Consider the following 57671-nt stretch of genomic DNA (forward strand, 5'->3'; position numbering starts at 1 on the left):
CTTTTGCGACCCGCATAGCCCATGGCAGCGCGGCTCCAACGAGAACGCCAACGGCCTGGTGCGCCAATTCCTGCCCAAGGGCATGGACCTCAGCCAGATCAGTCATCAGCAGCTCACCGCCATCGAGCACAGTCTGAACCACCGGCCTCGCAAAATACTCAACTTCCATTCCCCGCATGAAGTGTTCTCAGAACTCACTGCGGATCTCATTGCCGGCGTTGCACTTCAAGTTTGAGACCGCCCTCCTCGGAGAAATTTGCAAGAAAACAGAGATAGGCAAAACCATACCTTGCAAAGGCTGCGGCCATCAACCCCAAGAACTGCAAGCAAGATCAACGACTTGCGAGTTGTTCAGGGCGGACTCAATATCTGCCATTGAAGCTATCGGCGATGGCATTCAAGTCATCCCGGCTTTACATGCACAAGTCGGTGTCCCTGGACGGGTATTGGCTCATAACCCGTTGGTGCTCTCGCAGCTGCCATGCTGCCGGTGACTGTGCCGACCCATCTTGGCGTCAACGGTACCCAACTTCGCCCACTCACTCCACCTCGGCGGCGGCATGGGAGCGCAGCAGTTGCGCCACGGCCAGTGCGGTGGCCAGCGCCGCGCCACGGTGCGCGCCGGTGAATGCCAGCGCCTTTTCCTGTGTTTCGGCCAACCGGGAAGCGCCGTGCACCAGCGCCCGGGCAGCGGCCACGCCCTCGGCCATGTCGGCCACGCGCAGGGCCGCGCCGGCCTCGCAGGCGAGCCGCGCCGCCTCGGCGAAATTGAAGGTGTGCGGACCCGTGACGACCGGGCACCCGCAGGCCGCGGCTTCGATCAGGTTCTGCCCACCCAGCGGCGCGTAGCTGCCACCCAGCAGCGCCGCATGCGACATGCCGTAATACAGCGCCATCTCACCGAGCGAATCGCCCAGCCACACGTCGGCGGCTTCCGGGCCCGCGCTCCAGGTGCTGCGCGGCGACACGGTCAGGCCGGCGGATTCGATCAGTTGCCGCACCGCATCGAACCGCTGGGGGTGGCGCGGAACCACCAGCCACTGCACCGGCAGGCCCGCTGGACCCGCCTCATCGAATGCTCCTGAATCAATAGCAGGCTGCCCTAGTGCTGATTGCGCTGGTGGCCGATTTGACTGCAAAGCCTCCAGCCACATGGCTTCTTCGCCATCGCGGCTGCTGGCCAGCAGCACCACGCGGCGGCCGCTCGCGTTGCGCCAGGCACGGCCTTGCGCCAGTTGGCCCGCATCGGGCACCACGTCGAACTTGAGGTTGCCGAACACGCCCTGCACCGGCGCTCCAGCAGCCCGCAGGCGCTCGGCGTCGGCATCGGTCTGCGCCCAGACCGCGGCGAGGCCCGCGTAGGCAGGGCGGGAGAGCCACGACAAGCGACGCGCGCCAGCGAGTGATTTTTCGTTCAGCCGCGCGTTGGCCAGCACCACCGGAATGCCCCGGTGGCGGCAGCCGGCCAGCAGGTTGGGCCAGATCTCGGTTTCCATCAGGATGCCGACCGCCGGGCGGAACTGCCGCAGAAAGCGCTGCACCGCGCCGGGCGTGTCCCACGGCTGCCAGACCTGAACGTCGCCCGGCTGCATCATCTTTTCGCCCTCGGCGCGGCCGGTGGCGGTGCCGTGGGTGAGCAGCAGCCGCATGCCGGGCAGCAATTGCCGCAGTTCGGCCAGCAGGATGGCCGCGGCGCGGGTTTCGCCCAGCGACACGGCATGCAGCCACACGAAGTGGCCACCCAGGCCGGTGGTGCTGATCGGGCTCAGGCTGTCCAGCGCGGGCGCGTAGTGCCCGAATCGTTCTTCCACCGCCACGCCGTAGCCGGGCTCGGTGGCGGCGCGGCGGCGCAGCTTGGCGCGCAGCAAAGGCTGCGCCATCCAGGTGACCGCCGAATACAGGGCGCGGGCGGGGGTCACTGCCGTGCCACGCCCGTGGCGCCGGGCAGATCGATCACGCGGCCCTGCCACGCGGCGCTGCCCGCCTCCTCACCACGGTCATGGCCGTCGCGTGAAGCGATGACCAGGCAGGTGCCCGTGCCGGGGGCCGCCACCACGCACTCGCCGCCCGGCGCCCAGAAGGCGCTGCGCCCCGCGCAGGCATAGCCGCCGGTCGGGCCGCCGTGGTTGGCCAACAGCACGGCCAATCCCAGGTCGGCCGCGTCGCTTTGCAACTGCCCGGACTCGCGGGCATAGCTGCCGTCCGAGATCACCGAGCCGCAGGCGTACAGGGCGGCGCCGCCCTGGCGTGCATCCCGCGCATGTGCGGGGTGCGTGGCGTCGGCGCAGACCGCCCACGCCGTGGGCTGGCCGGGGAATGGAACGACCTGGAAATCCTCGGCCCCCGCGCTCGCGAAGGCCTCTTCGCCGGCGTGCAGATAACGCTTGCGGTACAGCGTGGCGCGGCCGTCGGGATAAAACGCCCAGGCGCCGATGGCAGGCTTTTCGCCCGCAACCCAAGGCGACACGGGGGCGCCCACCACCAGCGCCATGCCGGTGGCACGGGCCGCATCGCGCAGCGGCGCGAGCACGGCATCGTCCGCGCCGAGCACGCGGACGGCCAGCAGATCCGGCTCATAGCCCGTGAGCGACAGCTCCGGGAACACCAGCAATTGCACGCCCTCCGAGGCAGCGGCATGCACCAGGGCGAGATGCACCTGCACATTGGCCGGCACGTCGCCGGGGACGGAAATCGACTGCGCCGCTGCGACGGTGCGCAGCAGCTGGGGCACGAAAGGGTTCAAGAGCGGGCAGTCAGTGGAGGGAATGGGCAGGCGGCAGGCAAGGTCGTCGTCAGCGGCCCATCAGTGCGCCGCGGCACCCACCTGCGCGCCGGGCTTGACCCGGTGCAGCAGCGCCAGCATGGCGGCCTCGATGCGCGACAGCGCCTCGGGCGTGTGGCCTTCGAAGCGCAGCACCAGCACAGGCGTGGTGTTGCTGGCGCGGATGAGGCCGAAGCCGTCCGGCCAGTCCACGCGCAGGCCGTCGATGGTGTTGATCTCGGCCGGGGCGGCGAAGGTTTCGGCGGCCAGGGCCTGCAGCTCGGCCGTGAGGCGGTGGGGCTCGCCCTCTTCGCACGACACGTTCAGCTCGGGCGTGGAATGGCTGGTGGGCAGCGCGTTCAGCACGGCGCCCGGGTCGCTCTCGCGGCTCAATATTTCCAGCAGGCGGCAGCCGGCGTAGGTGCCGTCGTCGAAGCCGAACCAGCGTTCCTTGAAGAAGATGTGGCCGCTCATCTCGCCGCCCAGGGGCGAGTCCAGCTCTTTCATGCGCGCCTTGATGAGCGAGTGGCCCGTCTTGTACATGACGGGTTGGCCGCCCGCCTCGGCGATGGCGGGCGCCAGCCGCTGGGTGCATTTCACGTCGAAGAGGATGTGGCCGCCGGGCACGCGCGAGAGCACGTCGCGGGCGAACAGCATCATCTGGCGGTCGGGGAAGATGTTCTGGCCGTCCTTGGTGACGATGCCCAGCCGGTCGCCGTCGCCGTCGAAGGCCAGGCCCAGTTCGGCGTCGCTCGATTGCAGCGTCTTGATCAGGTCGCGCAGGTTCTCGGGCTTGCTCGGGTCGGGGTGGTGGTTCGGGAAGTTGCCGTCCACCTCGGAGAAAAGCTCGATCACTTCGCAGCCGAGCGCGCGGAAGATGCAGGGGGCAGAGGCGCCCGCAATGCCGTTGCCGCTGTCCACCACGACCTTGATCGGGCGCGCCAGCTTCACGTCGCTGGTGATGCGCTCCACATAGGCGGGCAGCACGTCGGCCTGGCGCACGCTGCCGCCGTCTTTCAGCTGCCAGCTTTCTTCTTCCATGGTGCGGCGCAGGGCCTGGATCTCTTCGCCGTAGATGGCGCGGCCGGCCAGCACCATCTTGAAGCCGTTGTAGTCCTTGGGGTTGTGGCTGCCGGTCACCTGGATGCCGCTCTGGCACAGCGTGTGGGCCGCGAAGTACAGCATGGGGGTGGTGGCGGGGCCGATGTCGATGACCTCGATGCCCGCGTCCACCAGGCCGGCGATCAGCGCGGCGGACAGCGAGGGGCCGGACAGGCGCCCGTCGCGCCCCACGGCCACCACCGTCTGCCCTTCGGCCCGCGCGGCGGTGCCGAAGGCGCGCCCCAGGCCCCGGGCCACGTCGTCGTTCAGGGTGCTCGGCACGATGCCGCGAATGTCGTAGGCCTTGAAGATGGCGGGCGTGGGCTGCACTGGTGGAATCCTTCGCGGTTCGGGAGAAATCGCGGAGCGCCGCCGGGCGCGATCAGCGCGGACGACGCCCCTTCTCGGTGGAATGGGTCGCGGCATTGTAGGCGCGGCTTCGGGCGTCGCCGGGGGGCCGGCGCGTAGGCCGAAGCCGCATCTTCGGCAGAGCGATGGCGAGTCCCGCAGGGGTCATGCACAGGTCCGGAAACGGCCAGCACCCGCAGGGTGGCGGCCTATGATTGCGCCCCATGAGCACCCCCCGCCCTCCCCTGGCCAGCGACCCGGACGATGCCCGCTACCGGGCCATGGCGGCGCGGGATGCGCGCTTCGACGGGCGGTTCTTCACCGGCGTGACCTCCACCGGCATCTACTGCCGCCCGGTGTGCGCCGTGCGCACGCCGCGGCGCGAGAACTGCCGCTTCTTCGCGCTGGCGGCCCAGGCCGAGAGCGCGGGGTTTCGCCCCTGCCTGCGCTGCCGGCCCGAACTGGCTCCGCGTTCGCTGGCGTGGTCGCTGCAGGATGCGCCGGACATCCTGGTGCGCGAGGCGCTGCGCCTGCTGGAAGGCGAAGGCGCCTGGGCCGCCGCCGATGGCATGGCGGACGGAACCGGGGACGGGGTGGCCGGCTCCCCTTTGCAGCGCCTGGCCGCTCGCCTGGGCGTGAGCGACCGGCACCTGCGCCGCATCTTCGAAACCGCGCTGGGCGTGTCGCCCCTGCAGTATCTGCAGACGCGCCGTCTGCTGGCGGCCAAGCAGCTGCTGACCGACACCGACCTGCCCGTCACCCAGGTGGCGCTGGCCAGCGGCTTCGGCAGCGTGCGGCGCTTCAATGCCGCGTTCGCCGGGCATTACGGCCTGAACCCCACCCAGTTGCGCAAGACCGGCGCTGGCGCGGCGGCAGGCGGCGCCAGCAGCACGGTGCGCCTGGCCTACCGGCCGCCGCTGGACGTGGCGGCCCTGCTGGCGTTCTTCGCCAAGCGGCAGATCCACGCGGTGGAGTCGGTCGCCACCGAGGGCGAACAGGCGCTTCGCCGCACGGTGCGGCTGGTGGCGGGCGGGCAGATGTACGCGGGCTGGCTGAGCGCGCGCTTCGATCCCGTTCGGCCGCACGTGCTGCTGCAAACGAGCGACAACCTGCACCCGGTCCTGCCCCTGGTGATCGCACGGGTGCGCGCCCTGCTCGACCTGGATGCCGACCCGCAGGCCATCAACGCCGTGCTGCATGGCGCCTTCCCCGAAGGCGACGGCCTGCGCGTGCCCGGCGCGTTCGACGGGTTCGAGCTGGCCGTGCGCGCCGTGCTGGGCCAGCAGATCACCGTGGCGGCCGCACGCACGCTGGCCCAGCGGCTGATGGAACGCTTCGGCGAACCCATCGAAACCCCCTGGCCCGCGCTGACGCGGCTGTTTCCCTCGCCCGCCGTGCTGGCGGGGGCGGCCGGCGACGCGCTCGGCCAGCTGGGCATCGTGCGCCAGCGGCAGGCCGCCATCGTGGCCCTGGCCCAGGCCGTGGACAGCGGCCGCCTGGCGCTGCACGGCGCCGCCGACGTGGCCACCACCACCGCCGCGCTGTGCGAACTGCCCGGCATCGGCGACTGGACGGCGCAGTACATCGCCATGCGCGCGCTGCGCTGGCCCGATGCCTTTCCAGCAGGCGACGTGGCGCTGCACAAGGCGCTGGGCGTGCAGGGCGAACGCCGAGCGGCGCAGGCAGCGGCCGAGGCATCGCAGGCATGGCGGCCCTGGCGCAGCTACGCGGTGATCCGCGCCTGGACGCTGGGTGGCGCGGCGGCATCGGCAGCGCCGGCCGTTCCTTTGGCAGGCGCTAATCAATCACTATCGAATGCATAGCAAACTGCCGGCGTATTCATTGCGCTGGCGGCCTTTTTGACTGAAACCCACCATGCAATTCCACCCCCTCACGGTGCAGAGCCGCACCCCCACCCCGCTGGGCGATGTGCGCCTGGCCGCGTCGCCCCAGGGCCTGTCGGGCCTGTGGTTCGACGGCCAGCGCCACCAGCCGTCGGCCTGGCTCGACGGCCCCGCAGCCTGGCCGGTGGACGATGCGCACCCCGTGATGCGGCAGGCCGCCGCCCAGTTGCACGAATACCTGGCCGGCCAGCGCACTCGCTTCGACCTGCCGCTGGACCTGTCGGGTGGTACGCCTTTCCAGCAGGCGGTGTGGCAGGCGCTGCTGGGCATTCCCTGCGGCGCCACCACCAGCTACGGCGCCCTCAGCCGCGCGCTGGACCGGCCGCTGGCCGTGCGCGCCGTGGGCGCCGCCGTGGGCCGCAACCCGGTGAGCGTGATCGTGCCGTGCCACCGCGTGCTGGGCACCAGCGGCAGCCTCACGGGCTATGCCGGCGGGCTGCCGCGCAAGGAGTGGCTGCTGCAGCGCGAAGGCGCCGCGCCACCGCCCGGCGCCGGCCGAGGCCACCGCACGCTGGCGCTGTTTGCCGACGAGCCGCTCGCCGCCACCGGAGCCGCCGCATGAGCGCGCTGCCGTCTGCCGCAGGCACCGCCCCGAAGGCGTGGCTGGGCGAATTCCTCCTTCTCTCGGCCTTGTGGGGCGCTTCGTTTCTCTTCATGCGGCTGGGCGCGTCGGAGTTCGGGGCACTGCCGGTCGTCGGCTTGCGGGTCGGCCTGGCCACGCTCTTCCTGTGGCCGATCCTGCTGCGGCAAGGGCAATGGCCCGCGCTGCGCCGGCACTGGAAGCCGGTGCTCCTGTCGGGGGTGATCAACTCGGCCATTCCGTTTTCGTTGTTCGCCTGGGCGGTCATGCACCTGACCACCGGGCTCACGTCCATCCTGAACGCAACGGTGCCGCTGTTCGGCGCGCTGGTCGCGTGGGCCTGGCTGGGCGACCGCATCAGCAAGCTGCGCTGGCTGGGCCTGGCCCTGGGGTTCATCGGCGTGGCGCTGCTGGCCTGGCGCGCGCCGGCCGGCATGGGCCTCAAGAGCGGCCACGCCGGCTGGGCGCTGGGCGCCTGCCTGCTGGCCTCGTCGTGCTACGCGGTGGCCGCGAGCTTCGCGCGCCGCTACCTGGTCGGCATTCCGCCCTTGGCCACCGCCACGGGGAGCCAACTGGGTGCCACGCTGGCCCTGCTGATCCCCGCCGCATGGCTCTGGCCCGCGCAAATGCCCGGCCTGCACGCGTGGGCCGCAGTGGTGGCGCTGGCGGTGCTGTGTACGGGCATCGCGTACATCCTGTACTTCCGGCTGATCGCCCATGCCGGGCCCAGCCGGGCGCTGGCGGTCACCTTTCTGGCGCCGGTGTTCGCGGTGTTCTACGGCGCGGTCTTTCTGCACGAGGCCATCACGCCGTGGATGGTGGGCTGCGGCATGGTGATCGTGTGCGGCACCATGCTGTCCACCGGGCTGATCGGTCCGCGGCGGCGGACCGGCGCGGCCTGAAGCCCGCAGGGCGGACCTGTTGCGCGCCCGCGCCATGGGGATGGGGTACGAGATCTCGACGCGCATCGGCGTGGTCCTGGGCCGCACGCGCTACCGGTTCTGGCACAACACCGGCACCGTGGGTGCCTTCGGCGCCGCAGCGGCAGCCGGCTGCTCGCGAACCTCTGGGCGCTGGACCGGGCGGGCGATCTGCGGGGCCTCGCCGCCTGCCTGACACCTGGGCATGGCGCCTCGTACCGAAGCGGGCGCCGGGGCCGCGAATTTCGTGCCGGGGGTGCGGGGCCGGAGTCATGAACCCGTTCTAAACTCCGCGCATGCCTATCGCGCTCACCCCTTGCATGGACCGCCCGCCATTGGCCCTTGCCATGGGCCGCAGGGCTGCCACCCCGTTGGCGCCGCACGATGGGGCATGAGATCTTTCTTCTCGGCGGGGTCCACCTCCTCCTGATCGCGGTGCTGGCCCTGTTGCCCGGCGCCGAACTCCTGCAGCCATCCCGTCGCACGCGGGTGCGCGCCGGCCTCGCGGGCGGCGTGGCCGCCGTGCTGATCATGGTGTTTACCCAGGCGTTCGACCCCACGAACGCGGCCCTTCCCCACCCCACCATCGCGGCCGTGTGTACGCTGATGTTCGGCCCCGTGGCGGGCGCGATCTCCGCCTTGCTCACCGTGCTGGGCTTTTGGCTGCTGGCCGCCGGGCCGCTGTCCACCGGGCTGGGGGTGATCGGCACGGTGTTCGCCGTGAGCTTGGCGTGGCGTGCCGTGCGCGTGCGCACCGGTTTGAACCTTTGGGTGGTGATCGTCGCCCTGGCCGCTTGCCTTCCGCCCTGCATGCTGTTCTGGCGCGAAGGGCCTGCCGCATTCTTCCCCGCGCAGGGTATGGAGGGCTTGGCGGGCCTGCTCGCCTGGCTGCAGCAGATGCCCTGGCGGTACTTCACGGGCTTTCTTATCCTGGGCGGGGGCACGCAGCTGCTGTGCAGCCGGGCCCATTCGCTGGAAACGCTGCGCCGCCAGGAGCAGGAACTGCTCATGGCCCTCGATGCCACGGGCGGCGGCCGCTGGGAGTGGGATGTGCCCGAGCGGCGCTTTTCGTACCGCGGCAGCTTCTACCAGGCCTTCGGTCTGGAAGACCGCGACACCCGCCGCGGTGCCGGCTCGGCGTCGCGGGATGCGAGCGACTGGCAGCGCTGGAACGAGCGCCGTCACCCCGACGACGCAGCCCGCCTGGCCACCTACCTGCAGCGCGCGATGGAGGGGCACGAAGACAGCTTCAACGCCGAGTTCCGCATGCAGGACATGGAGGGCCGCTGGCGCTGGGTGATCGCCCGGGGCCAGGTGGCAGAGCGCGATGCCCACGGCCGCCCGCTGCGCCTGGTGGGCATGGACCTGGACGTCACCTCCCTGCACGAGATGCAGGAGGCGCTGCGCCTGTCGGAGATCAAATACACCACCATCTACCAGATGCTGCCCGACCCCGCCGGGGTGACGCGGCTGGCCGACGGCTGCTACCTCGACGTGAACGAGGCCTTCACCGAACTGCTGGGCCACACCCGGGAAAATACCGTGGGCCGGACCTCGCTGGAGCTGGACATCTGGGCCTACCCCGAGCAGCGCGCGCAGATGGTGGCGATGCACCGGCGCGACGGCTACGTGGACCGCATGCCCATGGTGGCCCAGCGCGGCAACCGGCAGATTCCCGGCCTGATGTCGGCGCGGCCCGTGACGATGTCGGGCGAGGAGTGCATCGTCTTCGTGTTCCACGACATGACGGCCGAAGAGCGCAGCCGCGCCCAGCTCATGGACGCCAACCGCCTGCTGCAACAGGCCGGTCGCATGGCCCGCATGGGTGCCTGGGAGCACATCGTCGGCGAGGGACTGGTGTACTGGTCCGATGTGTCGTACGGCATTCATGGCCTGCCGCCGGATGCGCCACTGCCGCGCAACGATTACCTGGAGCGGTTCGTGGCACCGCCGTTTCGCGACATGCTGCGCGAGCGGTTCCGCCAGTGCATCGTCGATCGGGCCGAGTGGAGCATGGAGCTGCAGATCGTGCGGGCCGACGACGGGAGGCGCGTCTGGGTCAGCGCGAGCGCCGAGCCCATGCTGGAAAACGGCCAGGTCACCCGCGTGCGCGGCGTGATCCAGGACATCGACGAATCCCGGCGCGCCACCGAGCGGCTGAGCCAGTCCGAGGACCGCTTCGCCCGCGTGTTCCGACTCATGCCCTACCCCATGGGCCTGTCGCGCCGCGACGACGGCGCCTACATCGACGTCAACCCCGCCTGGGAGGCGATGCTGGGCATTCCCCGGGACGAGGCCATCGGCCGCACCGCCGTCGAGCTGGGCATCGTCACGCAACAAGAGCGCGAGGCGCTCATGAAGTCCGTGCAGGATCGCACTGCCATCAACGGCGTGGAAATCACGATGCACACGCGCCACGACGGTTTGCGCACGGTGCTGCAGTCCATGCACGCCACCGAGATCGACGGCGTGCCGGCCTGGCTGTTCTCGGGGCATGACATCACCGAGCGCAAGCGCATGGAAGACCAGGTGCGCGAGCGCGAGGCGCTGCTGTCGCTCACCATCTCGGCCGCCTCCATCGGCCTGTGGGACTGGAACCTGCAGACCGGCACGCTCACTGGCGACGGCCGCTGGCGCGACCTGCAGGGCCTGCCACCCGCCGCGGGCGACCCCTCGCCCGTGCACTGGACCGCCGGCATGGCGCCCGCCGACATCGAGGCGGTCACCACCGAACTGGCACGCCACACCGGCCACCCCGCCACGCCGTTCGACGCCACCTGGCAGATCGCGCTGCCCCAGGGGCCCGGCCGCTGGGTGCGCAACCTGGGCAAGATCGTGGACCACGACGAGACGGGCCGGCCGCAGCGCATGCTGGGCGTGGGCATCGACGTGAGCAGCCAGCACGTTCAGGAAGAGCTGCTGCAAAAGCTCGCCCATTTCGATGCGCTCACCGGCCTGCCCAACCGGGTGCTGCTGGCCACGCGGTTGCAGCAGGTCATGGCGCGGGCGCGTGAGCGGGGCCTGTTGCTGGGCGTGGCCTACCTCGACCTGGACGGCTTCAAGCCCGTGAACGACCGGCTCGGCCACGACGCGGGCGACCGCCTGCTGGTGATCGTGGCCGGCCGCCTCACGCGGGCACTGCGCCCCGTGGACTGCGTGGCTCGGCTGGGCGGCGACGAATTCGTCATCCTGCTGCCCGACCTGGCGACCCGCGCCGACGGCGAGCGCCTGCTGCGCCGGGTGATGGAAAGCGTGGCCGCGCCCTATACCCTGGGCACTGAGCGGGTAGCGGTGACGGTGACGGCCAGCGTGGGCTACACCCTCTACCCCGACGACGACGCGGACGCCGATGCGCTGCTGCGCCATGCCGACCAGGCCATGTACGCGGCCAAGCAGTCCGGGCGCAACCGCTTCCACGCCTTCGACGCCGCGCAGGAGCGCGCGCTGCAAAGCCACCGCGAACAGGGCGAGAAGGTGCGCGATGCCATCGCGGCGGGCGAATTCGCCCTCTTCCTGCAACCCAAGGTGGACATGCGCCTGGGCACGGTCGTGGGCGCCGAGGCGCTGGCACGCTGGCACCACCCGCAGCGCGGCACCCTGTCGCCCGGCGCCTTCCTGCACCTCATGGACGGCACCGACCTGGAGACCGTCTTCGGCGAGTGGGTGGTGGACACGGCGCTGGACTGCATCGCCGCACTGCTGCGTGCCGGCCTGCGGCTACCGGTGAGCGTCAACATCTCGGCCCAGCACCTGCAGCGCGAAGGCTTTGCCGACTGGCTGGCCGCCCGGCTGGCGCAGCGGCCCGAAGTGCCCGCCGACCTGCTGGACATGGAGATCACCGAAAGCGCGGCGCTCTACGACATCGGCCACGTCGCGCTGCAGTTGCAGCAGTTGCGCGACCTGGGCGTCACCGTGTCGCTGGACGATTTCGGCACGGGGTACTCGTCGCTCACCTACCTGCGCCGCCTGCCCATGGACACGCTCAAGCTCGACCAGAGCTTCGTGCACGGGATGATGACCGACTCCGGCGACCTGGCCATCGTGCAGGGCGTGATCGGGCTGGCGCGCTCGTTCGGCTACTCCATCGTCGCCGAAGGCGTGGAAACCGTGGAACAAGGACAGATGCTGCTGCAGATGGGCTGCGCGCTGGCGCAGGGCTACTGCATCGCCCGGCCCATGCCGGCGAGCGAACTGCCGCAGTGGCTGGCGCAATGGCACGCGCCCGAAGGCTGGCAACCGCGCGGGCCTTGACGGCAGGCCGGTCGCTCCGGAAACCGGACACCGTGGCACCGAACGGCGGCGCGCAGCGCACTGTGCGCTGCGTTGAGGCTTGGGGCAAAAAAGGCCTCCAGCGCAATATCCACTAAGGCATATTGCTATATAAATAATAGCATCGGCGCATCGCCTGGTGACGATTCCAGCCGGGTCACCCGCCTGTCCCACCGCCGGGAGCCGACAACGCGCCCCGTTCAACGCCCCTTTTGCTCGCGCAGCACTGCAAGCGGGCCGCGCCCCACCGTTGCCATTTCATTCTGAAAAACAAGAATGATTTAAATACATATAAGGCGATATTGATTTATATCATAAACATATCGTCGATATATTAAATACTCATTCTCCGAATAAAATATTTTGGACCTCAACTGGGATAAAGTATGCCGGGCGGTTCATTTAAAACCAGCCTGAGTGCGGTTTTAAATGCCGTTGATTTGAATGCCATTAACACGGGGAGATTTTTTTGGCAGTGCATGCATGAATGCACCCCTGTCCATAAAAAGGTTATCAAGGCATCACTGATGCCGCAACTGCCAGGTTTCACCTGTGCTCTACGGCGCGATGTCAATGCGGATTCCGCCCCGGCATTTCGCACCAAAAATAACTCTGAGGTATGAAGACGGTATGAACGCAATTGGTTTGATCGATCAGCAAAAACTGGGTTTGATCACCCACCACGACATCGATGCGTTGGCAGCCGATGGCGTCGAAATCGACATTGTCCTGTCCGGCATCTGCGGAACCGACCTGGCGGTCCTGTCCGGCCGGGAGGAAGGGAAAATCGGCGTCATTCGCGGCCACGAAGCGGTCGGCGTGATCGCCAAGGTCGGCACAGGCGTCAAACACCTGCGCACGGGAATGCGGGTCGTGGTGGACCCCAACGAATATTGCGGAACCTGCGAATTCTGCGCTTGCGGCCAAACCCACCTGTGCAATGGCGGCGCGAATGCGGCGCTGAATATCGCGGGGGTCAACAAGCATGGCACGTTTGCCGAACGCTTCGTTACCCGCGAGCGGTTCGTCCATCCCCTGCCGGACGACATGAGCTGGGAAACCGGCGTATTGATCGAACCCGTCGCCTGCATTCTGAACAACATCGATCAGGCCATGATTCAGGCAGGCGATCGGGTTTTGCTGCTCGGCTCAGGGCCCATGAGCCTGGTCGCGCAACTGCTTTTGCGCGCGATGGGCGTCAATACCCTCGCCACCGACGTAAACCCGCACCGGATCGAATTCGGCCGCTCGCTCGGATTGGAGGTCGTGCATCCCGACGAACTCGATGCGCGCATGCAGCAGGGCCATGTGGATGCTGCCATCGACACCGTTGGCAATCAGCTGGGAACGGCCGCCCGGCATATTCGCCGGGGCGGAAAAATCGTCCTTTTCGGATTCAACGGCAATTATCAATACCCGCTGCCCGTCAAGCATTTTCTCGTCAACGCCATCAGCATTATTTCCGCCGGTGAATACAACCAGCATTTTCCCCGTGCACTGCGCATGGCAAAAATGCTGCCCGAGCTGGGTCGCCTGGTAACGCACCGCTACGGACTGGAGGCTTACGCCACGGCATTCGACGGACTGCTGAACGACCCGTCCGTGCCCACGATCAAGGGCGTTTTCACGCCGAACCCGCAATACCTGCAAACCTCGGCCAACGATTAAAAAAACAAAGGGAGTTATCGTGAAAGTCACTGTATTCAGCCAGATTTCCATCGACGGCAAATTGACGTTGGGGGGCAATGGGGCATCGAGCAAGGCGCTGTTCCAGCGCTTCAACGATGACGACATGCGCTTCATCCATAAATTTCGCGGCGAGGTGGACGCCATCATGGTCGGCCGCAAAACCATCGTCACCGACGACCCCCAGTTGACCAACCGTTACGAGGCCGGGCGCAACCCCATCCGCATCATTCCGACGACATCGCTGGACTTCCCCGTGTCCGCCAAGATCCTGAGTTCGCCCGAAGAAACCATCATCGCCACGACGGAGCAGGCGCGTGACCACGAAATGGTGGAGCAAATTCGCGCCCAAGGAAAAGAAGTGATTTTCGTCGGCGCATCGCAGGTGGATTTCAAGCTGCTTTTCCCCTTGCTCGAAGCTCGCGGAATCAAGCACATCATGGTCGAGGGCGGTGGCCAGTTGAACTGGCAGATTTTCGATCTCGATCTGGTGGACGAAATCATTCTCATGCAATTGCCCATCATCATCGGCGGCTCGGAAACGACCACGCTGACCGACGGCGAAGGTTATCGAAACATCGAAATGACCAAGTCATTCAAGCTGCATGCCTTCGATGCGCGCTCCAACTACAACCTCATGCATTTCAAGCGCGAGCTGGCATCGCAAAGGACGCATTGATGCCGGAAATCCGCGCTGTTATTTTCGACATGGACGGGGTACTGATCGACAGCGAACCCCTTTACATGGAGCAGGAAAGGCTTTCCTACGCCCGCTACGGCGTGACGCTCGACACAGCAGGGCTGTCACGTTTCGTGGGAACCACCCAGCGGTACATGTGGAGCACCATCAAGGCGGAGCATGGCCTGGCCGAACCGTTGGATTTTTTGATGGCACAGCACCAAAAGCAGGTGGTTCAGGCCATGGGCAATGCCCCTCTTTCAGCCATGCCCGGAGTGCCGGATTTTCTCGGCACGTTGAAAGAAGCGGAAATACCGTGCGCCGTGGCCTCGTCTTCTCCCGCTGAACTGGTGGGGGTGATTTTGCAGAAAACCGAACTGCGGCCTTTTTTCGATCATGTGGTGTGTGGAACGGACGTCAAAAACAGCAAGCCCGATCCCGAAATCTTTCTTCTGGCAGCCGAGAGGCTGGGCGTCGCTCCCCACGAATGTGCGGTGATCGAAGATTCGAGCCACGGCGTGGCCGCTGCCAAAGCCGCGGGCATGTTTTGCATCGGGTTCTTCAATCCCCATTCGGGAATACAAAATTTGAGCGCGGCGGATCTGTGTGCGCGCCACCACAACGAAATCGCGAAATGGTTTCTTGAGCAATGACAATGAAAAAATTCAACATCGCGGATTTGAAATGGATCAATCAGCCGGCGTCATCTTCCATCACCGAACGGGAAATCGTCATTCGCACCGCCCCGGATACGGATTTTTGGCAGGGCACCTATTACGGGCTGGAATATGACAACGCCCCCGCGCTGGTTCTTTCCAGCGAGGAAACATTCTGGACCTTGAAAGCCAAGGTCGCCTTCGACTCCAAAGTGCACTTCGACCAATGCGGTTTGTTCATCTATCAGGACAAAAACAATTGGATGAAGAGCGGCATCGAATACCAGAGCAACGGCTATCAGCAATTGTTCGCCGTCGTGACGAATCATGGGTTTTCAGATTGGTCGATGGCCAATTTCGACCGAACCACGCAGACCATGCATTACCGGCTCAGCCGCCGGGGCAGCGATTTTCTGCTTGAAAACTCCGTCGATGGAAACCGCTTCAACATGATGCGCATGTTCCATTTGTTCGAAGCGCAAGGCGCCGTTCGATTCGGGTTCTTCGCCAGCAGCCCGGGCGACTCGTCGTTCGACGCGCATTTCTCGGACATCGAGTGGACGGAATGCCTGTGGCAAGAGCACGGTTCCAACCGCTTCTAGGACATAAGCCATATCCCTACCCATATCCATATCCACAATGAAAACTTCAGTCGATCAGAACCGCCGCGCGCTTCACGCCTGCTACGCGGCCATGATGTGCTTGGCCATCGCCCTGAACTTTCTGCCGGTGTATCTGACCACGTTCAGCGACACCTTCGGAAACCAGGGCGGGCTGACTGCGGAGCAGCTGGGGCGCATCCCGGCCATCATGTTCCTCAGCTTCATCATTGCCATCCTGGTGACCGGGCCTCTGGCGGACCGGGGCGATGCCAAGCGGATCATTCTTTTCGGGCTCGTCACCACCACGGCCGGCCTGGTGTTGGTCGGTTTTTCCCCGTCCTATGCCTTTTTGCTGTTTGCGGTCGCCGTGATGGGGTTCGGTGCGGGCGTGCTGGACATGATCCTCAGTCCCATCGTGGTCGCACTCCAGCCCGACCGGCGCAGCGCCGCCATGAATTGGCTGCATGCGTTTTTCTGCGTCGGGGCGGTGGGTGCCGTGCTGATCGCCAGCATCGGCCTGAAATGGGACGTGTCCTGGCGCATGGTTGCCCTGGGCATCACGATCGCGCCGATCGTCACCTTTGTGCTGTTTCTCGGATTGAAGCTGCCGCCCCTGATCCAGGAAGACGCGCAACGGGAATCGATGCCCCAACTGATCAGGCAGCCCTACTTCATCGCGTGCCTGATCGCCATCTTTCTCGGGGGCGCCACGGAAACGGGGCTGTCGCAATGGCTGCCCACCTATGCCGAACAGGGCCTGGGGTATTCGAAGGAAGTGGGTGGTTTCGCCCTTGCAGGGTTTTCCGTCGGAATGGCGCTCGGCAGGATGGCCGCGGCCCTGCTGCATGAGCGCATCGCGCCGATCTCCCTGATGCTGGGCTGCTGTGCCGTGACCATCGGCCTTTTCTTCGTCATCAGCTTTCCGCCGAGCCCGGCCGTGGCCATCGCCGCCAGCATTGCCGCCGGGTTTTCGGGCAGTTGCCTGTGGCCCACGATGCTGGCCATCACGGCGGACGCCTACCCTCGTGGTGGGGCAACCATGTTCGGCGTGCTGACCGCTTTCGGCAATGCCGGATGCAGCCTGATCCCCTGGCTGGTGGGGATCATCATCGAATACTCTGAAATCCACATCGGGTTGCTGGCCGTCGCGCTTTGCCCGGCGGGCATGATCGGCTTGCTCTTGTGGATGTCCAGACGGTCACCCAGGCAAGCACCGGCCCTGGCGCATTAGCGCAAAAACGCAAAAGCCGGTTTTCCTCCCGCCACCGCCAGGTGCGGTGGCTCCCGGTGACCTCTCATTGAATGGCGAATCGGTGCATCAGCCGACCAGTTCCTTCACCTGCTGCAGTGCGGCCGGGTCTTCCATCGTGGTCAGGTCGCCCGGGTCGCGCCGCTCGGCCACGGCCTGCAGGGCGCGGCGCAGCAGCTTGCCGCTGCGCGTCTTGGGCAGCGCCGCCACGAAGTACACCCGCGCCGGGCGCGCCACGGCGCCCAGGCGCTGCGCCACCTGCTGCATGACCTCGCCTTCCAGCGCCAGGCGTGCCGCCTCGTCGGTCAGCACCGCTGCATCGCGCACCACGGCGAAGGCCATGGCGACCTGGCCCTTGAGCGCGTCGGCCACGCCCACCACCGCCACCTCGGCGATCTGCGGGTGGCCGGCGATGCTTTCTTCGATCTCGCGCGTGCCCAGGCGGTGGCCGGCCACGTTGATCACGTCGTCGGTGCGGCCCAGGATGAAGTAGTAGCCGTCCGCATCGCGGATGCCCCAGTCGAAGGTGCTGTAGCGCATCGGCCCGGGCAGGCTCTGCCAGTAGGTCTGCACGAAGCGGTCGTCATCGCGCCACACCGTCTGCAGGCAGCCGGGCGGCAGCGGCCCTTCGATGGCGAGCACGCCCTTCTGGTGGGGCTCGGTGAGCTCTTCGCCCGTCACCTCATCGACCAGCTTGACGTCGTAGCCGTACATCGCGCGGCCCGGGCTGCCCAGGCGCGCGGGCTGCGGCTCCACGCCGCGGGCCAGGGTGAGGATGGGCCACCCCGTTTCGGTCTGCCAATAGTTGTCGATCACCGGCACGCCCAGCGCATCGGCGATCCACTCGGCCGTGGGCGCATCCAGCGGCTCGCCGGCCAGCCACAGGCCCTGCAGGCTCGACACGTCGTGCCGGCGCAGAAAAGAGGCGTCCTGTTTCTTCAGCACCCGCACCGCCGTGGGCGCCGAGAACATGTGCGTGACGCGGTACTTTTCCACCAGGCCCCACCACACGCCCGCATCCGGCCGCGTGGGAAGGCCCTCGTACACCAGCGTGGCCATGCCGGCGATGAGCGGGCCATAGACGATGTAGCTGTGGCCCACCACCCAGCCGATGTCGCTGGTGGCGAAGAAAACGCCCGGGCTGGCAGGGGCGCCTTCGGCCTTTTCACCGCCCTCTTCTTCGGCGCCCACGCCGAAGATGTGCCGCATGCTGGCCGCCAGCGCCACCGCATAGCCGCCCGTGTCGCGCTGCACGCCCTTGGGTTTGCCGGTGGTGCCGCTGGTGTACAGCGTGTAGCTGGGGTGGGTGGCGTCCACCCATTCGCAAGGCACGCTGGCCTGCCGGTGCTCTTCGCGCAACGCGGCCCAGTCGTGGTCGCGGCCCGGTTGCAGCGCCATGGGCGCCAGGCCACGGTCCACCAGCAGCACGGCCGCTGGCTGGTGGCGCGACTGGGCGATGGCATCGTCCAGCAGCGGCTTGTAGGGAACGACCTTGCCGCCGCGCGAGCCCGCATCGGCGCTCACGATGGCCACGGGCTCGGCATCGTCGATGCGCGAGGCCAGCGAGGCGGCCGCAAAGCCGCCGAACACCACCGAATGCAGCGCGCCGATGCGCGTGCAAGCCAGCATGGCGAACACGGCCTCGGCAATCATCGGCATGTAGATCAGCACCCGGTCGCCCTGCCCCACGCCGATCGCGCGCAGCACGGCGGCCATGCGCTGTACCTCGGCATGCAGCTCGGCGAAGGTATAGGTGCGCTCGGTGTTCGTCTCGGTGGACACCGCGATCAGCGCCGGCTGGCTGCCCCTTTCGGCCAGGTGCCGGTCCACGGCGTTGTGGCACAGGCTGGTGGTGCCCCCCGCGAACCAACGCGTGAAGGGCGGGCGGCTGTTGTCGCAAATCTGCGGCGGCGGCGTGTGCCAGTCGATCAGGCGGGCCTGCTCGGCCCAGAAAGCATCACGGTCTTCGAGGGACCGGCGGTGAAAGTCGGCGTAGCGCGGCATGGCTTGTCTCCTTGATCGTTCTCGTGTCAGGACGGACCATTCTGCCAACAGATGAACGGACGGCATTCGTTGCCCCGCCAAACCGGCCTGTGCGGTCCGCCGATTTCCGCCAGCACAGGCCAAGGGGACAGCGGGTTCCGGATGACCGAATGGTGGCAACACGGCAAATTCCGCTCCACGAAAGTGCTCGCTTGTCACAGACGCCCCGTTCTGGAGCAGGGTCCGCGTACACTTTGAAACATCGGGAGGCTATTTCCAGGCCGCCCGCAGCCCCCGTCCCTCTGGCTCTTGTCCTGGAAGTCCCTTCATGACCCCTACCCACTTCACCATCGGGCGCCGTCTGGCGCTGGTCCTTGGCACCATCCTGGTGCTTTTCCTGATCAGTTGCCTGTATGGCATTTTTCAGTTGCGCGCCGTCACCCAAGAGATGAACGTGATGCTCAGCAGGTCGCTCGCGACCGAACGGGCGGCCAGCGACTGGTATCGCAACATCACGAACGGCGCCCAGCGCGTGGCGGCCATCGCCAAGAGCAGCGACCCGTCCCTGGCGGACTTCTTTGCAGCGACCGCTGCTGAATCGAGCAAGCAGTCGTCCGCGCTGCAGCAACAGATCGAAAAATTGCTGGACAGCGATGCCGATCGCGCGCTGTTTGCGCAGATCGGCGAGCACCGCAAAGCCTATCTCACGACCCGCGATGAAGTGACCAAGCTCAAGAAGGAAGGCGACCCCGAGGCGGTCGCGCGCGCTTTCACGCAGCGGTTTGAGCCCGCATCCATCACCTTCCAGCAGACCATCAGCAAGATGGTGGACCTGCAGCGCAGCGAACTGGACGCGGCTGGCGAACGCATTCGCGCAGCGAGCCAGGCCGCCACCGGCTTGCTCACCGCCCTGTGCGTGGGCTCGCTGCTGCTGGCCGCCTTCCTGGCCTGGCGCCTGGCCTTGAGCATCACGCGCCCGCTGGCCGAGGCTCGCCAAGTGGCCGACCAAATCGCCGCCATGGACCTGACCGGAAAGGACCACGGCCGCCACGCCGGTGACGAAACCGGAATGCTGCTGGGCGCCCTGGCCTCCATGCGCGGCGCGCTGGAAGGCTCGCTGATGGAAGTGCGCAACGTGGCCGACTCCATCGCCACGGCCACGCGCGAGATCGCCACGGGCAACGCCGACCTGAGCGCGCGCACCGAGCAGACCGCCAGCAATCTGCAGGAAACCGCCAGCTCCATGGAGGAGCTGACCGCCACCGTGCGCCAGTCGGCCGACTCCGCCGCCACGGCCAACAAACTGGCCAGCTCGGCCGCCGAGGTGGCCGCGCGCGGCGGACTGGTGGTGACCCAGGTCGTCTCCACCATGGACGAAATCAACCAGAGCTCGCGCAAGATCAGCGACATCATCGGCGTGATCGACGGCATCGCCTTTCAGACCAACATCCTGGCGCTGAACGCGGCGGTCGAAGCCGCCCGCGCCGGTGAACAGGGCCGCGGCTTCGCCGTGGTGGCGAGCGAAGTGCGCAGCCTGGCCGGCCGCTCGGCCGAAGCCGCCAAGGAGATCAAGGCGCTCATCGGCAACTCGGTCAAAAAGGTGGAGGCCGGCTCGCGCCTGGTGCAGGACGCGGGCACGACCATGGAAGAGATCGTGAGCAGCGTGCAGCGCGTGAGCGACATCATCGGCGAGATCACTGCGGCCACCTCCGAGCAGTCGGACGGAATCCGCCAGGTGAACACCGCCGTCAACCAGCTCGACCAGATGACCCAGCAGAACGCGGCGCTGGTCGAAGAATCGGCCGCAGCGGCCGAAAGCCTGAACGAGCAGGCCAGCCGTCTGGCCGCGACGGTGGCGCAGTTCCGGCTCAATGCCATGGGCAGTGGCGGTGGCGGTGCGGGCCTGGCGCGCGGAGCGCTGGGCGCGCCGTCGGGGATGGGCGTGCCACGGCTTCAATGAGGGGACTTGGAGGCTGTTCCAGATCAGCGAATGAATCGCTCGATTTGCTATTGATTCAATAGCAAAAAAGCATTTCTGCGATTGCGCTGGCGGCCTGAAAAGCTATTGGCTCCTGAAGTCAGGGGCCCACAAAGCCGGGCCATCCAACCCGCGGGATCGTTCAAGCAAGCGGCTTTGCCGCCTGGGTCACGTCGCTCGCCTGCCGGGGCGCCGGATCACAGCCCAGCGCAGTCATGGTCATGGCTGCCCTTCGAACGACTCGATTCCCTCGGGCAGTTCCACCCAATCGTGGCGGCGCCGCGTCCAAATCTGGTGCTTCGGGGTGCCGAGTTCCTGCCGCTGCTTCAGCGTGCCGATCCGCAATGAATAGGACGGTGGATTCTCGACAGCGCAGGCATACAGCGAACTCCCGCAGACCTCGCAAAACGCGAGAACGCGCTGGTTGCCGCTGGCGGCAGTCTTGATGTAGGTGCGGGGCAGCAGGTCAACCGGCACACACGGACACAGGCCGGCATGGACCGCCGCCTCCGGGGCTCAGCTCAGCGGACCTTGTACAGCACCGCCGCGCCGCGCCGGGCCTTGGCTCGAAGGCCGGCACGGTGCGTTGCTTCACGGGGGCGCCTTTGGCATCCCATACCAGCGTCTCCACCGGGTACTCGTCCTTGCGGGTCATGGCGCTGATCTGCTGGACGATGACCGCAGAGCCGGCCGCCACTTCCGGATTCCAAGCGAACACGCCGACCCTGCCGTAGAAAACGGCCGGTGCATCGGCGTCGAGGCGACGGTCCGGGCACATCACCAAGCCGCGTTCCAGCATGACCCGCAATGCGCCGACCGGCACGGCCTTCACCGTGGGCGTGGTGCGCTCGGTGCTGTGGCCAGGACAGACGTTGGCCGAACGGGTCACCATGTCTTCGGCCACCTGGCGATCGGACTGCGCCAACGCAGGCAGCGTGGCGCCAGACAGCGCGAGCAAAGCGGCAGCGGACTTCCAGTGCATCGGGTGAAAACGCCTCATGAGGTAGTGCTCCAAAGTTTGCAGTCGCTCCCAAGCGGCGGCTGCGAATGGTTGAAATACGCGCTGAGCCCAGATCAGGCCAAGCCCCTGGATGGCATCTCGGAAATCACCGAAAGGGTGCTGCGTTGGGCGGGACAACACCACGGCCCGCGGCGTTGCCCTGCCCGCTCACTTCACGAGAGCCAGCAAATCCTTGAAGGCAGGGTTCTCGGCGGTCCGCGCCCATTCGAAGATGACCATTTCCGTGGTGACCAGTTCGGCACCCGCACCGGCCAACCGGTCGAAGGCGGCGTCGCGGTTGCGCTCGGTGCGCGAACCGCAGGCGTCGGTCACCACGCACACGTCGAACTCGTCCTCCAGCAAATCCAGCGCCGTCTGCAGCAGGCACACATGGGCCTCGCAGCCGGCAATGACGATGGCGCCGGGCTCTTCCGCCGTGGGCTGGGGTTTTTGGAGGTGCTTGGGCAGGCTGCGGGCATTGCCGGCCGGGGATTTGGGTTCGGGGCGCAGCCATTCGCCCAGACCTTCTTCCGCCGCGCTGAAATGCATCTTGGCCAACGTCTTTCGGCACAGCGCGCGCAGCGCCGGATCGTTGCCACCCAGCCGGGACGGATTTTGCTCGGTGCCCCACACCGGCACCTCCAGCAACTGGGCCGCCCGCGCCAGACGCAAGGCATTGGCCAGCACGGCCGGGCCGTCGGAGATGACCGACAACAGGCGTTCCTGGTAATCGATCAGGACGAGTTGGGATTCAGAGGCGTCGAGCAGCATGGGCAGGGTGCGCAAGGCAGAAGGTAGAAGATGCCGGGATTGTCGCAGCCGGGGCAAGCGCCCATCCGGGCGCGCACGGGCGGGGGGCGGTCAACGGGTGAGGCGCAGCAAACGCCCCTGGGGACCATCGGTCAGCAGATACAGCCAGCCATCGGGACCCTGCCGCACATCGCGAATGCGCTCACCCAGGCCCGCCAACAGGTATTCGTCGCGAACCACCCTGGAATCGGTCACCTCCAGGCGGTGCAGCCGGCTGAATTTGAGCGATCCGATGAAAAGGCTGCCCGTCCAGTCGGCGCCATAGCGGTCGCTGGTCAGAAACGCCATGCCCGAAGGCGCAATGGACGGCACCCAGTAATGCAGCGGCGGCTCCATGCCTTCTTTTTCGGTGAGCCCTTCGCCGATCTTGCCGCCGCCGTAATTCTCGCCATAGGTGACCACCGGCCAGCCGTAATTGCGGCCGGCCTGGGGCACATTGATCTCGTCGCCGCCCTGCGGACCGTGTTCGTGGATCCAGAGCCTGCCATCAGGCGCTATCGCCGCCCCCTGCGGGTTGCGATGGCCCCAACTCCAGATGCCCAGCAGCGCGCCCGCAACGGTCGGATTGCCCGAAGCCGGGGCGCCATCGGGCTGCAGGCGCACCACCTTGCCCAGATAACCGTCCAGCTTTTGCGCATCTTCCTTGCGGGAGGACCGCTCTCCCAACGCGAGAAAGATCGACCCGTCGCGGGCCTGCGCGATGCGGCACCCGAAATGCAGGCCGCTTTGCACTTTCGGCCGCTGGCTGAAAATCACGCGCACGTCGCTCAGCGCGGCCTCTCCTGGTGCGAGGACTGCACTTGCCAGAGCGGTGCTGTTTCCGGTCTCGCCATCGGCAGCGGCTTCGGAGTAGCAAAAGAAGATGCGCCGGTTGCGCTCGAACTGCGCGTCGGTGACCACATCCAGAAGACCGCCCTGCCCGCCGAACACCACCGCAGGCACGCCGGACACCGGGGCATTCAACCGCCCATTGGGTTCGACCACGCGCAATCGGCCAGAACGCTCGGTGACCAAAAAACGCCCACCCGGCAGAAAGGCCACCGCCCATGGATTGGACAAATCCCGGGCCACGGTGACCACATCCGCATTGGTTTTGGCGGCTTGCGGTGTGACGGGTGCGGGCGCCTCGGCGTTGGCAAGCGCTGCCGCCCCCATGGCCAGAACCCCGGCCGTTACATATTCAAGGGGTGCAAAGATAGCGGCCAGACGCGTGGATTTATTAAATTTCATTCAGCGGAAATTTTGTAACATGTAACGAAAATTTTCCAGCGTGTCGAGGGCAGCGGCCTCTCTCCGGCACTACCTGGGTTGGTGATAGAGGATGCCATATCGCCTCCTTAATAGCTAAAACACATTAGCAAGGTGTGTTGCGACGACTATTGCTAATGGAAGCCGGGGCATGCGTGATAACCTCGCGCCCCATGTCTCGATGGATCTGCCTCTTGTTGCTGGCTTGCGCCAGCGCCCACGCCGCCCCCAACAATGCGCCCTCTGATGATTTAGACCGTCTGGTTCTTGAGAGAACCATGCTTTCGCACCTTCAGGAAGCACGCCACAACGTGCAGGACAAGACCGGTGAACTCGTCGCGACCGCGATGGGTTTCCTGGGAGTGCCCTACCGACGTGGCGGAAACGATGTCGAAACCGGCTTCGATTGCAGCGGCTTCATCCGAACCATCTACGGCAAGGCCGCCGGCCTGGTTCTCCCGCGCCGCGCCGACCAGCAGGCCGCAGCGACCGAAAAGATCGAAAAGAAAGACCTCCAGCCCGGGGATCTGGTCTTTTTCAACACGATGCGCCGCACCTTCAGCCACGTCGGCATGTACGTCGGCGACGGCAAATTCATCCATTCGCCCCGAAGCGGCGCCGAAGTCCGCGTGGAGGACATGGGTGCCTCGTATTGGCAGCGTCGTTTCAACGGCGCACGCCGCGTCAGCACGGCGCAAGCCAACGCCGACGCATCCAACTGATTCGATGGGCCTGCGCCGGCTGTCGCGCTCATTGCGTTGACTCGCTAGCGGATCTCAGGGCTTGATGACCGTCGTGGTTTCAGTGCTGCGGATGGGCTCGCCCACCACGTTCACCGGACCTGCATCGGGATTGCGCAACATCTCACGGGCCGCCGCCATGTCGGCCTTGTAGCGGGCCCTTGCGTCCGCTTCGCAGGATTTGCGGGCTCCCGCATCGCCCTCGCGGCATTCTTGCAACGCCACCTTCAAACCACCGCCAGCTTCCCGGATCGCCGTCTGGTAGCGCTGCGCGGGCGTCGTGTCTGGACGCGCTCCACGATCCAGCGAGGCTTGATCGCTCTGCGCCATCGCCGTGCCGGGCAGGAAGGCGCCGCTGCTTGCCGCAGCCAGCGCCAGTACGGTGGCGGACAGGAAGGTACGGGGGGATCGGATCGGCATGTGCATTCCTTTCTCTTATTGTTGGCAGGACACCGACCTTATCCAGCCGGTGAAAAGACGACCGCCGGATGCGTGCGCGTCGGGCTGTCGGCGGCCTCCCACACCGCCGAGGTTTGGAGGGACACGTTTTGGCTTCGTGCGAAAGCCCCTATTTTTGGTGCGAGCCATATTGCGCCTTGTCCGACAGGGCGCCATGGGGCGGGCCGGGTAGATTCTCCGCATCCCAACCCTCTCAGAAAGTGTCTTCCATGTTCTCCGTACTCGGTGTTCTTCTCGTCGGTCTCGTCGTCGGTCTGCTGGCCCGCGCCTTAAAACCAGGGGATGACAAACTGGGCTGGATCATGACGTCGCTGCTGGGTGTCGCGGGCTCGTTCCTGGCCACCTACATCGGCATGGCCATGGGCTGGTACAAGGAAGGCGAGCCTGCGGGCTGGATCGCCTCCATCCTGGGCGCCATCCTCTTGCTGGTGGTGTACGGCCTCGTCAAGAGAAAGAATTGAAGACGAACTTGCGGGCCGATCGTGGCTGAACGTCTTCCGAGCGCCATCACGCTGGCCGACGGCGACCCTGCCCTGCTGGCGGCCGTGCAGCGCAGCCGCCGCCTCCTGCATCGGCGCGCATTGATGGCTGCAGCCGCCGGCACGGTGCCCATCCCTGGGCTGGATTGGGCGGTCGATGCGGCATTGCTGTCCCGTCTGGTGCCGCAGATCAACGCCGAGTTCGGACTGACGCCCGAGCAGATCGACCGTTTGACCCCGCACAAGCGAGAACAGGTGCAGAAAGCGGTCGGGCTCGTCGGATCGGCCTTGATCGGAAAATTCGTCACGCGCGAACTGGTGATCCGTGCGACGCAGGCGGTCGGCATGCGTCTGACAGCCAAGCAGGCCGCCAAATATGTGCCCCTCGCGGGTCAGGCCGTGGCAGCGGTACTGGGCTACACCACCCTGCGCCTGCTGGGAGAGCAGCACCTGCGCGACTGCGTGCAGGTCGCCAAAGCCGCTCAGCTGACGCTGCCCGATCCGAAGGATGCCGGCCGGCCCTGACAAGGGCGCCACCGTTGCGGCGGCAAAATGACCGCCGATGTCTTCGCGCCCCCCTCCACGCACCGCCAGTACACCGACGCCGCCTTCAAGGGCCGTGCAACGCGATCACGCCATCGCGGCATGGGTCGAGGCGCTGCAACGGCAGGCGGATGCCACCACGCTGGCAGGGCTGCCCACGCTGTCCGACGCCGACGCAGCCAGGGTGATGGCGCGGTTGCGGGGCGATGCACCGGCTGAGCCGCCTGATCAGCCTGAGCCCCCCGCCCCGGCAGGCATTCCCGAAAGCCAGAACACCACGGCCGGCCGCTTTCAACCGCGCATCACGCTGCAGACGCTGGGCCGCGGCGATGGGCTGCTGGGCTTGCGCCCCCATGGCCCCATCGGCCCGCGCGGCGATCAGGTCACCCTGGCGCACATCGACTGGACGTACCGCACCCCGCAGGGCGCATGCTGGGAAACGCCGGCTCCCACCTCCGTGCTCAACAGCAGGCCGCCCGCCGTTCAGGAGCTGTACGACGCCGGCAGCCCGGTCGTGCGCCTGCAGCGCGAACTGGCGGCAGAAGCCGACGCCATCGACTTCGTGCGGGACCTGGGCCTGCTCCCGGTGCCGGAATCTGCCTTGCAATGGCGCGACCGTGCGCAGGCCCCCGTACTGGACCCGGTGTGGACGTTGCCGCAGGAGGCCGCCTTCGGCGACTTCTGGGCCGAGCAGGTGCCACGGCTGCAATCGAGGGGCTGGGCCGTCGTGGTGCTGCCCGGTTTCGCCCACGAAAGCGTGCCGGTGCAGCGCTGGACGCTGCGCATCGACCCCGACACCGGCGAATGGCTGGGCAAAGAGGTCGCCGGCCCGCTGGGCGAGCGCGAACGGCCTGTGCAAAAGCTCCATCTGCCCGAGCGCGAGGGCGCCTGGCTGCTCAGCCTGGGCATCGAGGTGGACGGCGAGAGCCTGGACCTTGCCCCGTTGCTGGCCGATCTGCTCCAGCGCGAGCCGCGCTGGCTGAACGCTGCGCAATTGGCCGCCATCGACGACCACGCCACCATTTCGCTGCGCGCGCCCGGCGGGCAGCGGATCGATGCCCCGGCTGCGCCGATCAAGGCCATCGTCGGCGCGCTGGTCGATTTGCTGACCGATCCACTGCGCAATGCCCATCGGCACCGCGAAGATGGCGACCCGCTGAGCCTGGGCGCGTGGGAAGTGCGGCGCCTGGAAGCGCTGCGCGCAGGATTGGTCCAGGCGCACCGCGTGGGCACGGTCAATGGCTGGGACAACGCGTGGCAATTGCAGGGCGACGCGGGACTGGCGCATTTGGCGCAGCGGCTGCAAGCGGCCGGTACGCCAGCGCCCATCGCCGCGCCAGCGGGCCTGGGCATAGCGCTGCGCCCTTACCAGCTCGACGGCCTGGCCTGGCTGCAATACCTGCGCGAACAAGGATTGGGCGGCATTCTGGCGGACGACATGGGTTTGGGAAAGACCGCGCAGGCCCTGGCGCACGTCCTCACCGAAAAAGAAGCGGGCCGCCTCGCGCACCCGGCGCTCGTGGTGTTGCCGACTTCGCTGCTGTTCAATTGGCAGGCCGAGGCGCAACGCATGGCGCCGGGCCTGCGCGTGCTGGCGTTGCATGGCCCCGACCGCCGTGAGCGGTTTGCGCACATCGCGCAGCACGACCTGGTGCTGACGACCTACCCGCTGCTGTGGCGCGACATCGACGCGCTGGCCGCGCAGCCGTTTCATCTGTTGATCCTGGACGAGGCGCAGATGGTCAAGAACGCGGGCAGCCGCAGTGCCCGCGCCCTGCGACGCCTGAAGGCGCCGCATCTGCTGTGCCTGACCGGCACCCCGCTGGAGAACCACCTGGGCGAACTGTGGGCGCAGTTCGACTTTCTGATGCCCGGCTTTCTGGGCGATGCACGCAGCTTCAACGCCCGCTGGCGCAAGCCCATCGAAGAACACGGCGAAACCCTGCGCGCCCAGTTGCTGGCCCAGCGCGTGCGCCCCTTCATCCTGCGCCGCCGCAAGCAGGATGTGGCCGCTGAGCTGCCGCCCCGCACCGACGTGATGGTGCGCGTGTCGCTCCAGGGCCGCCAGCGCGAGTTGTACGAGTCCGTGCGCGTGGCCGCCGACAAGCAGGTGCGCCGCGTGCTGCAGCGCCAGAGCTTCGATGGCGCGCAGATCACCCTGCTGGACGCCCTGCTCAAGCTGCGCCAGGTCTGCTGCGACCCGCGCCTGGTCAAAGGCAGCGAGGCCGCGAAGGCGAAGCCCGCCACCATGGAGCGCGCCAAGCTCGAATGGCTGGCCGGCACGCTGCCGGCGCTGGTCGCCGAGGGGCGCCGCGTGCTCGTGTTTTCGCAGTTCACCGAGATGCTGGCGCTGGCGGCCGAGGACCTCGATGCGCTCGCCCTGCCCTACCTCCGCCTCACCGGCGACATCCCGCCCCGCTCGCGCGGCGCCGTGGTGCGGCGCTTTCAGGCGCAGGACGACCCCGCAGCGCCACCCATCCTGCTGGTCAGCCTGAAGGCCGGCGGCGTGGGTCTGAACCTGACCGCGGCCGATACGGTCATCCACCTCGATCCCTGGTGGAACCCTGCGGTGCAAGAACAGGCCACGGCACGTGCCCACCGCATCGGGCAGGACCAGCCGGTGTTCGTCTACAAAATCGTGGTGGAAGGCAGCATCGAAGAGCGCATGCTGGAATTGCAGGCGCGCAAACTGGCCCTGGCCCAGGGCGTGCTGGGGCACGACGCGGCAGGCGCGGCCAAGTTCAGCGAGGCAGACTTGAACGCGCTGCTGGCCCCGCTCACCGAGCCCAAGGACAACCCATTGGCCATTCCCGCGCCCGACACGGTCCGCTGGGGCGGCACGGGCGAGCGGCGCTGAGCGCGTGCGATGCCTGCGGGCATATGACATATGGCATCCGGCAAGGAGGAAATATGGTCATATCGGGCTCACGCCCTAGTGAATCATGCGCTGGCAGCTATCAAATAAATAGCAACCGGCGACTGCATCGCTTTGGGCCATCGCCTTGCCCATTCCGTGCGGCCAGAATGGCGCCATGACGACGACCACCCGCAGGCCACCCCACTACTGGCTCATGAAGTCCGAGCCGCAGGAATGCTCGATCGACGACGCCCTCGCGGCCCCGGGCGCCAAGGTGCCGTGGACCGGCGTGCGCAATTACCAGGCGCGCAATTTCATGCGGGACGGCATGCAGGTGGGCGATGGCGTGCTGTTCTATCACTCCAGCTGCCCCGAGCCCGGCATCGCCGGCATCGCGCGCGTTGCCTCCGCCACCCGGGCGGACCCGACGCAGTTCGATCCCGAATCGCCCTACCACGACCCCAAGTCCCCGCCCGACCGGCCGCGCTGGCTGCTGCTGGATGTTCAGGCGCTGCGCAAGACACGCCTGCTGCCTCTGGCCGAGTTGCGTTCGCACCCTGAACTGGCCGGCCTGCAGGTGCTGCAAAAGGGCAGCCGGTTGTCGATCACGCCCGTGGATGCGGCCGATTGGGAGCAGATCACCGACCTGCTGGGCGTATCGCCGTCATCGCCCCGCACGGGCCAGGGCGACGACGCGGCATAGTCGGCGCGGCGCGTGCGGCACGCGGTGGCTGAGCCGGTGCCGGTGCAGTCACCGCATCCCGCTCTTTCACCCACTGCCGCGCAGGTGCTTTGCCAAAAACGCCGCGATTCTCGCTTCGTAGGCCGGGGCATCGAACGCATGCAGGTCCACATGGGCGGCACCATCGACCACCCAAAGCGCTTTCGGCTCGGCCGCTGCCGCAAAGATTCGCCGCGTTTCCGCCAATGTCGTATGCCGATCCTGCGCGCCCGAGGCAATCAGCAGCGGGGCGTGCAATGACGCAAGCTCGGCGATGGGCTGAAGCTGCTGGGCAGACACCCCCAGCCGCACCGGAAGCTGCCACAGCAACAGCGGCGTGAGCCACCGGCCCGCCGCGCCCAGATACAGCGCCAGCCGGTTGGAGACGGCTTCTTCAAGGGTCGGAAACATCGACTCCAGCACCACGGCATTCAGTGGGACGGCCGAATGGGCAAGCACCAGTGAAGCGGCTCCCAGCGAGGCGCCGATCACGCCGATCTTCTCCCCCGGCGTGGCCTGCGCCAGATAGGCCAATGCGGCGTTCACCCCTTGCGATTCGTTCCACCCGAATGTGACCTTGTCTCCAGAGCTTTCGCCGTGCGCGGGAAGATCGATCAGCAGCACGGAGTAGCCCAACCGGTGCAGAAATTTTGCCCGCCCGAGCATCTGCCGCCGATCCGCCCCGATGCCGTGCAGCAGCAGCACGGCCCCGGCGCCGGGCTGGCCACGCACGAGCCACCCCGAGAGCGCCTGGTGCGCGGCGGTGTCGAACTGAACATTCACCACCGGCAGATCCACCGGCGCCGGGCCCACCGACCGATGGTGCGGCTGGCTCAGGAATTGGCCGGCCCCGAGCAAGACGGCCAGGCACAGAAAACCCATCACCAGGGCCACGAGAATTCGACGTTTCATGGCACGGATGCTATCGAACGCCAGCCTTCGGCATTGGGGCATGAACGATGTGTCAATGAAATTCACTGAAGACCTGTAGCGCAGAGCTGCGTGAAATACCCACGGAAAAAGAACCTCGTCAGTTCTGAAGCGCTAACTGTATCTTCTGGCGAGAAAAAATGGTTACCCCCCCGAAAGACCGCACAAAAACCCACGCGACGAAAGCGCCATAAATCGCGGCGATGCAGAGAACGGTGCCCCTTCGCAATGGATACCACCGAGCCACTGCCCACGCGGCCAGCGGCACGGCATGCATGGCGTGCGTCGCAAAAAAGTGCGGAACGCGCAGGTCTCCCGGGTTACCCAGCCCGCCCAGGATCGGCCAGGCTGCGGCGCCTTCGCCCGCAGCGCCGATGCGGTGGCTGCCCAACACGGCCATGGTGCCGGCCGTTGCCAGCGTCAGCACCCCCGTCATCAGCAAGCCGATGACGATCGCTTCGCGAATGCCGCCCTGGATCGGCCGCTGGCCCGGATGGCGCGCCAGGCCCATGGCAACCAGCGGGGCCATGGCCAGCAGTGCGAGGGAGCCGACGCCCATCACCGCATACAACGCCCCGTCGAACGCCGTGGCCGCGTTGAAATGCGAGCCCACTCCCCGTGCAGACTGCAAGGTGATGATGGTCTGTTCCACCACGATGGCTGACGATCCCGCCAAGATGGGCCAGCGAAAGGCGCCCGTTTTGCGCCACGCCGGGTCGATGTACGCGCAAAACGCGGCCAGACTGAGCAGATAGACCGCAAACCACTGCGCGGCACCGCCAGGCGCGCGGGCGTGAGCCACGCGGCGCCTGCGCACCACTTCGTCAATACCGAGGCGCTCTTGTATGCACTGGCATTGCGGGGCTTCTCGGAACTCTCCGAAGCGATGGAGCGCGGGATGGAGCAGGCCGCCCCGAACCCCCGCGCCAGGTTGTCCGCGACCGGCAAAGCCTATGTGGCGTTCGCCCTGGCGAATCCCCAGCTGTTCAGGTTGATGTTCTTCGGCAAGCGACCCCTGCAGTTGCCCTTACCCGAAACGCCAGGCCACGGCCCTTCGGCAAATCCGCTGGGGCTTTTGCATTCCTGCATCGAGGCCGCGTTGGGCCCTGCCGCTTCGCCGCTCGATGTGGCAACCGCCGTGGCATCGAGCTGGGGCTTGGTTCACGGCCTGTCCCACCTTTTGATCGAAGAGGCTGCGGGCTTTTTGCAGCCCTTGGCGTTGAGCGACCGGCTGCAGATCACCGACCGGGCCATCGACCAATTGGCGGCCGGCCTTTCGCGTCAATTCTCTGACTTGTAGGCCGCCAGAAACGCGTCGGAGGCCACCTGGTCGGCCAGGGCCCTCAGGCTAGCAGCCGATGCCGAGCCCAGCACCGCCTCGACCCGCTCATTGGCGGCTGCCCAGCGCCCGACCGCTTCCGCCAGCAACTGCTTGCCCCGTGCGGTGAGCACGCCGTGCTTGGTGCGCCGGTCCTGCGCGTCCTGGCGCAACTCGACGATGCCGTCGCGCACCAGCGGCCTCAAGGCGTGCGTCAACGCCGATAACTGAATGGCGAGGCGATTCGCGAGGTCCTGCAAGGTCGGCCCTTGCGCGTCGGCGCTCTTGAACTTGCCGATCTCGACGATCAGGGCGAGCTGGGTCGCTTTCAGGTTCAGCGGCGCAAGCGCTTCGTCGTAAAGCTGCCCCAATCTTCGGGCGGCCAGGCGCACCGATGTGTTCGTACAGATCTGCACGCCACTCATGGCCGTGGCATCTGCAATCGCTTGCTGCAGCGCGCAGTCGGAACCGGCTTCCGCAACCACAGGGGTTTTCATAATTCCCACACTTTCCGAATGGTTGAGCGCTGCACCATTTTTGGCGCACCATCGTTCAACCATACATTTGAGCCCTCAACTGAATTGGTTGAGCACTCAATTTTATTGAAGAACACTTGATGCCCCATCCCAATTCCAACAAAGTCGCATTGATCACCGGGGCTTCTTCGGGCATCGGCGCGGTCTATGCCGACCGGCTTGCCGCGCGTGGATACGATCTTATTCTGGTCGCCCGGCGTGCCGACCGCCTGAAAGCACTCAGCGAGCGGATCGCCAAAACCCATGGGGTGCAGGCGGAAGCCGTGGTGGCGGACCTGCGCGACACCGCGGACCTGGCGCGTGTCGAAGCCATCCTGTCCGCCAACGAGCGTCTGCACCTTCTGGTGAACAACGCCGGAATCGCCCGACTGGGGCCGGTCGCGCAGCGGTCCGCCGAAGACGCGTTGTCCCAGATCACGCTCAACATCACCGCCCTGACGCGGCTGACCCAGGCGGTGCTCCCGGCATTCATCGCGAGAAAACAGGGCGTGATCATCAACATCGCCTCCGTGCTGGGCATTCATGCGCTGCCCGTCAGCGCCGTGTACGGCGGCACCAAGGCCTTCGTCCTGCAGTACAGCAGGGGCCTGCAGCAAGAACTCGCAGGCACCGGGGTCAAGGTTCAGCTGGTCTTGCCGGCATCCACCGCCACCGAGATCTGGGACCTGTCGGGCGTGCCGCTCGCAGCCCTCGACAAAGACGCCCTGATGACCACCGAACATCTGGTCGATGCCGCTCTCGCAGGGCTGGACCAGGGCGAAACCATCACCTGGCCGTCGGTCGCCGACATGGGCCTGTGGGACAAGTACGAAGCAGCCCGCGCGGAGCTGTTCGCCAGCACCCAGGTGGGCACGCCAGCCCCTCGCTACAACGTCATTTGACGCCACGCACTGCCCCCTCGCCTTTTCGTTTTCTCCTCACTCCTTTCAGGACAGACCATGCTCTTCGACGCCTTTCACCTGCGTAAAACACCGCTTGCCAACCGCGTGGTGATGTCGCCGCTCACGCGCAGCCGGGCCGTGGACAACAACACGCCCAACACCCTCATGGCGACCTACTACGCACAGCGTGCCACGGCCGGTCTCATCATCACGGAAGGCACTTCGCCATCGCCCAACGGCCTGGGCTACGCACGGATTCCCGGCCTGTTCAACGACGCCCACGTGCAAGGCTGGAAGCTGGTCACGGATGCGGTGCATGCCAAGGGCGGCAAGATCGTCGTGCAACTGATGCACACCGGCCGCGTGGCCCACCGGGCCAATCTGCCCGCGGGCGCCGAAGTGCTGAGCGCCAGCGCGGATGTCTGCCCTGGCGAGATGTGGACCGACACCCAAGGCAGCCAGCCGCACACCGCCCCCCGCGCCATGACCGGAGCCGAGATCCAGGCCGTGATCGGAGAATACGCCACGGCGGCGCGCCTGGCCATCGAAGCGGGCTTCGACGGCATCGAGCTGCACGCGGCCAACGGCTATTTGCTGGAGCAATTCCTGAATGCGAACATCAACCGCCGCACGGACGGCTACGGCAAAACGGCCGAAGGCCGCAACCGGCTGGTGCTCGAAGTCGCACGCGCCGCCGCCAAGGAAATCGGCGCGGATCGTGTGGGCATTCGACTGTCGCCCCACGGCGTGGTCAACAGCGCCGGAGCGTTCGACGGTGTGGACGAACAATACCTGGCGCTGGTGAAGTCGCTTTCAGCGCTCGGCCTTATGTACGTCCATGTCCTGGACCACTCGGCCATGGGCACGCCGCCCGTTCCCGCCCAGCTGAAAACGGACCTGAGAGCCGCCTTCGACGGCCCGTTCATCCTCGCTGGCGGACTCGGCAAAGCCAGCGCACAGCAGGCGCTGACCGAAGGCCGCGCGGACCTGACCGCCTTCGGCCGCGCCTTCATCGCCAATCCGGACCTGGTGGAGAGAATGCGCAAGGGCGCGCCTTTGAACGCACCGTCGCCCGCCACGTTCTACACGCCGGGCGCCGAGGGCTACACGGACTACCCGACGCTGGCCGCCTAGGCAGAGGGCCGGCGCTGCCAGGCCACGGGCGCCGGGCGATCCTGGCCGCTGCCTCGACCCGGCCGGCCTACAAGTCCGGCGCCCGGTAGACCAGCACCTTGAGCGCCCGCTCCTCCTGCACATCCGCGAACGCCGGCGGATTGGCCACGCGCGCGACGAACGCCAGCTCGGGCGCCAGTTCCTGCATCTGCCCTTGCAGGAAATCGGTGCCCAGTTCCGGCGCGTTCAAACACAGCAGCGCGTGGCCGCCCGGCGCCAGCAGATCGGGCAGGCGCCGCATCAGCCGGGCATAGTCCTTGGTCGCGACGAAGCTGCCTTTCTGGTAGCTGGGCGGGTCCACGATCACCACGCCGTAGGGCCCGCCGCGCGTGATCTTTCCCCAGGTGCTGAAGATGTCGTGCGCCAGAAAGCTCGCGCCGCTGGCCAAGCCGTTGAGCTGGTGGTTCTGCTGCCCGATGGCGATGGCGCCATGGGCCATGTCGACATTCATCACGTGCCGGGCGCCGGCCTGCAGGGCCGCCACCGAGAATGCGCAGGTGTAGGCGAACAGGTTCAACACCTTGGCGCCGCGCGGCTCGCGCGCCCTGTCGGCCGCCAGGTGCTCACGCACCCATCGCCGCCCCTCGGCCATGTCCAGAAACAGGCCATGGTTCTGCCCTTTCAGCACATGCACGCGAAAGCGCGCTCCGTGCTCGGTCACCACGTGGGGGTCGGGCACGCTGCCCGCCATCAGCCGCGTCTCGGTACGGCCCTGCACGCGCATCTGCTCGTGGCGGCACTGGAACACCCAGTTCAAGGGCTCGCCCGGAGCGATCAGCGCCCAGCGGCTCTGCAGCGCCTCGCCGATGGTGGCGAGTGCTTCGTCGCCCACGGGCTCGAAGCTCGTGAGCACGAAGACCGGTGGGTAAGCGTCCAGCGACCACTGTTCGCAGCCGGGAAACAAGCCGCCGCGGCCATGGAAGATGCGCTGGGCATCGGTGGGAACCGCCATCGCGGCGATGGCATCGAGCAAAGGTTGCATGGCGGAATTGTGGCAAAAATCCAAGCCAAAATGCCTGTCCGCGCATATTTAACTAGGGCATATAGCTATTAATTCCATAGCATCCGTGGTCGCCGTGCAATCCGCACTCTTTGCCCGCGGCTCAACCTCCGTGCGCTCAATCCACCGACGCGCCGGACTGCTTGACCGCCTTGCCCCACTCCACGATCTCGCTGGCGACGAACTGGTCCATCGCCTCGGGCGTGCTGGGCGCGGGCTCCGAACCCCGGTCGCGCATGAATTTCTGCATGTCGGCGCTTCCCAGAATGTCCACCACCATCGGCTGACCGAGGCGGGCTCCGAGCTTTTCGGCCAGCGCCCGGGCGAAGATGTCGGTCGCCTGGCCGGGCGGGAACGGAACCACGAGCGTGATGGGCTTGTCGGGCCAGGCCGCCATGGCAGCGCTGGACAGGGCCAGCAAAGCGGCCGGCACGCAAAACTTCAATCGCATGGGAAATGTCTCCTCGTTGTTGACGGGCTGGCCCCGCAGCGGGGCAGCGAAAGCGCCGCGCCGCGCCGCGCCGTGCTGCGCCGTGCTGCGCCGTGCTGCGCCGCGCGAAGCCGCAACCCATGATAGGCCGCACCCCACCGCCGCCAGGAGCGTCTTTCGCCCCGAATTGGCCACCTTCCATTCCACGAAACCATCGTCGCCTGCTGCCACCGGGGCATCCCACGCACCGGGTGCAGTCACGCTGCGCCCGGGCCAGAGAGAGGTGTCCGCTGAAAGCCATGGGCTGGCGGAAGGCCTGCGCGCAACCTCCAAAAACCAATTCATAACAGAGTTAGAAATGATCAAGTCATTGGCTACGGCCATCATCGGCATCAGCATGTCCGTGGGCGTCTGGGCCCAAGGCGCCGAATCGCAGCGCCAGGAAAAAATCGCCGAACAGGTGAAAGCCCTGCACTGGATCGACCAGGGCCAGGGAACCATCGGCAGCAACGCCACCATCAAGATTCCAAAAGGCTATGCCTTCCTCGACGACAAGGACACGGCGAAGCTGCTGGAGCTGTACGGCAATCCGCCCACGCCCCACCACTACCTGATCGCCCCCCGCTCGCTGGACTGGTTCGCCGTGTTCTCGTTCGACGACACGGGCTACATCAAGGACGACGAAAAGATCGACGCGCCCGAGTTGCTCTCCTCCATCAAGGCCGCCGATGTGGAAGGCAACAAGCAGCGCAAGAAGCTGGGCATGGAAGCCCTGTACACCGAAGGCTGGCAGGTCGAGCCGCATTACGACTCGCAAAGCAAGCGCCTGGAATGGGGCCTGCGCCTGCGCGATGAAAGCGGCCACCGGGCCGTCAACTACACCTCGCGCATTCTGGGCCGCACGGGTGTGATGAGCGCCATCCTCGTGTCCGACCCGCAGAGCCTGACCCAGGACACCGAGCAATTCAAGCAGGTGCTCACGGGCTTCAACTACAACAGTGGCCAGACCTATTCCGAGTTCAAGAACGGCGACAAACTCGCCAAGATCGGCCTGGGTGCGCTGGTGCTGGGCGGCGCGGCCGCCGTGGCCACCAAGAAGGGGCTGTGGACGATCATCGGCGGCTTCATCGCCGCATTCTGGAAGTTCCTGCTCGTCGGCGTGGCCGCCTTCTTCGGCGCCATCGGCAAGCTCTTCGGCCGGGGCAAGAAGGAAGCCTGAGGCTGCGCGGTACCCCGTGTTCCTTCCCATCGGCCCCGAAGCGCAGGTGATGCTCGCCATCTGCGCGTTCTACCTGTACGACGCCTGCGTGCCGCTCTCGGCGGACGCCGGCCAACTGCACCCCGGCCGTTCGGGTTGGCACGGCCTGCTGGCCGGGCAGGCTTTCGAGGTCCGCTGGGCCTACCTGGCCTGGCCGGCGCTGCTGCAGCCGCACCGGCCGGTGTACCGGCTGCGCTGGGACCCGGCACAGGTGCAATTGCCCGGCAATGCAGAGGCCGTTCAGGCACTGCAGGCGCATGCCGCGAGCTTCAGCGGCTTCGCCGTGCCGCTTTACGCGCTCGGCATCGTGCTGTTCGCGCTGCTGCCGGCAGCCCTTTTCGTGTGGCCCAGCGATGCGGCTCAGTTGGCCGTCCTCGGGCTGATCTACGGCTTTGCGCTCTGGATCGCGGTGCTGGCCAGGCGGCACGCACGACGCGGCCACACGCCGCGGCGGACCGCGAACTCAGTGGCGATGCAGGCGGTGCTGTGCCCGCCCTTCGCCCTCAATGCGGTCCGCAAGCTGTCGCTGGCCTGCTCGCCATCGTGCGATGCGCTGGCGGCCGCCCATCGTTTGATGGCGCCGCAGGCATGGCACGCGCTGGCAGCGCACGCGCAGACGGTCGTCGATGCCCAACTCGAAGATGCCTTGGCAGACGGTCTCGATGGACCGCTGGTTCAGCGCATCAAGGCATCCGGTGACCGACTGCGGGACTGGCGCAATCGCAAACATCGGCTTGGCATCGATGCACACGAGGCCTGATCCGCACGGCCGAGGCGGTCAAGCAGAAAGCCTTCAGGGTCCACCGATTCGCCAGGGGCCCAACCGTTGGCAATGTTCCCAGGTCTCGCATTGCCGATAGAAAAGGCCGGCGGCTGCGTGAGTCGGCGCCGTAACGGCTACGGCAAAAGACTCAACCCCAGCTCTTTCAAGAAAGCATTGTGTTTCTGCTTGGCCGCTGCGATGGCTTTCTCGATTTCCACCAATTCGGCGTGTGTTGCCGCCAAGTCAATCTCCGCCTCGCCCACCGCCGTGCTGATGTAGCGCGAAATATTCAGGTTGAAGTCGTTCTTCTCGATCTCGGCCATCTCCACGCGGCGCGCGTACCGCGTCTCTTCCTCGCGGAACTGGTAGGTCTTGATGATCTTGTCGATGTGGTCCTGCGTCAGCTGGTTCTGGCGCTTGCCTTTGACGAAGTGCTCCGGGCCGCTGGCATTGATGAACAGCACGTCGTCCGGCTTCTTGCACTTCTTCAGCACCAGGATGCACACCGGAATGCCGGTGGAATAGAACAGGTTGGCGGGCAGGCCGATCACCGTGTCGATGTGCCCGTCCTTCAGCAGCTTGGTGCGGATGCGCTCCTCGGCCCCGCCCCGGAACAGCACGCCGTGCGGCAGGATGATGGCCATCACGCCCTCGTCCTTCAGAAAGTGAAAGCCGTGCAGCAGAAAGGCGAAGTCGGCCGCCGACTTGGGTGCCATGCCGTGGTTCTTGAAGCGCACGTCTTCGGCCAGCGCATCCGTGGGGTCCCAGCGGTAGCTGAACGGCGGGTTGGCCACGATGGCGTCGAAGCTCGGCTTCTTGGCCGGGTTCAGCTCGCGCAGCATGTCCCAGTCGTTGGTCAGCGTGTCGCCGTGGTAGATCTCGAACTCGGTGTCCTTCACCCCATGCAACAGCATGTTCATGCGTGCCAGGTTGTAGGTGGTGATGTTCTTTTCCTGGCCGTGGATCTTGCCGATGTCCCCGCCCGCCTGCTTCATCCTCTTGCGGATGTTCAGCAACAGCGAACCCGAGCCGCAGGCGAAATCCATCACGCTGTCGAGACGCGGGCGCGCGCCCGTCCTGGGCTCCTGGCTGTCGAGCGTGACTATCGTGGAGAGGATGTCCGAGATCTGCTGCGGCGTATAGAACTCGCCGGCCTTCTTGCCCGAGCCGGCGGCAAACTGGCCGATCAGGTATTCATACGCATCGCCCAGCGCATCGATGTCGGTCGAAAAGTCGGCCAGCCCCTCCGCGATCTTCTGGATGACGGTGCAGAGCTTGGCATTGCGCTCGGTGTAGCCCTTGCCCAGCTTGGGCGAGCCCAGGTCGATCTCCGAAAACAGCCCGCCGAACGTGCTCTGGAACGACTGGGTTTCGATGTATTTGAAACCCTCCTGCAGCGTGTTCAGCAACCCCGCATGCTGCGTGTGCGCGCCATGTGGGCGATGCTGCTCCACAGGTGCTGCGGCTCGATCACGTAATGCACCTTGCGGCGCATCTGTTTTTCGAACGCAGGCACATCGGCCGCGTTGTCGGCATACCAGATGGCCAGCGGTGCACGGCGGTCTTCAGCCTTCGGCTTCGGATAATCCTTGCCCAGTTCCTTCTTGGCTGCGGTTTCGTAGTTGTCCGACAGATAGCGCAGGAACAGGAACGACAGCATGTAGTCGCGGAAATCGTCCGCGTCCATCGCGCCACGCAATTGGTCGGCAATGGCCCAGAGCGTCTTGCCCAGTTGTTTTTGGTTGTGGTCGGTCATTCGGCTCTTCGGCTCTTCAATAGGGTGCGTGGCGTCAATGCAGTTTCGAGGGTGCGCCACAGCACTTCTTGAACTTCTTGTCGCTGCCACAGGGGCACGGCTCGTTGCGGCCCACTTTGTGGCCCGAGCGCTGAAATGGCTGGCGCTCGCTGGCAGCATGCCGCACCGGCAGCCAAAAGGCGTGGATTTGCAACAGGCTGGGGCCAATATCGGCCGCCAGGGCATGGCGCTGCTGCGGGGTCCTGGTCAATGCATCCTGGTCGGCTGAAAACTCGCCCTCCCCCAACAAGCCGATCGGGCGATACCAGCGCTGACCCTCGGGGTCGCGCAGCAGTGGCTGCCATGCAGGCCGGTTGAGCTGGACCCCTTCGCAAAAGCCGTAGGCCCACATTTCGGCATCGTCGAACTCGCCATGGTCGGTGGCGCGAATTCCCCATATCGGCGAGAGCATGGGTGGCTGCGCCGCGAACCCCGAAACGATGCCGTTGTAGTGGCGCATGACCAAGCCCAGAAGGCGGTTGAAAGCGTCCAGACTGGGCATGGGCGGCATCATGGCATCGCCGTATCCCCACACTTTGGGCAGCCATTGGTCGGGATGGATGAACTCCGGCGCGATGGCAATGGCATGCAAGTAGCCATCGAGCGTGTCCAGCGTCATGCCCTCTTCGGTTTCCAGTTCATGCAACAGAAACTGGTCCAGCTCTGCCAGTTCTTCCTCGGTCAACGGAACGAACAAATCGTTGACGCCCAGTGGCGCCGGCGCAGCGCCCTGTTGCGCCAAGGCATGCAGTTGGTCGGGTGCCGCGTCTTGCGCCGCCTCGTGGGCATCGACGACAAATTTGCGAATGCCCTCGGACTCAATGGCCAGAAGCGCTGTTTCCAATGCCGCCTTGTCCGTCTCAAACGGGTCTTCCCACACGGTGGAGGTACCCAGTTCGTCCTCTACCTCCAGCACCCAGGGTGAATCAGAGCTGCGGTAGATCTGAATGTGCAGCGTGTGCCCGTCCGCACGGTAGGTCTGCGTCAGGGGCGAGTGGATGAGTTCAATCTCGTCAGTCATGGTTTTTCTGCGTTTTCTTCATGGAAGATTCTGCCGTCCTTGGGCCCAGCCATCGGCCGTTTCTCGCACCCGACTTCGCCATCGCGATGCCCGTGCGAAAAATGGTGACCACCGTCATGGTTTGGGGCGTTTCTTGATCGTGTTTTCCAGCGCCTTCAAGTCAACCTCGTCCTGCTGGTCGGCGCGCAGGGCTTCCTGGTGTTGGCGGCGCTGGTCGAAGTCCTGGTAAAGCGCCTCGGTTTTCCGTTCCATCTGCGCGTGGCTGATGCCGCCAGCGTTGGCCAGCAGCGGAAAGCCGTTGGAGCCGATGATCTGGCCCACGTTCTGCTGCCAGAAAGCCATGCGAATCTCCTGGCGGCTCTTGGTGCGCAGCTCTGCCGTTTCCAGAAAGATCACCACCAGCCGGTTCAGCGTGTCGATCTCGTCCTCGGTCAGGTAGTTCTTGGCGACCAGAATGTCCTGCTTGCGCACCTGCGCGCCCTTCCAGTTCAGCAGGCCGAAGTTCGGATCACTACTGTCAGCGCGGGCGGTGATGATCTCCGCCGCCGTCTTCTGCGTCACTGCGTACAGCAGCAGGTTCTGCACCGTGGCGAAGAACGTCTGCGTGGTCTGGTCGGTCTTGTCGTAGTCGCTGGAGAGCGCCAGCAGATCGCGCACCTTTTGGTAAAAGCGCTTTTCCGAGGCCCGAATGTCCCGGATGCGCGCCAGCATCTCGTCGAAGTAATCCGGGCGGCCATCCGGGTTCTTCAGCCGCTCGTCGTCCATCACGAAGCCCTTGACCAGAAACTCCTTGAGCACGGTGGACGCCCAGCGGCGGAACTGCACGCCGCGTGGCGAGCGCACGCGGTAGCCCACGGCGAGGATGGCGTCGAGGTTGTAGAGCTGCGTCTGGTAGCTCTTGCCGTCGGCGGCAGTGATCAAGGATTCCTTGACAACTGAATTCGCATCCAATTCGCCGTCTTCAAAGAGGTTTTTGAGGTGCAGCGAGATGTTTTGCTTGGTGGCGTCAAACAGCTCTGCCATTTCTAACTGTGTGAGCCGCACCGTGCCCAGGTCGGACCGCAGCTTGATCTGGCTGCGGCCGTCCTCGGTGATGTAGAGGATCAAATCAGTCATGCCATCGCAACCGGTTCCGGTGCTACCAGAGGCGTCGCATCCGGTGCGGGCGTATGCAAAACGAACTGATACTTTTCCTTCAGACCGGTAAAAATTTTCTCAAATGTCTTGAGCGAATCGGCGTTCAATTCATCCGATTCAAAGTAGTAGACCTTTTTGTGAGACAGGGTATTGACGATGGCGGCAACTTCATCCGCATCAACGATTCCTATCTGCTTTAAGACATAGCCAAACTGGCCCACATCAAGGAACGACGCCACATTTTCAAGAATCTGACGAAGCAGCGCGAAGTGATATGCCTTCACTGCACCAGTTGCATGCGCCTGATTCAGAACTTGGAGAAGGCGGAGGTGATACAAGAAGACATCCTTCTGGCAACTCTCCAGCGAGATTTCATTACCCTTGAGACTGAGTGTGCAGACTCGGGTCAGCTTCTTGAACTTTGAAGCCTTTTCTCCCTTTGTCAGCATGTCCGAAAGAATTGAAAAGAATCCAATGTGGTGCGTCGTGATAACGAACTTTCTCTTCTCATGATGCTCTTCGATCAGGTCGTAAATGGTCGACGCTGTGATGAAGATGTTGTGATCGTCCAAACTTGAGACGGGATCATCAATAAAAAAATGGGACGACTGTTTGTCCGCCCATCCTTCGACCTCGAAAAGCGCGAGAAAGAAGCACCAGACAAAAATCCGTTCCTCACCCCGTGAGATCTTGAATGGCACCTTAAAGATCTTGTTCGGATCAGTAGGATCAGCGACTTCATGAAAAAACATCACAGACTTGATGCCGTCCTCAGGGTTTGCGTGAGGAATAAAGTCAAACCGATAGTCAGGCCGGAATCGGTTGAGCTTGTCCCGAATGTCGTCCTCAGTGAGTGAACTGTGAAAGCGGTTTAGGCTGCTCTTTCGAATATCCAGTTGGATATTGACATCGCCGTTTTCAGAATCGTTGTCCCATACGAAGAGGTCTTCGCTGTAGGCGTTGTAATAAACCCCCGCATGTTCGCCGCTCTTGTACTTGGTGGCATTCTTGTAGGCAACAGACAGCCTGGTTTTGCCGGTCGCATTGAAAGCGTAAATGAGCGTGATCCGCTCTTTGGCCCCCTCAATTTCCTTGGCGATCAGTTCGTGGCTCACTTTTCCTCCTCCAGAGATGGGAACAGCTGCTGCATCAGCCCTTTCTTGTGGTTCTTGAGGGCTTCGAGCACTTGGGAATTGGTGAAGATCGTTTCGTCAAGTGACGACATGCAATCTGCAATGCGCTTCTGCTCTGGTAGATTGGGAACACTCAGCCCCACAGATGAAAACAGCGACTTATTGACTATAGGAACCGCCTGTTTCCCAGCAATATTGGCGATCTTGTCAGCAATGCCACTAATCGCGTAGTAAACAAAACCATCGGAGTTTTCGGCGCTTGGAACAACCGCATTGATCTGCTGATTGGTTGCGCATTCCTGTTTGTTTTGTGCAATTTTTCCAATCGTAGAACCAATGCAAACAAAAAAAATGCTGTTTGCCTTTATCGGACGAGTTTCAAGGAAGCCTAATTCGGTCAAAGTCGTCTTGGTCTTCTCGATAAATCTGTTGTCTGAGATGTCGGCCGGAGAAACGAAATGCCTGTCACCACCGTAGTATTCACTCTTGACGGTGCTGGGTGTGCTCCCGGTGACGATCTCACCAAGTTGTCCGATTGCTTTTGGCTCCCACGCCGCTGCATCCCGAAATTCAGGAAACCGCAGGCGGGGTTGGGTTTCGCCTTCGCGGGGGAAAAGCTGCTGCATCAGCCCTTTTTTATGGGTCTTGAGCGCGTCCACTTTGCGCGCTTGCGCGGCGATCAGTTCGTCCAAGGAACTCAGGCAATCGGCGATTTTTTTTTGCTCTGGCGAAGTTGGAAGCGCTATTGGAAATGATTGAAATGTTTCAGTATGGATACGCCGAGCCTTTCTACTCCCATCGGCGGTTTCCCCAAGTCTTTCATAAAATTCTTTGCGTTTGACGTATTCCAACAAGAACACTGGATCAAGCCCCTCAGAAATATCGAAGCACGGCAAATCCACCGTGGATTCATAGCCATCCAGATCGGGTGGAATTATGCCGAAAGCCTGATTCAAGAAGTCGAGCTTGCTATAAATGAATTGTCCAGAATTTCGCCGAAAATACTGCGTATTGATACTGCCTTGAATAGCTTCATTCTTTCCAAATACGCCATTTCCCCAAAGCTTTACTGTTAATTTCTTCGCGATGTCGCCCTTACTGCCAGGTAACCGACTTTCGGTGAGAAAGTCACCGATTTTTCTTTCTTTCCATTCAGCCGCCTGTTGAAACTCCGCAAACCGCAGCTTGGGCAGCGCGGCGCATTTTTCCGATTCGCTGCTCATTCGCTCCCCAATCTATCCGGCTTTTTCAGCACATTCTTTTCCGCCGACACCAGCCGCCTTTCGATTTTTTTCACATCTTCAGCAGGGGGCAAACTTTCTGGCCGGATTCCCCGGCTCAGTAGCGTTTTCCGCACCGCTTCGTTGTTGGTGACATGTTCGATTGAAATCTGGCGCTCGGTCAGCAGTTGCTGTGCGCGAGCGTTGTGGATGGTGATTTCGGTAGCGAAGTCTTTGGCTTTCAAAACGATGGTGGGCGCAAAGTCAGCCAGCGGGCGGCTGTCTGGCACCTTCCACTGCGCTTTCATGGCTTGGGTGCTTTTGCCGAACAAGGCGTGATCGCCTTTGGAGCGGATGAGCGCGAAATCTTGATTGCCGCCCGTTTGTTCGTAGATGACGCAGGAGAGCTCTTTTTCCGTGTCCGATAATTTTTTGCGGGCCACGACCCGCTCGGCCTCCAGCAAACGCTGTTCGATCAACTCGGCCTTGCGGGTTTGCATGGCGAAGTAGGTTTGGGCAAAAGCAATTTCCTGCTTTCGCGGGTCGCCGTTTTGCGCAATCAGGTAGCAGGCGTAGCGGGTGAGCATGACGTCGTCAATTTCGCGCTGCCCGCCCTTGCCGAGCTCGATCATTTTGTTGACGTCAACAAAATGATCGGTCACCCGGTGCCCGGACACTTCACAGGCGGTTTCGGCTTTGCTGACCGTTTTCAGGAAGTTGCGCCATTCGGCGTAACCCAGCAAGGTTTGCAAATCGCGCGCCAGCCAGTACTCCACGCCACTGTCGGCCTGCTGTGCATGGCCTTCGAACGACAAGGTCAGGCTGTGGATGAGTTCATTTTTCATGGATAGCGTTCCTTGGTTTACTGGTCATACGCACTCAACCCCGAAATGTCCCGCCCCTGCGCACGCTTTTGCAAGAGCGGCAGCAGTTCTTGCATCAGTGCCGTCTCAGCCTGCGCCCGCGCCTTCCACCCCAGCTCCAGCGGCGCCATCAGGTCGCTCAGCACCTCGCCATCAAAAATCATGCGCTGCAAGATGCCTTCCACAAAGGTCTGCAGCGCCGCTGGGACCAAGCCGTGCCGGGTGGCGATGCCTGCCAGCTCCGCAGCATCCTTCTCTTTCTTGAACCGGGTGTAGCCCTCGCGGATGGCCTGCTCGCTCAACCCCTCGCCGGTCTTCAAGGTGCCGATGTACGCGGCAATGTCGCCCTTCTCATTCATGAACTTGGCATCGCTCTGGATCAGGCCAATGAGTTCATCGCGGCCCATGGTCTGCTTCGCTCCCGGCCCCTGCTGCGTGTAGCGCGACATCAGGCCCATGATGTAGTCGTAGTCGATCACCGCGCTGGCGAACAGCACGAACTCGAAGTCGAGCTGGTCCACCGCAGCCTCTCCATCCTGGCCCTGGTCCGGGTCACCGCCCGCCGCGCCGCCCTTGTCCTGCTGGGCCTGCTGCTGCTTGAGGCGCTGGGCCGTCTCCAGGTACACGCCGCGAAAACCCTGCAGGTTCTCGGCGGGCAGGATCTGCTCGATGGCGGTGGCGTGGTCGGCAGTCAGGTCGGTGTACTGGTCCAGCTGGGTCTTCAGGCGCTGCACTTCCTTGAAGTTCTGAATGAAGGCCACGCGGGCGGCATCGCCCTTGAGCTGGGGCACGGCATCTGGCGTGCAGGCCAGCCCTTGCGACTGCATGAAGTCGGCCAGCTTCTGCACCGCCGCATCGAGCTTTTCGATGACGACGGGGGCCTTGTCCACCAGCCAGATCTTGCGGGCCTCGTCGCCCGACTTTTCGCCCGAGAACAGGGCGATGGCCGCATCCACGCTGGCCTGCTGCTGGCGAAAGTCGAGGATGTTGCCGTAGGGCTTGGTGCCGTTCAACACGCGGTTGGTGCGCGAGAACGCCTGGATCAGGCCGTGGTGCTTGAGGTTCTTGTCCACGTACAGCGTGTTGAGGTACTTGCTGTCGAAGCCGGTGAGCAGCATGTCCACCACGATGGTGATGTCGATCTTTTGCGCCGCCGGGTAGTCGGCGTTGGGCCACTGCTGGTCCTTGATGCGCTTTTGCACGTCCTGGTAGTACAGGTCGAACTCGCCGAGGGTGTGGTTGGTGGCGTAGCGGGCGTTGTACTGGGCCAGGATGGCCTTGAGGGCGGCTTTCTTGCCCTCGGGGTCTTGCTGGTTGTCGGTTTTTTCCTGTGGCAGGTCTTCCTGGATCTGCTTCACGTCGGCATCGCCTTCGGCGGGCGGCGAGAACACGCAGGCGATGTTCAAGGGCACGAAGGCCGGGTCGGCGGCCTGCCGCGCCGCCTGCAGTTCGCCGAACAGGCGGTGGTATTCGATGGCGTCGTTGATGCTGCCGGTGGCCAGCACGGCGTTGAAGCGGCGGCTGGCGGTGGCGGTGTCGTGCTTGGCCAGGATGGCCTCTGCGACGGCCTTCTTGGCCAGCGCCTCGCCGGGCTTGGGCGGGTTCTTGCCCTCGGGCTTGAAGTAGTCCACGTGGAAGCGCAGCACGTTGGCGTCTTCGATGGCGTGGGTGATGGTGTAGGCGTGCAGTTGCTGCTGGAACAGGTCTTGGGTGGTCCTGAGCTGACCCTCTTCGCCCTCGAACTGCTTGGCGGTGGCGTTGGCCTCGAAGATGGGCGTGCCGGTGAAGCCGAAGAGCTGCGCCTTGGGGAAGAACGCCTTGATGGCGTCGTGGTTGGCACCGAACTGCGAGCGATGGCATTCGTCGAAGATGAAGACGACGCGCTTTTTCTGCAGCGGTGCCAGTTGCTGCTTGAAGGTGGCCTTGCCCTCTTTCTTTTGCTGCTGGTTGCGCTTGCTGTTCTCGTCCAGCGCCAGGCCCAGCTTCTGGATGGTGGTGACGATGACCTTGTCGGCATGGTCGTCCGACAGCAGGCGGCGCACCAGCGTTGCGGTGTTGGTGTTCTCTTCGACGCAGCCTTCCTGGAAGCGGTTGAATTCCTCGCGGGTCTGGCGGTCCAGGTCCTTGCGGTCCACCACGAACAGGCATTTCTCGATGTCGGGGTTGTCTTTGAGCAGCGTCGAAGCCTTGAAGGACGTGAGCGTCTTGCCGCTGCCGGTGGTGTGCCAGATGAAGCCGTTGCCGCTGTTGTGGTGGATGCAGTCCACGATGTGCTTGACGGCATACACCTGGTAGGGCCGCATCATCAGTAGCTTCTGCTCGGCGGCCATCAGCACCATGTAGCGGCTGAGGGTCTGGCCCAACGTGCATTTGACGAGGAAGGTCTCGGCAAAGCTGTCGAGGTGGGTGATCTTGTGGTTGGCCTCGTCGGCGAACTGGTAGATGGGCAGGAACTGTTCGTCGGCGTTGAACGCGAAATGGCGCGCGTTGTTGTTGGCGAAGTAGTAGGTGCTGGTGCGGTTGCTGACGATGAAGATCTGCACAAAGCACAGCAGCGTCTTGCCGTAGCCGTTGCCGGGGTCGTTCTTGTAATCGACGATCTGCTCCATCGCCCGGCGCGGCTGGATGTTGAGCGTCTTCAGTTCGATCTGCACGCAGGGCACGCCGTTGATCAGGATGATCACGTCGAACCGGTGGTGGCTGTTGTCGGTGTTGACGCGCAACTGGTTGACCACCTCGAAGGTGTTCTTGCACCAGTCCTTGATGTTGACCAGCGTGTAGTTCAGCGGCGTGCCGTCTTCGCGCGTGAAGGCGTTGATGCTGCGCAGGGTGCGGGACGCGGTGAAGACGTCGGGAGTGACGATGTCGTCCAGCAGCCGCTTGAATTCGCCATCGGTCAGCGTGACCCGGTTCAGGGCATCGAACTTCTCGCGGAAGTTGCGTTCCAGCGCCGCGCGGTCGCGGATGTCGGGGCGGTACTCGTACTTGAGGCCCTGCAGCTTGCCGATGAAGCCGTATTCGATCTGCTGCTCTTTGACAGTGAGGCTTGGCGCGGTCGGCGCAGGGGCGTAACTGGAAGTGGATGGCGACATAAGTAGGGCGAGAGAAATATCGGCTGCCGTGTGGAGCGGCTCGGTGAATCCAAGGCAGCCCCGATTGTGACGACCTGACGCGCCGTTTCAACGGATGGCTCGCCCTGCATGGATGGCGGGCAAGGTTACCCATGAAAAAGCCGCGCAGCCCTTATAGAGTCTGCGCGGCCAGCTACCGAATGCGTAGCGCTTTCAGTCGGGTGCCGGCTTCACTTCTTCTGCGGTGGCACATCCGTGCAGCTGCCATGCGCGATCTCCGCCGCCATGCCGATGCTCTCGCCCAGCGTGGGGTGCGGGTGGATCGTCTTGCCGATGTCCACCGCGTCGGCGCCCATCTCGATCGCCAGGGCGATCTCGCCGATCATGTCGCCAGCGTGCGTGCCGACCATGCCGCCGCCCAGGATGCGGCCGTGGCCATGGGCCTCGGGTGAATCGTCGAACAGCAGCTTGGTGACGCCTTCGTCGCGGCCGTTGGCGATGGCGCGGCCGGAGGCGTTCCAGGGGAACAGGCCCTTCTTGACCTTGATGCCCTGCGCCTTGGCCTGGTCTTCGGTGAGGCCGACCCATGCCACTTCGGGGTCGGTGTAGGCCACGCTCGGGATCACGCGGGCGTTGAAGGCGGCCGAGGCCAGTTCCTTGTTGCCCTGCAGTTCGCCAGCGATGACTTCTGCCGCCACGTGCGCCTCATGCACCGCCTTGTGCGCCAGCATGGGCTGGCCCACGATGTCGCCGATGGCGAAGATGTGCGGCACGTTGGTGCGCATCTGGATGTCCACGTCGATGAAGCCGCGGTCGGTGACGGCCACGCCGGCCTTGTCGGCGCCGATCTTCTTGCCGTTGGGCGTGCGGCCCACGGCCTGCAGGACCAGGTCGTACAACTGCGGCTCCGGAGCGGTGCCGCCCTCTTGCGCCGCGGCGAAGGTCACCTTGATGCCTTCGGGCGTGGCCTCGGCACCCACCGTCTTGGTCTTCAACATGATGTTGTCGAAGCGCCTGGCGTTCATCTTCTGCCAGATCTTGACGAGGTCGCGGTCGGCGCCCTGCATCAGTCCGTCCATCATCTCGACCACGTCCAGGCGCGCGCCGAGGGTGCTGTACACCGTGCCCATTTCCAGGCCGATGATGCCGCCGCCCAGGATGAGCATGCGCTTCGGAACCGACTTGAGTTCCAGCGCGCCGGTGGAATCCACCACGCGTGGGTCCTTGGGCATGAACGGCAGATGCACGGCTTGCGAGCCCGCGGCGATGATGGCGTTCTTGAAGGCGATGACCTTCTTGGTGCCCGTCTTCTCCTGGCCTTTGGCGCCCGTGGTTTCGTCCACTTCGAGGTGGTTCGCGCCCACGAACTGGCCGACGCCGCGCACGGTGGTTACCTTGCGCATCTTGGCCATGGCGGTCAGCCCGCCCGTCAGTTTGCCGATGACCTTTTCCTTGTGGGCGCGCAGCTTGTCGATGTCCAGGCTGGGCTCGCCGAAGCTCACGCCCAGGTCGGCCATGTGGCTGACTTCGTCCATCACGGCTGCCACGTGCAGCAGCGCCTTGGACGGAATGCAGCCCACGTTCAGGCAGACGCCGCCGAGGGTGGCGTAGCGTTCGACGAGCACGACCTTCAAGCCGAGGTCGGCCGCGCGGAAGGCGGCGCTGTAGCCGCCGGGGCCGCCGCCCAGCACGAGCACATCGCATTCCAGATCGGCCGTGCCGCTGTAGCTGGCGGCCGAAGAAGTTGCTATATTTTTTGTAGCACCACCCCCTACTGTTGATTGCGCTGGAGCCTGTTTTGACTCAGATGCGCCAGCCGGCGCTGTGGGCGCAGGCGCAGGGGCCGCAGCCGGGGCCGGCGCGCTGGCGGCGTCGGACGCTTCCAGCGTGAGCAGCACGGAACCTTCCGCGACCTTGTCGCCGATCTTGACCTTGAGCTCCTTCACCACGCCGGCATGGCTGGACGGGATTTCCATCGAGGCCTTGTCGGATTCCACGGTGATGAGGCTCTGCTCGGCCTTGATGGTGTCGCCGGGCTTCACCAGCAATTCGATCACGCCGACTTCGGCGAAGTCGCCGATGTCGGGTACTTTGATGTCGATCACTGCCATAGGGATGCTCCTTTACAGCAGGATGCGGCGGTAATCCGCCAGCACTTGGCCGAGGAAGGCGTTGAAGCGCGCGGCGCTGGCGCCGTCGATCACGCGGTGGTCGTACGACAGCGACAGCGGCAGCACCAGGCGCGGCACGAAGGCCTTGCCGTCCCACACGGGCTTCATCTGACCCTTGGACAGGCCGAGGATGGCCACTTCGGGGGCGTTGATGATCGGCGTGAAATGCGTGCCGCCGATGCCGCCGAGCGAGCTGATCGACATGCAGCCGCCCTGCATGTCGGCAGAGCCCAGCTTGCCGTCGCGCGCCTTCTTGGCGAGCTCGCCCATCTCCGTGCTGATCTGGATGATGCCCTTCTTGTCGGCATCCTTGAGCACCGGCACCACCAGGCCGTTGGGCGTGTCGGCCGCGAAGCCGACGTTGTAGTACTGCTTGTAGACGAGGGTGTCGCCGTCCAGGCTGGTATTGAACTCGGGGAACTTCTTCAGCGCGGCCACGATGGCCTTGATGACGAAGGCGAGCATGGTCACCTTGACGCCGGACTTCTCGTTCTCCTTGTTGGTGGAGACGCGGAAGGCTTCCAGTTCGGTGATGTCGGCCTCGTCGTTGTTGGTGACGTGGGGAATCATCACCCAGTTGCGGTGCAGGTTGGCGCCGCTGATCTTCTTGATGCGCGACAGATCCTTGCGCTCGACCGTGCCGAACTTGGAAAAATCCACCTTCGGCCAGGGCAGCAGGTCCATCCCGACGCCCGATCCGCCGGCGGAGGGCTTGGCCGCCTGGGCCTTGGTCTGGGCGGCACCGCTCATCACCTGCTTGGTGAAGGCCTGCACGTCGTCCTGCGTGATGCGGCCTTTGGGGCCGGAACCCTTGACCTCTTCCAGCGGCACGCCGAGTTCGCGGGCGAACTTGCGCACGGACGGGCTGGCATGCGGCAGGCCGACGGGCGCAGCGCCCGGGGCGTGCGGCGCCGGGGCCGATGGCTTTGACTCGACCTGCGGTGCAGGCGGAGCAAACATGCGCATGACTTGGGAGACAGCGGCCGAGGGCTTCGGTTCTGCCGGTGGTGTGGACGCGGCGGCAGTGGGCGCCGAAGCCGCAGTAGGTGCCGCCGCTGGGGCTGCACCTGCGGCGCCTTCCATGATCGCCACGAGATCGCCCACATTGAGCTTGTCGCCGATCTTGACCTTCAGTTCCTTGATGACCCCCGCCGCAGGCGAGGGGATTTCCATCGAGGCCTTGTCGGACTCCACGGTGAACAGCGATTGCTCGGCCTTGACGGTGTCGCCCACCTTGACCAGCAGTTCGATGACCGCGACGTCCTTGAAGTCGCCGATGTCGGGCACGTGCACGTCCACGGGGCCCGACGCAGCGGGCGCCGCGGCCGGTGCGGCGGGAGCTTCTGCAGGCGCGGGGGCGGATGCTACTGATTTAGTAGCGCCCTGCCCTAGTTCCGATTGCGCTGGAGCCTGTTTTGACTCGGAAGCTGCATCGCCTGCGGCCTCGACCACCACGATGACCGAGCCTTGCTTGACCTTGTCGCCCACGGCGACCTTCAGTTCTTTCACCACGCCGGCGTGGCTCGACGGAATCTCCATCGAAGCCTTGTCCGACTCCACCGTGATGAGCGATTGCTCGGCCTTGACCGTGTCGCCGGGCTTGACCAGCAATTCGATCACGCCCACTTCGTCGAAATCCCCGATGTCCGGGACCTTGATATCTACCAATGCCATGTTTATGCCTCCTGCCGAGCCGCCTCAAAGGAGGCATGTGCCCCCTTGGGGGGCAGCGAATGAATATGAGCGTGGGGGTTCACCGTGCGTCTCCGGTGGGTGGTTAAGCGTGCAGCGGGTTGATCTTGTCGGCGTTGATGCCGTACTTCTTGATCGCCTCGGCCACCTTGGTGGCCGGCACCACGCCGTCTTCCGCCAGGCCCTTGAGCGCGGCGACCACGATGTAGTGGCGGTTGATCTCGAAGTGCTCGCGCAGCTTGCGGCGGAAGTCGCTGCGGCCGAAACCGTCGGTGCCCAGCACCTTGTAGGCGCGGCCCTTGGGGATGAACGGGCGGATCTGCTCGGCGTACGCCTTCATGTAGTCGGTGGAGGCGACGACCGGGCCGGTGGTCTTGGACAACTGCTCTTGCACGAACGACACGCGCGGGGTGTCGGTGGGGTGCAGCAGGTTCCAGCGCTCGGCCTCCTGGCCGTCGCGCGTCAGCTCGTTGAAGCTCGGGCAGCTCCACACGGAAGCGGCCACGCCCCAGTCCTTTTCCAGCAGCTCTTGCGCGAAGAACGATTCACGCAGGATGGTGCCGCTGCCCAGCAGCTGCACGGTGGGCGCCTCTTTCTTCAAGGCCGGCGCCTGTTTGCACAGGTACATGCCCTTGATGATCTGCTCTTCGGTGCCGGGCTGCAGGCCGGGCATGGCGTAGTTTTCGTTCAGCAGCGTCAGGTAATAGAAGACGTTTTCCTGGCGCTCGACCATGCGCTTCATGCCGTCGTGCATGATCACCGCGACTTCGTGGGCGAAGGTCGGGTCGTAGCTCACGCAGTTGGGAATGGTGTTGGCCAGGATGTGACTGTGGCCGTCTTCGTGCTGCAGACCTTCGCCGTTCAGCGTGGTCCGGCCGGAGGTGCCGCCCAGCAGGAAGCCGCGCGCCTGCATGTCGCCCGCCGCCCAGGCCAGGTCGCCGATGCGCTGGAAGCCGAACATCGAGTAGTACACGTAGAACGGCACCATGATGCGGTTGTTGGTGCTGTACGAGGTGGCGGCCGCGATCCAGCTGCTCATGCCGCCGGCTTCGTTGATGCCTTCCTGCAGGATCTGGCCGGCCTTGTCTTCCTTGTAGTACATGACCTGGTCCTTATCGACCGGGGTGTACTGCTGACCGTGCGGGTTGTAGATGCCGATCTGGCGGAACAGGCCTTCCATGCCGAACGTGCGGGCCTCGTCCACCAGGATGGGCACCACGCGCGGGCCGAGGGCCTGGTCGCGCAGCAATTGCGTGAGAAAGCGCACGTAGGCTTGCGTGGTCGAGATTTCGCGGCCTTCGGGCGTGGGGTCGAGGATCGCCTTGAAGGTGTCCAGCGACGGTACGGTGAAGCTCTCGTCGGCCTTCACGCGGCGCTTGGGCAGGTAGCCGCCGAGGGCCTTGCGGCGCTCGTGCAGGTACTTCATTTCAGGCGTGTCGTCGGCCGGCTTGTAGAAGGGCAGATCGGCGATCTGGCTGTCCGGAATCGGGATGTTGAAGCGGTCGCGGAAGGCCTTGATGTCTTCGTCGCCCAGCTTCTTGGTCTGATGGACGGTGTTCTTGCCTTCGCCGATCTTGCCCATGCCGAAGCCCTTGACGGTCTTCACCAGCAGCACGGTGGGCTGGCCCTTGTGCTCGTTGGCGGCGTGGAAGGCGGCATACACCTTCTGCGAATCGTGGCCGCCGCGGCGCAGGTTCCAGATCTCGTCGTCGCTCATGTGCTCGACCATCTTCAGCGTGCGCGGGTCGCGGCCGAAGAAGTTCTTGCGCACATAGGCGCCGTCGTTGGCCTTGAACGACTGGTAGTCCCCGTCGTTGCACTCCATCATGATCTTGCGCAGCGCGCCGTCCTTGTCGCGCGCCAGCAGGTCGTCCCAGCCCTTGCCCCACAAGAGCTTGATGACGTTCCAGCCGGAGCCGCGGAATTCGCTCTCCAGCTCCTGGATGATCTTGCCGTTACCGCGCACCGGGCCGTCCAGGCGCTGCAGGTTGCAGTTGATGACGAAGATCAGGTTGTCGAGGTTCTCGCGCGCGGCCAGGCCGATGGCGCCCAGCGATTCCACTTCGTCCATCTCGCCGTCGCCGCAGAACACCCAGACCTTGCGGTTTTCGGTGTTGGCGATGCCGCGGGCATGCAGGTACTTGAGAAAACGGGCCTGGTAGATCGCCATCAGCGGCCCAAGGCCCATCGACACCGTGGGGAACTGCCAGAACTCGGGCATCAGCTTCGGGTGCGGGTAGCTGGAGAGGCCCTTGCCGTCCACTTCCTGGCGGAAGTTCAGCAACTGCTCTTCGGACAGGCGGCCTTCCAGGTAGGCGCGGGCGTAGATGCCGGGCGACACGTGGCCCTGGATGTACAGCAGGTCGCCGCCGTGGTTTTCGCTCTCGGCGTGCCAGAAGTGGTTGAAGCCGGCGCCGAACATGTTGGCCAGCGAGGCGAAGGAGCCGATGTGGCCGCCCAGGTCGCCGCCTTCGGGAGGATGCTGGCGGTTGGCCTTGACGACCATGGCCATGGCGTTCCAGCGCATGTAGGCGCGCAGGCGGCCTTCGATTTCCAGGTTGCCGGGGCAACGGGCTTCCTGGTTCGATTCCAGGGTGTTCACGTAGCCGGTGTTGGCGGAGAAAGGCAGGTCGATGCTGCTTTGCCGGGCATGTTCAAGCAGCTGTTCGATCAGGAAGTGGGCGCGCTCGGCGCCTTCCTTGTCGATGACGGCGCTCAGCGCATCCATCCACTCACGGGTTTCCTGCTGATCGGTGTCGGGGGTGGACGACGCCGGGTTTCCGGCCTGGGGGTCGGTCTGAGCTGACATGCCTGTCTCCTTTATGGGTGCTGGCGTTGGAAATTTCGGGCGAGTTTCTCATATTTTTTTGCTATTTCAAATTGTGCTTTTCATTTTCACAATGCAAAATAATGCTGCAACTGCACATTGCTTTCACTGGGTGACGCGATGTGGCGCTCCCCTACACTCGGTCCATGGATCGCCCGCCCTCTTCTCCCTCGGCCATCAAACCCGCCATGGCCGCCCCGGCCCGCTGGTGGCGCACATGGTGGCGCAGCCTCTCGCCTACCCGGCAGGACCGTTTCGCTGCCTTGGCACCACTGGCCGCCGTGCTCATGTTTCTGGCGGCCATCGTGGCGGCCTTCTGGTATTTGCGCATGGAAGAAGGCGAGCGCGAGCAGGAAGCCCTCAAGCGCGACGTGGAATATGCCCAGCAACGCGTGCGGCTGCGGCTTCTGGAGCGGCAGGAGCAGATCATGCGCATCGCGCGCGACCTCTCCAATCAGGATCTGGAGCGCGCCGACTTCGTGGCGCGCGCCGAAGGCCTCATCAGCCAGTACCCCGAGTTGCAGGCCATCAGCTGGATCGACGACCGCCGCCGCATCCGCGCCAGCCACGCAGCGCCCACCGTCACCAGCGGCCAGTTGCGCGTGGCCGGCGAAGTGCTGAAGAACGGCGACACGGCCGACACCTTCAGCCTGGCGCGCGATCTGCAGCAACCCGTGTATGCCCAGCCCACCGGGACCGAGGGCGAAACCGCTCCGCTGCTGCAACTGCAGGTGCCGCTCGCCGCGCAGGGCAAATTCACCGGCGTGGTGCTGGCCGAATATTCGATCGACAGCCTGCTGCGCTACGGCACACCGACCGAAGTGCTCGCGCGGTATGCCGTCACCCTGCTGGACGGACGCGACCAGGTGCTGGCGGGCAGCGCGCTCACGCCGCGCGCTGCGTCCGGCTTGCTGCCATGGACGGTGCGCGCCAACGAATACGAAGTGCCGGTTTCTCCGGTGGGCAACGGGCTGGTGCTGCGCGCGCAGGCCTACCGCACGTCGCTGGGCGTGGTCGGCAGCGGGCTGTTCTGGCTGGTGGGCACGCTGAGCGCGATGACCGCGTGGTTGCTGATCGCCACCTGGCGCCACACCCGGCGACGCATGCAGGCCCAGCAGGCGCTGGTGGCCGAAACCAATTTCCGCCGCGCGATGGAGAACTCCATCCTCACCGGCATGCGGGCGCTGGACATGCAAGGGCGCATCACCTATGTGAACGCGGCGTTCTGCCAGATGACGGGCTGGAACGAGGCCGATCTGGTCGGCCAATCACCGCCTTACACCTACTGGCCCGAAAGCGACCATGAGGCGTTGCACGCCAAGCTGCGCGACGAGCTCAGCGGCAAGGTCTCGCTCGGCGGTTTCCAGGTGCGGGTCAAGCGCAAGAGCGGCACGCTGTTCGATGCACGGCTTTACGTCTCCCCGCTGATCGATGCGCATGGCCATCAGACCGGGTGGATGACCTCGATGACCGACATCACCGAGCCCAACCGCGTGCGCGAGCAGCTGTCGGCATCGCATGAACGCTTCACTATCGTGCTGGAATCGCTCGACGCGTCGGTGTCGGTGGCGCCGCTGGGCAGCGAGGAACTGCTGTTCGCCAACAAGCTGTACCGCCAGTGGTTCGGCTCGCAGACCGGTGGACATCTGCAACTGGTGGCGCAGGCCGGAGTGCTGCCCTCCACCACGGCCAGCGCGCGCGGCATGGACGACGAAGACGGACTGATGGGCCTGCCCACCGATCCGCTCACCAGCGCACGGTCGGAAAACGCCGAAATCTACCTGCCCGACCTGGGCAAATGGCTCGAAGTGCGATCGCGCTACCTGAACTGGGTGGACGGGCGTCTAGCGCAGATGGTGATCGCCACCGACATCACGCCGCGCCGGCAGGCCGAAGAGCAAGCTGCCCGCCAGGCCGAGCGCGCGCAGTCGGTGAGCCGCCTCATCACCATGGGCGAGATGGCGTCCAGCGTGGCGCACGAGCTGAACCAGCCGCTCACCGCCATCAGCAACTACTGCAGTGGCATGGTGTCGCGCATCGAAAGCGGCCAGATCACCGAAGAGGCTCTGCTCTCCGCGCTGCAAAAGACCGCCCATCAGGCGCAACGCGCAGGGCAGATCATCCAGCGCATCCGCGCCTTCGTGAAACGCAGCGAACCCAACCGGGCCCTGGCGGACGTCCACACCATGGTGACCGAGGCGGTGGAGCTGGCCGATATCGAACTGCGGCGGCACAACGTGCGCCTGACCCATTACCTGGCAGCGCGGCTGCCGCAGGTGATGGCCGACACCATCCTGATCGAACAGGTGCTGGTCAACCTGATGAAGAACGGCGCCGAGTCGATCGAGCACGCCCAGCGCCCGCCACCCCGGCGCAGCGTGGAGTTGCGGGTCGTGCCGCGCCAGGTCGAAGGCCGCGAGGTGATCGAGTTCACGGTGCAGGACACCGGCAAGGGCCTGGCACCCGAGGTGCTGGAGCATCTCTTCGAAGCCTTCTTCTCCACCAAGCAGGAAGGCATGGGCATGGGCCTGAATCTGTGCCGCAGCATCGTCGAGTCCCACCAGGGGAGGATGCAGGCGGAGAACCTCTACAATGGAACGGAGGTCACCGGCTGCCGGTTCTCCTTCTGGCTTCCGCTGGCGCAGCCTGCGGATGCCACTACGAATTCTGTAGCAAACGCATCACATCCAAGGACCCCTGCATGAGCTTGATTCCGAAAAAAGGCACCGTCTACGTCGTGGATGACGACGAAGCCGTCCGCGACTCCCTGCAGTGGTTGCTGGAAGGCAAGGACTACCGGGTGCGCTGCTTTGATTCGGCGGAGTCCTTTCTCTCGCGCTACGACCCCCGCGAAGTCGCCTGCCTGATCGTGGACATCC

46 protein-coding genes and 3 pseudogenes (1 of these 49 running past the window's edge) are annotated in these 57671 nt (G+C 64.9%); 24 read left to right on the top strand and 25 right to left on the bottom strand.

Features of this window, described 5'->3' with window-relative positions; translation table 11 throughout:
* Window positions 1-235: IS30 family transposase (locus AVHM3334_RS17280; RefSeq protein ID WP_284414337.1), on the top strand; the 235-nt coding region annotated here is incomplete at its 5' end.
* Between the two features lie 304 nt (window positions 236-539).
* On the opposite strand, the gene AVHM3334_RS17285 is transcribed toward AVHM3334_RS17280, so the two are convergent.
* The 3 genes from AVHM3334_RS17285 to AVHM3334_RS17295 are packed head-to-tail and all read right to left on the bottom strand — an operon-like array spanning window position 540 to window position 4192.
* Window positions 540-1919 carry a 3-deoxy-D-manno-octulosonic acid transferase gene (locus AVHM3334_RS17285; RefSeq protein WP_284414339.1) on the bottom strand — a complete coding sequence of 460 codons (1380 nt, stop codon included), beginning with the start codon at window positions 1917-1919 and terminating at the stop codon, window positions 540-542.
* Complete coding sequence (locus AVHM3334_RS17290; RefSeq protein ID WP_284414341.1) at window positions 1916-2743, bottom strand: carbon-nitrogen hydrolase family protein; 828 nt, start codon at window positions 2741-2743, stop codon at window positions 1916-1918. The genes AVHM3334_RS17285 and AVHM3334_RS17290 overlap by 4 nt, the downstream gene beginning before the upstream one ends.
* Before the next feature lie 60 nt (window positions 2744-2803).
* On the bottom strand, window positions 2804-4192 hold the full coding sequence (locus AVHM3334_RS17295) for a phosphomannomutase/phosphoglucomutase (RefSeq protein ID WP_284414343.1): 1389 nt from the start codon (window positions 4190-4192) through the stop codon (window positions 2804-2806).
* Window positions 4193-4434: 242 nt separating this feature from the next.
* Between AVHM3334_RS17295 and AVHM3334_RS17300 the strand changes: the two genes are divergently transcribed.
* The 10 genes and pseudogenes from AVHM3334_RS17300 (at window position 4435) to AVHM3334_RS17345 (ending at window position 16737) form a co-directional block, all read left to right on the top strand.
* Entirely contained in the window at window positions 4435-6033 is a 1599-nt protein-coding gene (locus AVHM3334_RS17300) for a DNA-3-methyladenine glycosylase 2 family protein (protein ID WP_284414345.1), read from the top strand.
* 52 nt (window positions 6034-6085) lie between these two features.
* Complete coding sequence (locus AVHM3334_RS17305) at window positions 6086-6676, top strand: methylated-DNA--[protein]-cysteine S-methyltransferase (RefSeq protein WP_284414346.1); 591 nt, start codon at window positions 6086-6088, stop codon at window positions 6674-6676.
* Window positions 6673-7596: a DMT family transporter gene (locus AVHM3334_RS17310; RefSeq protein ID WP_284414347.1), complete on the top strand. Its 924-nt coding sequence runs from the start codon at window positions 6673-6675 to the stop codon at window positions 7594-7596. Before AVHM3334_RS17305 ends, AVHM3334_RS17310 begins: the two co-directional genes overlap by 4 nt.
* A gap of 1 nt (window position 7597) precedes the next feature.
* Window positions 7598-7747, top strand: a pseudogene (locus AVHM3334_RS17315) (MmgE/PrpD family protein); the annotation flags it as partial.
* A 251-nt stretch (window positions 7748-7998) separates the two neighbouring features.
* Window positions 7999-11865 (top strand): EAL domain-containing protein, encoded by a 3867-nt coding sequence (locus AVHM3334_RS17320; RefSeq protein WP_284414348.1) that lies wholly within the window; start codon window positions 7999-8001, stop codon window positions 11863-11865.
* A 648-nt stretch (window positions 11866-12513) separates the two neighbouring features.
* Window positions 12514-13551, top strand: a complete 1038-nt coding sequence (locus AVHM3334_RS17325; protein WP_284414349.1) for a zinc-dependent alcohol dehydrogenase — start codon at window positions 12514-12516, stop codon at window positions 13549-13551.
* Window positions 13552-13570: 19 nt separating this feature from the next.
* On the top strand, window positions 13571-14248 hold the full coding sequence (locus AVHM3334_RS17330) for a dihydrofolate reductase family protein (RefSeq protein WP_284414350.1): 678 nt from the start codon (window positions 13571-13573) through the stop codon (window positions 14246-14248).
* The gene (locus AVHM3334_RS17335; protein ID WP_284414351.1) at window positions 14248-14901 is read left to right on the top strand and encodes an HAD family hydrolase; all 654 of its coding nucleotides are present in this window, start codon (window positions 14248-14250) and stop codon (window positions 14899-14901) included. The genes AVHM3334_RS17330 and AVHM3334_RS17335 overlap by 1 nt, the downstream gene beginning before the upstream one ends.
* 2 nt (window positions 14902-14903) lie before the next feature.
* Window positions 14904-15506: a DUF1349 domain-containing protein gene (locus AVHM3334_RS17340; protein ID WP_284414352.1), complete on the top strand. Its 603-nt coding sequence runs from the start codon at window positions 14904-14906 to the stop codon at window positions 15504-15506.
* Between the two features lie 37 nt (window positions 15507-15543).
* Entirely contained in the window at window positions 15544-16737 is a 1194-nt protein-coding gene (locus AVHM3334_RS17345; RefSeq protein WP_284414354.1) for an MFS transporter, read from the top strand.
* 87 nt (window positions 16738-16824) lie between these two features.
* On the opposite strand, the gene AVHM3334_RS17350 is transcribed toward AVHM3334_RS17345, so the two are convergent.
* Entirely contained in the window at window positions 16825-18759 is a 1935-nt protein-coding gene (locus tag AVHM3334_RS17350; protein WP_284414356.1) for a propionate--CoA ligase, read from the bottom strand.
* A 307-nt stretch (window positions 18760-19066) separates the two neighbouring features.
* Here AVHM3334_RS17350 and AVHM3334_RS17355 point away from each other — a divergent pair, with 307 nt between their 5' ends.
* A complete protein-coding gene (locus AVHM3334_RS17355; protein ID WP_284414358.1) occupies window positions 19067-20698 on the top strand; it encodes a methyl-accepting chemotaxis protein in 1632 nt (543 codons plus the stop codon).
* Between the two features lie 237 nt (window positions 20699-20935).
* Here the strand turns inward: AVHM3334_RS17355 and AVHM3334_RS17360 are convergent, their stop codons facing one another.
* The 4 genes from AVHM3334_RS17360 to AVHM3334_RS17375 form a co-directional block, all read right to left on the bottom strand.
* The gene (locus AVHM3334_RS17360; protein WP_284414360.1) at window positions 20936-21193 is read right to left on the bottom strand and encodes a GFA family protein; all 258 of its coding nucleotides are present in this window, start codon (window positions 21191-21193) and stop codon (window positions 20936-20938) included.
* Window positions 21183-21716 carry a hypothetical protein gene (locus AVHM3334_RS17365; protein ID WP_284414362.1) on the bottom strand — a complete coding sequence of 178 codons (534 nt, stop codon included), beginning with the start codon at window positions 21714-21716 and terminating at the stop codon, window positions 21183-21185. The genes AVHM3334_RS17360 and AVHM3334_RS17365 overlap by 11 nt, the downstream gene beginning before the upstream one ends.
* A gap of 168 nt (window positions 21717-21884) precedes the next feature.
* On the bottom strand, window positions 21885-22487 hold the full coding sequence (locus tag AVHM3334_RS17370) for an isochorismatase family protein (RefSeq protein WP_284414425.1): 603 nt from the start codon (window positions 22485-22487) through the stop codon (window positions 21885-21887).
* Between the two features lie 90 nt (window positions 22488-22577).
* Complete coding sequence (locus tag AVHM3334_RS17375; RefSeq protein ID WP_284414427.1) at window positions 22578-23681, bottom strand: PQQ-dependent sugar dehydrogenase; 1104 nt, start codon at window positions 23679-23681, stop codon at window positions 22578-22580.
* Between the two features lie 266 nt (window positions 23682-23947).
* Here AVHM3334_RS17375 and AVHM3334_RS17380 point away from each other — a divergent pair, with 266 nt between their 5' ends.
* The gene (locus AVHM3334_RS17380; RefSeq protein ID WP_284414364.1) at window positions 23948-24496 is read left to right on the top strand and encodes a C40 family peptidase; all 549 of its coding nucleotides are present in this window, start codon (window positions 23948-23950) and stop codon (window positions 24494-24496) included.
* Between the two features lie 54 nt (window positions 24497-24550).
* On the opposite strand, the gene AVHM3334_RS17385 is transcribed toward AVHM3334_RS17380, so the two are convergent.
* A complete protein-coding gene (locus AVHM3334_RS17385) occupies window positions 24551-24934 on the bottom strand; it encodes a hypothetical protein (RefSeq protein ID WP_284414366.1) in 384 nt (127 codons plus the stop codon).
* Between the two features lie 248 nt (window positions 24935-25182).
* On the opposite strand from AVHM3334_RS17385, the gene AVHM3334_RS17390 reads away from it, so the two are divergent.
* From AVHM3334_RS17390 to AVHM3334_RS17405, 4 genes are all read left to right on the top strand, one after another.
* Window positions 25183-25434 (top strand): GlsB/YeaQ/YmgE family stress response membrane protein, encoded by a 252-nt coding sequence (locus tag AVHM3334_RS17390; RefSeq protein WP_284414368.1) that lies wholly within the window; start codon window positions 25183-25185, stop codon window positions 25432-25434.
* 21 nt (window positions 25435-25455) lie between these two features.
* Window positions 25456-25977, top strand: a complete 522-nt coding sequence (locus AVHM3334_RS17395) for a hypothetical protein (RefSeq protein WP_284414369.1) — start codon at window positions 25456-25458, stop codon at window positions 25975-25977.
* A gap of 37 nt (window positions 25978-26014) precedes the next feature.
* Window positions 26015-28852, top strand: coding sequence for a DEAD/DEAH box helicase (locus AVHM3334_RS17400; RefSeq protein ID WP_284414371.1), 2838 nt, complete (start codon window positions 26015-26017; stop codon window positions 28850-28852).
* 175 nt (window positions 28853-29027) lie between these two features.
* Window positions 29028-29555 carry an EVE domain-containing protein gene (locus tag AVHM3334_RS17405; protein ID WP_284414373.1) on the top strand — a complete coding sequence of 176 codons (528 nt, stop codon included), beginning with the start codon at window positions 29028-29030 and terminating at the stop codon, window positions 29553-29555.
* 66 nt (window positions 29556-29621) lie between these two features.
* Here the strand turns inward: AVHM3334_RS17405 and AVHM3334_RS17410 are convergent, their stop codons facing one another.
* The gene (locus AVHM3334_RS17410) at window positions 29622-30485 is read right to left on the bottom strand and encodes an alpha/beta hydrolase (RefSeq protein ID WP_284414375.1); all 864 of its coding nucleotides are present in this window, start codon (window positions 30483-30485) and stop codon (window positions 29622-29624) included.
* 118 nt (window positions 30486-30603) lie between these two features.
* The gene (locus AVHM3334_RS17415; RefSeq protein ID WP_284414377.1) at window positions 30604-31305 is read right to left on the bottom strand and encodes a hypothetical protein; all 702 of its coding nucleotides are present in this window, start codon (window positions 31303-31305) and stop codon (window positions 30604-30606) included.
* Between AVHM3334_RS17415 and AVHM3334_RS17420 the strand changes: the two genes are divergently transcribed.
* Complete coding sequence (locus tag AVHM3334_RS17420; protein WP_284414379.1) at window positions 31297-31803, top strand: TetR-like C-terminal domain-containing protein; 507 nt, start codon at window positions 31297-31299, stop codon at window positions 31801-31803. The two genes, AVHM3334_RS17415 and AVHM3334_RS17420, sit on opposite strands and share 9 nt — an antisense overlap.
* On the opposite strand, the gene AVHM3334_RS17425 is transcribed toward AVHM3334_RS17420, so the two are convergent.
* The gene (locus AVHM3334_RS17425) at window positions 31785-32381 is read right to left on the bottom strand and encodes a MarR family winged helix-turn-helix transcriptional regulator (RefSeq protein ID WP_284414380.1); all 597 of its coding nucleotides are present in this window, start codon (window positions 32379-32381) and stop codon (window positions 31785-31787) included. The genes AVHM3334_RS17420 and AVHM3334_RS17425 overlap by 19 nt on opposite strands.
* A gap of 56 nt (window positions 32382-32437) precedes the next feature.
* On the opposite strand from AVHM3334_RS17425, the gene AVHM3334_RS17430 reads away from it, so the two are divergent.
* Window positions 32438-33238: an SDR family NAD(P)-dependent oxidoreductase gene (locus AVHM3334_RS17430; protein WP_284414382.1), complete on the top strand. Its 801-nt coding sequence runs from the start codon at window positions 32438-32440 to the stop codon at window positions 33236-33238.
* Window positions 33239-33295: 57 nt separating this feature from the next.
* Complete coding sequence (locus AVHM3334_RS17435; protein WP_284414384.1) at window positions 33296-34372, top strand: alkene reductase; 1077 nt, start codon at window positions 33296-33298, stop codon at window positions 34370-34372.
* 67 nt (window positions 34373-34439) lie between these two features.
* Here AVHM3334_RS17435 and AVHM3334_RS17440 read toward each other — a convergent pair whose 3' ends face one another.
* Window positions 34440-35393 carry a class I SAM-dependent methyltransferase gene (locus AVHM3334_RS17440; RefSeq protein ID WP_284414386.1) on the bottom strand — a complete coding sequence of 318 codons (954 nt, stop codon included), beginning with the start codon at window positions 35391-35393 and terminating at the stop codon, window positions 34440-34442.
* A gap of 286 nt (window positions 35394-35679) precedes the next feature.
* Window positions 35680-35862 (bottom strand): annotated as a pseudogene (locus AVHM3334_RS24070) (tripartite tricarboxylate transporter substrate binding protein); the annotation flags it as partial.
* Between the two features lie 337 nt (window positions 35863-36199).
* Here AVHM3334_RS24070 and AVHM3334_RS17450 point away from each other — a divergent pair.
* On the top strand, window positions 36200-37060 hold the full coding sequence (locus tag AVHM3334_RS17450; RefSeq protein WP_284414389.1) for a DUF2167 domain-containing protein: 861 nt from the start codon (window positions 36200-36202) through the stop codon (window positions 37058-37060).
* A 16-nt stretch (window positions 37061-37076) separates the two neighbouring features.
* The gene (locus tag AVHM3334_RS17455) at window positions 37077-37859 is read left to right on the top strand and encodes a hypothetical protein (protein ID WP_284414391.1); all 783 of its coding nucleotides are present in this window, start codon (window positions 37077-37079) and stop codon (window positions 37857-37859) included.
* Window positions 37860-37996: 137 nt separating this feature from the next.
* Here the strand turns inward: AVHM3334_RS17455 and AVHM3334_RS17460 are convergent.
* The 11 genes and pseudogenes from AVHM3334_RS17460 to aceE form a co-directional block, all read right to left on the bottom strand.
* Window positions 37997-39618 (bottom strand): annotated as a pseudogene (locus AVHM3334_RS17460) (type I restriction-modification system subunit M).
* 34 nt (window positions 39619-39652) lie between these two features.
* Entirely contained in the window at window positions 39653-40678 is a 1026-nt protein-coding gene (locus tag AVHM3334_RS17465) for a UPF0149 family protein (RefSeq protein ID WP_284414393.1), read from the bottom strand.
* Window positions 40671-40796 carry a hypothetical protein gene (locus AVHM3334_RS17470; protein WP_284414395.1) on the bottom strand — a complete coding sequence of 42 codons (126 nt, stop codon included), beginning with the start codon at window positions 40794-40796 and terminating at the stop codon, window positions 40671-40673. Before AVHM3334_RS17470 ends, AVHM3334_RS17465 begins: the two co-directional genes overlap by 8 nt.
* Entirely contained in the window at window positions 40793-41794 is a 1002-nt protein-coding gene (locus AVHM3334_RS17475; protein WP_284414397.1) for a virulence RhuM family protein, read from the bottom strand. The genes AVHM3334_RS17470 and AVHM3334_RS17475 overlap by 4 nt, the downstream gene beginning before the upstream one ends.
* Window positions 41791-42930 carry an AAA family ATPase gene (locus AVHM3334_RS17480; RefSeq protein ID WP_284414399.1) on the bottom strand — a complete coding sequence of 380 codons (1140 nt, stop codon included), beginning with the start codon at window positions 42928-42930 and terminating at the stop codon, window positions 41791-41793. The genes AVHM3334_RS17475 and AVHM3334_RS17480 overlap by 4 nt, the downstream gene beginning before the upstream one ends.
* Entirely contained in the window at window positions 42927-44171 is a 1245-nt protein-coding gene (locus tag AVHM3334_RS17485) for a restriction endonuclease subunit S (RefSeq protein WP_284414401.1), read from the bottom strand. The genes AVHM3334_RS17480 and AVHM3334_RS17485 overlap by 4 nt, the downstream gene beginning before the upstream one ends.
* Window positions 44168-45013 carry a DNA damage-inducible protein D gene (dinD, locus tag AVHM3334_RS17490; protein WP_284414403.1) on the bottom strand — a complete coding sequence of 282 codons (846 nt, stop codon included), beginning with the start codon at window positions 45011-45013 and terminating at the stop codon, window positions 44168-44170. Before dinD ends, AVHM3334_RS17485 begins: the two co-directional genes overlap by 4 nt.
* 17 nt (window positions 45014-45030) lie before the next feature.
* Window positions 45031-48123 (bottom strand): type I restriction endonuclease subunit R, encoded by a 3093-nt coding sequence (locus AVHM3334_RS17495; RefSeq protein ID WP_284414405.1) that lies wholly within the window; start codon window positions 48121-48123, stop codon window positions 45031-45033.
* Window positions 48124-48332: 209 nt separating this feature from the next.
* Window positions 48333-50213 carry a dihydrolipoyl dehydrogenase gene (lpdA, locus tag AVHM3334_RS17500; protein ID WP_284414406.1) on the bottom strand — a complete coding sequence of 627 codons (1881 nt, stop codon included), beginning with the start codon at window positions 50211-50213 and terminating at the stop codon, window positions 48333-48335.
* Window positions 50214-50225: 12 nt separating this feature from the next.
* Entirely contained in the window at window positions 50226-51947 is a 1722-nt protein-coding gene (gene aceF, locus AVHM3334_RS17505) for a dihydrolipoyllysine-residue acetyltransferase (protein ID WP_284414408.1), read from the bottom strand.
* Between the two features lie 103 nt (window positions 51948-52050).
* The gene (gene aceE, locus AVHM3334_RS17510; RefSeq protein WP_284414410.1) at window positions 52051-54774 is read right to left on the bottom strand and encodes a pyruvate dehydrogenase (acetyl-transferring), homodimeric type; all 2724 of its coding nucleotides are present in this window, start codon (window positions 54772-54774) and stop codon (window positions 52051-52053) included.
* A 164-nt stretch (window positions 54775-54938) separates the two neighbouring features.
* On the opposite strand from aceE, the gene AVHM3334_RS17515 reads away from it, so the two are divergent.
* Both AVHM3334_RS17515 and AVHM3334_RS17520 read left to right on the top strand, forming a co-directional pair.
* A complete protein-coding gene (locus tag AVHM3334_RS17515; RefSeq protein ID WP_284414412.1) occupies window positions 54939-57497 on the top strand; it encodes a PAS domain-containing sensor histidine kinase in 2559 nt (852 codons plus the stop codon).
* Window positions 57494-57671: the 5' portion of a response regulator transcription factor gene (locus AVHM3334_RS17520; RefSeq protein ID WP_092739228.1), read on the top strand. It continues 449 nt past the right edge of the window; only the first 178 of its 627 coding nucleotides appear in the window; it begins with the start codon at window positions 57494-57496; the stop codon falls past the right edge of the window. The genes AVHM3334_RS17515 and AVHM3334_RS17520 overlap by 4 nt, the downstream gene beginning before the upstream one ends.

This window comes from Acidovorax sp. SUPP3334, from assembly GCF_030159055.1.
In the GTDB taxonomy this organism is placed as follows: Bacteria; Pseudomonadota; Gammaproteobacteria; order Burkholderiales; family Burkholderiaceae_C; genus Paracidovorax.

Coding starts and splice junctions, on each gene's coding strand:
- AVHM3334_RS17300 (WP_284414345.1), top strand. CDS start 4,435: ATGAGCACCCCCCGCCCTCCCCTGGCCAGCGACCCGGACGATGCCCGC.
- AVHM3334_RS17305 (WP_284414346.1), top strand. CDS start 6,086: ATGCAATTCCACCCCCTCACGGTGCAGAGCCGCACCCCCACCCCGCTG.
- AVHM3334_RS17310 (WP_284414347.1), top strand. CDS start 6,673: ATGAGCGCGCTGCCGTCTGCCGCAGGCACCGCCCCGAAGGCGTGGCTG.
- AVHM3334_RS17320 (WP_284414348.1), top strand. CDS start 7,999: ATGGGGCATGAGATCTTTCTTCTCGGCGGGGTCCACCTCCTCCTGATC.
- AVHM3334_RS17325 (WP_284414349.1), top strand. CDS start 12,514: ATGAACGCAATTGGTTTGATCGATCAGCAAAAACTGGGTTTGATCACC.
- AVHM3334_RS17335 (WP_284414351.1), top strand. CDS start 14,248: ATGCCGGAAATCCGCGCTGTTATTTTCGACATGGACGGGGTACTGATC.
- AVHM3334_RS17340 (WP_284414352.1), top strand. CDS start 14,904: ATGAAAAAATTCAACATCGCGGATTTGAAATGGATCAATCAGCCGGCG.
- AVHM3334_RS17345 (WP_284414354.1), top strand. CDS start 15,544: ATGAAAACTTCAGTCGATCAGAACCGCCGCGCGCTTCACGCCTGCTAC.
- AVHM3334_RS17350 (WP_284414356.1), bottom strand. CDS start 18,759: ATGCCGCGCTACGCCGACTTTCACCGCCGGTCCCTCGAAGACCGTGAT.
- AVHM3334_RS17355 (WP_284414358.1), top strand. CDS start 19,067: ATGACCCCTACCCACTTCACCATCGGGCGCCGTCTGGCGCTGGTCCTT.
- AVHM3334_RS17365 (WP_284414362.1), bottom strand. CDS start 21,716: ATGAGGCGTTTTCACCCGATGCACTGGAAGTCCGCTGCCGCTTTGCTC.
- AVHM3334_RS17370 (WP_284414425.1), bottom strand. CDS start 22,487: ATGCTGCTCGACGCCTCTGAATCCCAACTCGTCCTGATCGATTACCAG.
- AVHM3334_RS17375 (WP_284414427.1), bottom strand. CDS start 23,681: ATGGGGGCGGCAGCGCTTGCCAACGCCGAGGCGCCCGCACCCGTCACA.
- AVHM3334_RS17380 (WP_284414364.1), top strand. CDS start 23,948: ATGTCTCGATGGATCTGCCTCTTGTTGCTGGCTTGCGCCAGCGCCCAC.
- AVHM3334_RS17385 (WP_284414366.1), bottom strand. CDS start 24,934: ATGCCGATCCGATCCCCCCGTACCTTCCTGTCCGCCACCGTACTGGCG.
- AVHM3334_RS17390 (WP_284414368.1), top strand. CDS start 25,183: ATGTTCTCCGTACTCGGTGTTCTTCTCGTCGGTCTCGTCGTCGGTCTG.
- AVHM3334_RS17400 (WP_284414371.1), top strand. CDS start 26,015: ATGTCTTCGCGCCCCCCTCCACGCACCGCCAGTACACCGACGCCGCCT.
- AVHM3334_RS17405 (WP_284414373.1), top strand. CDS start 29,028: ATGACGACGACCACCCGCAGGCCACCCCACTACTGGCTCATGAAGTCC.
- AVHM3334_RS17410 (WP_284414375.1), bottom strand. CDS start 30,485: ATGAAACGTCGAATTCTCGTGGCCCTGGTGATGGGTTTTCTGTGCCTG.
- AVHM3334_RS17425 (WP_284414380.1), bottom strand. CDS start 32,381: ATGGTTGAACGATGGTGCGCCAAAAATGGTGCAGCGCTCAACCATTCG.
- AVHM3334_RS17430 (WP_284414382.1), top strand. CDS start 32,438: ATGCCCCATCCCAATTCCAACAAAGTCGCATTGATCACCGGGGCTTCT.
- AVHM3334_RS17435 (WP_284414384.1), top strand. CDS start 33,296: ATGCTCTTCGACGCCTTTCACCTGCGTAAAACACCGCTTGCCAACCGC.
- AVHM3334_RS17440 (WP_284414386.1), bottom strand. CDS start 35,393: ATGCAACCTTTGCTCGATGCCATCGCCGCGATGGCGGTTCCCACCGAT.
- AVHM3334_RS17450 (WP_284414389.1), top strand. CDS start 36,200: ATGATCAAGTCATTGGCTACGGCCATCATCGGCATCAGCATGTCCGTG.
- AVHM3334_RS17465 (WP_284414393.1), bottom strand. CDS start 40,678: ATGACTGACGAGATTGAACTCATCCACTCGCCCCTGACGCAGACCTAC.
- AVHM3334_RS17470 (WP_284414395.1), bottom strand. CDS start 40,796: ATGACGGTGGTCACCATTTTTCGCACGGGCATCGCGATGGCGAAGTCG.
- AVHM3334_RS17475 (WP_284414397.1), bottom strand. CDS start 41,794: ATGACTGATTTGATCCTCTACATCACCGAGGACGGCCGCAGCCAGATC.
- AVHM3334_RS17485 (WP_284414401.1), bottom strand. CDS start 44,171: ATGAGCAGCGAATCGGAAAAATGCGCCGCGCTGCCCAAGCTGCGGTTT.
- dinD (WP_284414403.1), bottom strand. CDS start 45,013: ATGAAAAATGAACTCATCCACAGCCTGACCTTGTCGTTCGAAGGCCAT.
- AVHM3334_RS17495 (WP_284414405.1), bottom strand. CDS start 48,123: ATGTCGCCATCCACTTCCAGTTACGCCCCTGCGCCGACCGCGCCAAGC.
- lpdA (WP_284414406.1), bottom strand. CDS start 50,213: ATGGCAGTGATCGACATCAAAGTACCCGACATCGGCGACTTCGCCGAA.
- aceF (WP_284414408.1), bottom strand. CDS start 51,947: ATGGCATTGGTAGATATCAAGGTCCCGGACATCGGGGATTTCGACGAA.
- aceE (WP_284414410.1), bottom strand. CDS start 54,774: ATGTCAGCTCAGACCGACCCCCAGGCCGGAAACCCGGCGTCGTCCACC.
- AVHM3334_RS17515 (WP_284414412.1), top strand. CDS start 54,939: ATGGATCGCCCGCCCTCTTCTCCCTCGGCCATCAAACCCGCCATGGCC.